At 67.2% G+C, this 55626-nt stretch carries 52 protein-coding genes and 1 tRNA gene (2 of these 53 only partly in view); 33 read left to right on the plus strand and 20 right to left on the minus strand.

Annotated elements, in window-relative coordinates; translation table 11 throughout:
• The 8 genes in view from ACFPU0_RS15590 to ACFPU0_RS15625 are tightly spaced (at most 7 nt apart) and all read left to right on the plus strand, a layout consistent with a single transcriptional unit that may run on beyond the window.
• On the plus strand, positions 1-361 hold the final stretch of the coding sequence (locus tag ACFPU0_RS15590; protein ID WP_377694022.1) for a type II and III secretion system protein family protein. It extends 863 nt beyond the left edge of the window; the window shows 361 of its 1224 coding nt (coding positions 864-1224); its start codon lies beyond the left edge, outside the window; it ends in the stop codon at positions 359-361.
• 7 nt (positions 362-368) lie between these two features.
• The gene (locus tag ACFPU0_RS15595; protein WP_377694024.1) at positions 369-1538 is read left to right on the plus strand and encodes a pilus assembly protein; all 1170 of its coding nucleotides are present in this window, start codon (positions 369-371) and stop codon (positions 1536-1538) included.
• Positions 1535-2806: a CpaF family protein gene (locus ACFPU0_RS15600; RefSeq protein ID WP_377694026.1), complete on the plus strand. Its 1272-nt coding sequence runs from the start codon at positions 1535-1537 to the stop codon at positions 2804-2806. The genes ACFPU0_RS15595 and ACFPU0_RS15600 overlap by 4 nt, the downstream gene beginning before the upstream one ends.
• Positions 2803-3687 carry a type II secretion system F family protein gene (locus ACFPU0_RS15605; protein ID WP_377694028.1) on the plus strand — a complete coding sequence of 295 codons (885 nt, stop codon included), beginning with the start codon at positions 2803-2805 and terminating at the stop codon, positions 3685-3687. Before ACFPU0_RS15600 ends, ACFPU0_RS15605 begins: the two co-directional genes overlap by 4 nt.
• Before the next feature lies 1 nt (position 3688).
• Entirely contained in the window at positions 3689-4591 is a 903-nt protein-coding gene (locus ACFPU0_RS15610; RefSeq protein ID WP_377694030.1) for a type II secretion system F family protein, read from the plus strand.
• Positions 4588-5337 carry a tetratricopeptide repeat protein gene (locus tag ACFPU0_RS15615; RefSeq protein WP_377694031.1) on the plus strand — a complete coding sequence of 250 codons (750 nt, stop codon included), beginning with the start codon at positions 4588-4590 and terminating at the stop codon, positions 5335-5337. The genes ACFPU0_RS15610 and ACFPU0_RS15615 overlap by 4 nt, the downstream gene beginning before the upstream one ends.
• Positions 5334-5612, plus strand: a complete 279-nt coding sequence (locus tag ACFPU0_RS15620) for a DUF3613 domain-containing protein (protein ID WP_377694033.1) — start codon at positions 5334-5336, stop codon at positions 5610-5612. Before ACFPU0_RS15615 ends, ACFPU0_RS15620 begins: the two co-directional genes overlap by 4 nt.
• Positions 5613-5618: 6 nt before the next feature.
• Entirely contained in the window at positions 5619-7319 is a 1701-nt protein-coding gene (locus ACFPU0_RS15625) for a TadG family pilus assembly protein (protein ID WP_377694034.1), read from the plus strand.
• A 48-nt stretch (positions 7320-7367) separates the two neighbouring features.
• On the opposite strand, the gene ACFPU0_RS15630 is transcribed toward ACFPU0_RS15625, so the two are convergent.
• Complete coding sequence (locus ACFPU0_RS15630; protein WP_377694036.1) at positions 7368-8132, minus strand: response regulator transcription factor; 765 nt, start codon at positions 8130-8132, stop codon at positions 7368-7370.
• A gap of 99 nt (positions 8133-8231) precedes the next feature.
• A complete protein-coding gene (locus tag ACFPU0_RS15635; RefSeq protein WP_377694037.1) occupies positions 8232-8717 on the minus strand; it encodes a prepilin peptidase in 486 nt (161 codons plus the stop codon).
• Positions 8718-8831: 114 nt separating this feature from the next.
• Between ACFPU0_RS15635 and ACFPU0_RS15640 the strand changes: the two genes are divergently transcribed.
• From ACFPU0_RS15640 to ACFPU0_RS15690, 11 genes are all read left to right on the plus strand, one after another.
• Positions 8832-9281, plus strand: coding sequence for a TadE/TadG family type IV pilus assembly protein (locus tag ACFPU0_RS15640; protein WP_377694039.1), 450 nt, complete (start codon positions 8832-8834; stop codon positions 9279-9281).
• 2 nt (positions 9282-9283) lie between these two features.
• A complete protein-coding gene (locus ACFPU0_RS15645; protein ID WP_377694040.1) occupies positions 9284-12085 on the plus strand; it encodes a PAS domain-containing sensor histidine kinase in 2802 nt (933 codons plus the stop codon).
• 352 nt (positions 12086-12437) lie between these two features.
• A complete protein-coding gene (fdnG, locus tag ACFPU0_RS15650) occupies positions 12438-15512 on the plus strand; it encodes a formate dehydrogenase-N subunit alpha (protein WP_377694042.1) in 3075 nt (1024 codons plus the stop codon).
• A gap of 11 nt (positions 15513-15523) precedes the next feature.
• The gene (gene fdxH, locus ACFPU0_RS15655; protein ID WP_377694044.1) at positions 15524-16429 is read left to right on the plus strand and encodes a formate dehydrogenase subunit beta; all 906 of its coding nucleotides are present in this window, start codon (positions 15524-15526) and stop codon (positions 16427-16429) included.
• Positions 16430-16507: 78 nt separating this feature from the next.
• Positions 16508-17137: a formate dehydrogenase subunit gamma gene (locus tag ACFPU0_RS15660; protein ID WP_377694045.1), complete on the plus strand. Its 630-nt coding sequence runs from the start codon at positions 16508-16510 to the stop codon at positions 17135-17137.
• A gap of 169 nt (positions 17138-17306) precedes the next feature.
• Positions 17307-18236: a formate dehydrogenase accessory protein FdhE gene (gene fdhE / locus ACFPU0_RS15665; protein ID WP_377694046.1), complete on the plus strand. Its 930-nt coding sequence runs from the start codon at positions 17307-17309 to the stop codon at positions 18234-18236.
• 49 nt (positions 18237-18285) lie between these two features.
• Complete coding sequence (gene selA / locus ACFPU0_RS15670) at positions 18286-19692, plus strand: L-seryl-tRNA(Sec) selenium transferase (protein ID WP_377694048.1); 1407 nt, start codon at positions 18286-18288, stop codon at positions 19690-19692.
• Positions 19689-21608: a selenocysteine-specific translation elongation factor gene (selB, locus tag ACFPU0_RS15675; RefSeq protein WP_377694050.1), complete on the plus strand. Its 1920-nt coding sequence runs from the start codon at positions 19689-19691 to the stop codon at positions 21606-21608. Before selA ends, selB begins: the two co-directional genes overlap by 4 nt.
• Positions 21609-21619: 11 nt before the next feature.
• Positions 21620-21715: transfer RNA gene (locus ACFPU0_RS15680), tRNA-Sec, on the plus strand.
• Positions 21716-21972: 257 nt separating this feature from the next.
• Positions 21973-22257 (plus strand): hypothetical protein, encoded by a 285-nt coding sequence (locus ACFPU0_RS15685; RefSeq protein ID WP_377694052.1) that lies wholly within the window; start codon positions 21973-21975, stop codon positions 22255-22257.
• 184 nt (positions 22258-22441) lie between these two features.
• Positions 22442-22894, plus strand: a complete 453-nt coding sequence (locus tag ACFPU0_RS15690) for a hypothetical protein (protein WP_377694054.1) — start codon at positions 22442-22444, stop codon at positions 22892-22894.
• Positions 22895-23145: 251 nt separating this feature from the next.
• On the opposite strand, the gene ACFPU0_RS15695 is transcribed toward ACFPU0_RS15690, so the two are convergent.
• From ACFPU0_RS15695 to ACFPU0_RS15725, 7 genes are all read right to left on the minus strand, one after another.
• Positions 23146-23613 carry an aminoacyl-tRNA deacylase gene (locus ACFPU0_RS15695; RefSeq protein ID WP_377694056.1) on the minus strand — a complete coding sequence of 156 codons (468 nt, stop codon included), beginning with the start codon at positions 23611-23613 and terminating at the stop codon, positions 23146-23148.
• A gap of 175 nt (positions 23614-23788) precedes the next feature.
• Complete coding sequence (locus ACFPU0_RS15700; protein WP_377694057.1) at positions 23789-24286, minus strand: GNAT family N-acetyltransferase; 498 nt, start codon at positions 24284-24286, stop codon at positions 23789-23791.
• Between the two features lie 8 nt (positions 24287-24294).
• Entirely contained in the window at positions 24295-24852 is a 558-nt protein-coding gene (locus ACFPU0_RS15705; protein WP_377694059.1) for a DUF4136 domain-containing protein, read from the minus strand.
• Between the two features lie 235 nt (positions 24853-25087).
• Positions 25088-25687, minus strand: a complete 600-nt coding sequence (locus ACFPU0_RS15710; protein WP_377694061.1) for a DUF4136 domain-containing protein — start codon at positions 25685-25687, stop codon at positions 25088-25090.
• A gap of 212 nt (positions 25688-25899) precedes the next feature.
• Complete coding sequence (locus ACFPU0_RS15715; RefSeq protein WP_377694062.1) at positions 25900-26649, minus strand: methyltransferase domain-containing protein; 750 nt, start codon at positions 26647-26649, stop codon at positions 25900-25902.
• Positions 26646-26948 carry a MazG-like family protein gene (locus tag ACFPU0_RS15720; protein WP_377694064.1) on the minus strand — a complete coding sequence of 101 codons (303 nt, stop codon included), beginning with the start codon at positions 26946-26948 and terminating at the stop codon, positions 26646-26648. The genes ACFPU0_RS15715 and ACFPU0_RS15720 overlap by 4 nt, the downstream gene beginning before the upstream one ends.
• Before the next feature lie 53 nt (positions 26949-27001).
• Positions 27002-27856: a MaoC family dehydratase gene (locus tag ACFPU0_RS15725; protein WP_377694065.1), complete on the minus strand. Its 855-nt coding sequence runs from the start codon at positions 27854-27856 to the stop codon at positions 27002-27004.
• A 172-nt stretch (positions 27857-28028) separates the two neighbouring features.
• On the opposite strand from ACFPU0_RS15725, the gene ACFPU0_RS15730 reads away from it, so the two are divergent.
• Positions 28029-29024, plus strand: coding sequence for an AraC family transcriptional regulator (locus ACFPU0_RS15730; RefSeq protein WP_377694320.1), 996 nt, complete (start codon positions 28029-28031; stop codon positions 29022-29024).
• A 147-nt stretch (positions 29025-29171) separates the two neighbouring features.
• Here ACFPU0_RS15730 and ACFPU0_RS15735 read toward each other — a convergent pair whose 3' ends face one another.
• Positions 29172-30527: a 3-oxoacyl-ACP reductase gene (locus ACFPU0_RS15735; RefSeq protein ID WP_377694067.1), complete on the minus strand. Its 1356-nt coding sequence runs from the start codon at positions 30525-30527 to the stop codon at positions 29172-29174.
• Between the two features lie 164 nt (positions 30528-30691).
• Between ACFPU0_RS15735 and ACFPU0_RS15740 the strand changes: the two genes are divergently transcribed.
• The gene (locus tag ACFPU0_RS15740) at positions 30692-31969 is read left to right on the plus strand and encodes an acetyl-CoA C-acetyltransferase (RefSeq protein WP_377694069.1); all 1278 of its coding nucleotides are present in this window, start codon (positions 30692-30694) and stop codon (positions 31967-31969) included.
• A 141-nt stretch (positions 31970-32110) separates the two neighbouring features.
• Here the strand turns inward: ACFPU0_RS15740 and ACFPU0_RS15745 are convergent, their stop codons facing one another.
• A complete protein-coding gene (locus ACFPU0_RS15745; RefSeq protein WP_377694071.1) occupies positions 32111-32449 on the minus strand; it encodes a hypothetical protein in 339 nt (112 codons plus the stop codon).
• Positions 32450-32886: 437 nt separating this feature from the next.
• On the opposite strand from ACFPU0_RS15745, the gene ACFPU0_RS15750 reads away from it, so the two are divergent.
• From ACFPU0_RS15750 to ACFPU0_RS15760, 3 genes are all read left to right on the plus strand, one after another.
• Entirely contained in the window at positions 32887-33780 is an 894-nt protein-coding gene (locus tag ACFPU0_RS15750) for a PA4780 family RIO1-like protein kinase (protein WP_377694073.1), read from the plus strand.
• A gap of 65 nt (positions 33781-33845) precedes the next feature.
• Complete coding sequence (gene bfr / locus ACFPU0_RS15755; RefSeq protein ID WP_377694075.1) at positions 33846-34310, plus strand: bacterioferritin; 465 nt, start codon at positions 33846-33848, stop codon at positions 34308-34310.
• A gap of 248 nt (positions 34311-34558) precedes the next feature.
• Entirely contained in the window at positions 34559-35461 is a 903-nt protein-coding gene (locus ACFPU0_RS15760) for an EamA family transporter (protein WP_377694077.1), read from the plus strand.
• Here the strand turns inward: ACFPU0_RS15760 and cueR are convergent.
• From cueR to ACFPU0_RS15775, 3 genes are all read right to left on the minus strand, one after another.
• Positions 35427-35828 carry a Cu(I)-responsive transcriptional regulator gene (gene cueR, locus ACFPU0_RS15765; RefSeq protein WP_377694078.1) on the minus strand — a complete coding sequence of 134 codons (402 nt, stop codon included), beginning with the start codon at positions 35826-35828 and terminating at the stop codon, positions 35427-35429. The genes ACFPU0_RS15760 and cueR overlap by 35 nt on opposite strands.
• A 76-nt stretch (positions 35829-35904) precedes the next feature.
• Positions 35905-38289, minus strand: coding sequence for a heavy metal translocating P-type ATPase (locus ACFPU0_RS15770; RefSeq protein ID WP_377694080.1), 2385 nt, complete (start codon positions 38287-38289; stop codon positions 35905-35907).
• Between the two features lie 63 nt (positions 38290-38352).
• Positions 38353-38721 (minus strand): hypothetical protein, encoded by a 369-nt coding sequence (locus ACFPU0_RS15775; RefSeq protein WP_377694082.1) that lies wholly within the window; start codon positions 38719-38721, stop codon positions 38353-38355.
• A 157-nt stretch (positions 38722-38878) separates the two neighbouring features.
• On the opposite strand from ACFPU0_RS15775, the gene ACFPU0_RS15780 reads away from it, so the two are divergent.
• Positions 38879-39076 carry a heavy-metal-associated domain-containing protein gene (locus tag ACFPU0_RS15780; protein WP_377694083.1) on the plus strand — a complete coding sequence of 66 codons (198 nt, stop codon included), beginning with the start codon at positions 38879-38881 and terminating at the stop codon, positions 39074-39076.
• A gap of 165 nt (positions 39077-39241) precedes the next feature.
• Here ACFPU0_RS15780 and ACFPU0_RS15785 read toward each other — a convergent pair whose 3' ends face one another.
• Positions 39242-39862 carry a TetR family transcriptional regulator gene (locus tag ACFPU0_RS15785; protein ID WP_377694085.1) on the minus strand — a complete coding sequence of 207 codons (621 nt, stop codon included), beginning with the start codon at positions 39860-39862 and terminating at the stop codon, positions 39242-39244.
• A 148-nt stretch (positions 39863-40010) separates the two neighbouring features.
• Between ACFPU0_RS15785 and ACFPU0_RS15790 the strand changes: the two genes are divergently transcribed.
• The 3 genes from ACFPU0_RS15790 (at position 40011) to ACFPU0_RS15800 (ending at position 45718) form a co-directional block, all read left to right on the plus strand.
• Positions 40011-41186: an efflux RND transporter periplasmic adaptor subunit gene (locus ACFPU0_RS15790; protein WP_377694086.1), complete on the plus strand. Its 1176-nt coding sequence runs from the start codon at positions 40011-40013 to the stop codon at positions 41184-41186.
• 13 nt (positions 41187-41199) lie between these two features.
• Positions 41200-44340: an efflux RND transporter permease subunit gene (locus ACFPU0_RS15795; RefSeq protein WP_377694088.1), complete on the plus strand. Its 3141-nt coding sequence runs from the start codon at positions 41200-41202 to the stop codon at positions 44338-44340.
• Between the two features lie 187 nt (positions 44341-44527).
• Positions 44528-45718 (plus strand): Bcr/CflA family multidrug efflux MFS transporter, encoded by a 1191-nt coding sequence (locus ACFPU0_RS15800; RefSeq protein WP_377694090.1) that lies wholly within the window; start codon positions 44528-44530, stop codon positions 45716-45718.
• On the opposite strand, the gene ACFPU0_RS15805 is transcribed toward ACFPU0_RS15800, so the two are convergent.
• Positions 45715-45894: a hypothetical protein gene (locus ACFPU0_RS15805; RefSeq protein ID WP_377694091.1), complete on the minus strand. Its 180-nt coding sequence runs from the start codon at positions 45892-45894 to the stop codon at positions 45715-45717. The genes ACFPU0_RS15800 and ACFPU0_RS15805 overlap by 4 nt on opposite strands.
• A gap of 248 nt (positions 45895-46142) precedes the next feature.
• On the minus strand, positions 46143-47159 hold the full coding sequence (locus tag ACFPU0_RS15810; protein ID WP_377694092.1) for a zinc-binding alcohol dehydrogenase family protein: 1017 nt from the start codon (positions 47157-47159) through the stop codon (positions 46143-46145).
• Positions 47160-47261: 102 nt separating this feature from the next.
• On the opposite strand from ACFPU0_RS15810, the gene ACFPU0_RS15815 reads away from it, so the two are divergent.
• The 5 genes from ACFPU0_RS15815 (at position 47262) to ACFPU0_RS15835 (ending at position 53505) form a co-directional block, all read left to right on the plus strand.
• Entirely contained in the window at positions 47262-48176 is a 915-nt protein-coding gene (locus tag ACFPU0_RS15815) for a LysR family transcriptional regulator (protein ID WP_377694094.1), read from the plus strand.
• A 171-nt stretch (positions 48177-48347) separates the two neighbouring features.
• Positions 48348-50891: a PAS domain S-box protein gene (locus ACFPU0_RS15820; protein WP_377694095.1), complete on the plus strand. Its 2544-nt coding sequence runs from the start codon at positions 48348-48350 to the stop codon at positions 50889-50891.
• 121 nt (positions 50892-51012) lie between these two features.
• A complete protein-coding gene (locus tag ACFPU0_RS15825; protein ID WP_377694097.1) occupies positions 51013-51279 on the plus strand; it encodes a PepSY domain-containing protein in 267 nt (88 codons plus the stop codon).
• A gap of 3 nt (positions 51280-51282) precedes the next feature.
• The gene (locus ACFPU0_RS15830) at positions 51283-51816 is read left to right on the plus strand and encodes a cytochrome b/b6 domain-containing protein (protein ID WP_377694098.1); all 534 of its coding nucleotides are present in this window, start codon (positions 51283-51285) and stop codon (positions 51814-51816) included.
• 282 nt (positions 51817-52098) lie between these two features.
• Entirely contained in the window at positions 52099-53505 is a 1407-nt protein-coding gene (locus ACFPU0_RS15835; RefSeq protein WP_377694099.1) for an MFS transporter, read from the plus strand.
• 168 nt (positions 53506-53673) lie between these two features.
• Here the strand turns inward: ACFPU0_RS15835 and ACFPU0_RS15840 are convergent, their stop codons facing one another.
• The 3 genes from ACFPU0_RS15840 to ACFPU0_RS15850 all read right to left on the minus strand — a co-directional run.
• Positions 53674-54624 (minus strand): adenosine deaminase, encoded by a 951-nt coding sequence (locus ACFPU0_RS15840; protein ID WP_377694101.1) that lies wholly within the window; start codon positions 54622-54624, stop codon positions 53674-53676.
• A gap of 409 nt (positions 54625-55033) precedes the next feature.
• Positions 55034-55618 carry an IMPACT family protein gene (locus ACFPU0_RS15845; protein ID WP_377694103.1) on the minus strand — a complete coding sequence of 195 codons (585 nt, stop codon included), beginning with the start codon at positions 55616-55618 and terminating at the stop codon, positions 55034-55036.
• Positions 55618-55626 carry the 3' portion of a TetR/AcrR family transcriptional regulator gene (locus ACFPU0_RS15850; RefSeq protein WP_377694105.1) on the minus strand. 660 nt of this gene lie beyond the right edge of the window, so the window shows 9 of its 669 coding nt (coding positions 661-669); its start codon lies beyond the right edge, outside the window — the gene reads right to left on this strand; the stop codon is at positions 55618-55620. Before ACFPU0_RS15850 ends, ACFPU0_RS15845 begins: the two co-directional genes overlap by 1 nt.

The raw sequence follows: 55626 nt of genomic DNA on the forward strand, positions 1-55626 counted from the left end.
CGCCGGTACCCGCGTGCCGGCGCTCAAGGTGCGGCGTACCGACACCAGTGTTTCCCTGGCCGATGGCGAGAGCTTTGTCATCAGCGGGCTGATCAGTACGCAGAACGTCGCCAATATCGACAAGTTCCCCGGCCTCGGTGACCTGCCCATCATCGGTGCGCTGTTCCGCTCCTCGCAGATCGACCGCGAGGACCGCGAGCTGCTGATGATCGTCACCCCGCACCTGGTCCAGCCCCTGGCCGTGGACGCCCGGCTACCCGACCTGCCCGGCGAGGCCCTGCGTCGCTACGACCCGGGCTTCTTCGACTTCTACCTGAACGAGCGCGGCGACTTCGACCGCCGCGCCGGCCTCTCCGAGTGAGGTTGCCATGAGCCAGACATTCCTCGCCTTCACCCGCAACAGCGCCGACCTGGAATGGCTGCAGGGCGCGCTGACACCTCTTGGCCAAGTGCTCAGCGCCGGACGCGGCGCCCTCGACGAGTTGCTCGGGCTGATCGAAGTGTCCGGTGCCAGCCTGCTGTTCGTCGGCCTGGACCGCGACAATCTGGTGGCGCAGACCTCACTCATCGAAGGTGCCCTGGCCGCGCGGCCGATGCTGGCGGTGGTGGCCATGGGCGATGGCCTGGACAACCAGTTGGTCCTCAATGCCATGCGCGCCGGCGCCCGCGACTTCATCGCCTACGGTGCGCGCACCAGCGAGGTGGCCGGTCTGGTACGTCGCCTGGTGCAACGCCTGCCGAGCGTGATGCCGAACCAGAACGCCGGGCGCCTCACCGCCCTGTTCAGCCGCCAGCAGGACGCCGACGCGGCGCTGCTGGCCGCCCACCTGGCGCTGGCCATCCAGCAGTGCGGCCAGCGCACCCTGCTGCTGGATCTCGGCCAGCCCCAGGGCGACAGCCTGGCGCTGCTCGGCCTGGAGGCTTCCTTCCACTTCGCCGACGCCCTGCGCAACCTGCGGCGGCTGGATGCCGCGCTGATCGACAGCGCCTTCGGCAGCCACCCCGACGGGCTACGCCTGCTGGTACAGGAGGCCGGCGGCGACACCCTGGACCGGGCCAACGCCGCCGAGCTCTACCTTCTGCTCGGCGCCTTGCGCCAGCACTTCCAGCATATAGTGGTGAACCTCGCTGGCCAGCCTGACAGCGAGGCCCTGCGCATCCTTGTCGGCAATGCCGACCAACTGCTCTGGTGCACCGACCAGAGCGTCCCGGATTGCCGCCGCAACCTCGAGCTGCTGGACCGCTGGCGCGAGGCCGGGCTCAAGCTGGAGCATGCCCGGCTGCTGGTGGACCGCCATTTGCGCGGCGTGGCGCCGGATGTCGAGGTGCTGGCCCGCTCCTTCAGCCTGCCGGTGGCGGAAACCCTGCCCCACAGCCCCGAGCTGCGGCTGAACTCCAAGAACCAGGGCCGCAGCCTCTTCGAGCTGGGCCCGCGTGAGCGCCTCTGCCAGCGCCTGCGCCGGCTCGGCGAGCAGTTGGCCGGCGTCGAGCAGTCCGGGATCCGGCCCTGGCAGCGCCTGTGGAGCGGCCGGCCATGAGCGCAGAGAGCCTGTTCGGTGGCGCCGCTCGCTACACCCAGTTGGGCCACAACGACCCCCAGGGCCTGAAACTGGTGCTGCACCGCTACATCATCGACGCCATAGAGGACGACGGCGTGAACATCCTCGAAGGGGTGCGCGGCGCGGTGTCCCAGTACGTCATCGACAAGGTGGTGGAGTTCGTCGGCCGCCATCACCTGGCGGTGTCGCGCTATGAAATGGAACGCCTGGCCGAGGAACTGGTGGACGAGCTCACCGGCTTCGGCCCCCTGGAGGTGCTGCTGCGCGACCCCGGCGTGACCGAGATCCTGGTCAACGGCCCCGGGAGAATCTTCATCGAGCGCGAGGGCGTGCTGCACCAGAGCGACCTGCGCTTCATCGACGACCACCACGTGCTGCGCGTGATCCAGCGCATCCTCGCGCCGCTGGGCCGGCGCCTGGACGAGTCCAGCCCCATGGTCGACGCGCGCATGCCGGACGGCAGCCGGGTCAACGCCATCATCCCGCCCATCGCCCTGGACGGCCCCTGCATCTCGGTGCGCAAGTTCCGCAAGGACCTGCTGCAGAGTTCCGACCTGCTGGCCTACCAGTCCCTGGACGAAGCCATGCTGCAGTTCATCCGCCGCGCGGTGGGGGAGCGTTGCAATATCCTGGTCAGCGGCGGCACCGGCACCGGCAAGACCACCATGCTCAATGTCATGAGCCTTCTGATAGACAGCCACGAGCGCCTGGTCACCATCGAAGACACCGCCGAACTGCAGCTCAATCACCCGCACGTGGTACGCCTGGAAACCCGCCCGCCGAATGCCGAGGGGCGTGGCGAGGTGGCTGCCAGCGACCTGATCCGCAACGCCCTGCGCATGCGCCCGGACCGCATCATCCTCGGCGAGATCCGCGGCGTCGAGGTGCTCGACGTGCTGCAGGCGATGAACACCGGCCACGACGGCTCCATGAGCACGGTGCACGCCAACTCCGCACAGGATTCCCTGCTGCGCCTGGAAACCCTGGTGGGCCTGACCGGCCGCCAGGTGGCCGAGCGCACCCTGCGGCAGATGATCTGCGCCGCCCTCGACCTGGTGATCCAGCTCACCCGCCTGCCCAATGGCCGACGCTGCGTGAGCGAGGTGGTGGAAGTGGTCGGGGTGCGCGATGACGTCTACGTCACCAACTGCCTGTTCCGCCTGGACCGCGCCAGCGGACGCTTCATCGGCGAGGCGGTCAACCCGGCCGGGGAGAAGCTGCGCCAGCTCGCGGGAGCGACGCGATGAAGGCGGCGTTGCTGCTCGGCCTGCTCTGCAGCCTTTTGCTGGGCCTGGGACTGGTGCTGCTGTTGAAGGGTTGGCGCCAGTCGGGCGAGGAACGTGTGCTCAAGCGCCTGGGCCAGGATCTCGCGGCGCCAGCGCCGGCCGCCGGCCCTGCCAGCCGGCTGGAGCGCGCGTTCCTGCGCGCCGGCCTGGACCTGCCCCGAGAACGGTTCGGGCTGCTCATTTCCGGCTGGCTGGCGGCCCCGCTGCTGGGGGCCCTGGCCGGTGGCTGGAAGCTTGCCCTGGCGATGGCCCTGCTGCCGCCACTGGGGCTGCGTGCCTGGCTGCTCTGGCGCTATCGGCGCCGGGTGCGGCGCCTGGTGGAACAACTGCCGCAGTTGCTCGACCAGGTGGTGCGCAGCCTGCATGCCGGGCGCACCCTGGGCGATGCGGTGGTACGCGCCATCGAGGCTTCCCCCGACCCCTTGCGTACTGCGTTGTCGCGGGTGACGCGCAACGTGCAGCTAGGGGTTGGCCTGCCCGATGCGCTGCAGGACGTGGCCGACCTCTTCGAGCAGGAGGAACTGCGCATCCTGGCCCTCGGCGTGCGGGTCAACCACCGCTTTGGCGGCAGCGCCACCGAGCTGCTGGGCAGCCTGATCAAGGTCATCCACGAGCGCGAGCAGATCGCCCGGCAGCTGCGTGCGATGACCGGCGAGACGCGCTTCACCGCCCTGGTGCTGGCGCTGCTGCCGGTATCGGTGGCGGGCTACATCCTGTCGGTCAATCCGGACTATCTGATGAGCCTGTGGGTGGACCCCAGTGGCCAGCGCATGTTGCTGGCGGCCTTCGCCATGCAGATCCTGGGCTGCTTCATTCTCTGGCGCATGCTGAGGAGCGTGTGAGATGGCGCTGATCCTGTTCGCTGTCCTGCTCGGCCTGGCCGCCCTGTTGCTGGTGGCCAGGCTGCTGGGCGAGCGCAAGCGCCGGCTGCGGGTCAACCAGCGGCTGCTGGGCCAGGACCCCGCCGGGCAGATGGCCGATGAGCGCTGGCTGGGGCTGGCGAGGATTCTCGGCAGCAGCCGCCTGGCGCGCCGCTACCTGGACCTGGATGGTGAGACCCAAGTGCTGCTCAACCGCATCGGCTGGCGCCGTGCCAGCCGTCGCACCCTGTTCCTCGCCTGCCAGTTGGGCGCGCCCATCCTGCTGCTGGGCCTGGTCCTGCTCGGCGAGTCACTGCTGGCCAAGCCGCCGGCGCATCCCTGGCTGGCGCCCTTCTTCGCCATCTGTGGCGGCCTGCTGCTGCCCAAGCGGGTGCTGGCCATGGTCGCCCTGCGCCGCCAGCACGCCCTGCAGCAGGAACTCTCGGTGTTCATTCCCATGGTGCGCATCCTGTTCGAAGCCGGCCTCACCGTGGAGCAGGCCCTGCGGGTGCTCAGCCAGGATGGCCGCAACCTGATGCCGGTACTCACCGCCGAGTTGCGCGTGCTGTTGCAACGGGTGGATTCGGGGCTGGAGCTCGGTGGGGAACTGGGCAAGCTGGCGCGTCTGCTTGCGGTGGACGAACTGACTGACAGCTTCACCATCCTGGAGCAGCTGCTGCGCCAGGGTGGCGGGGCCATGGCGTCGCTGCTGGCGCTCAAGCGGCTGCTGGACGACCGCCGCCTGACGCGGATGCAGGAGTACATCTCCAAGCTCTCCGCGAAGATGGCGGTGGTGATGATGACGCTGCTGTTCCCCGCCCTGCTGCTGGTGCTGGGCGGGCCGGGAATGATGGCGATCAGCCGGGCGATGGGGGGAATGGAATGAAAAGGTTGCTGATGCTCTTCGCGTTGGGACTGCTGGGGGGCTGTGCCAGCGCCCCGGTCCAGGTGGGTTGGCTGGTGCAGGGGGGCTGCGGCCAGCCGAGCCAGGACCAGGAGCTGGCGCTGAACCTGGCCAACGACATGGTCGCCGAGGGGCGTTTGCATGCCGCGCTGGCGCACCTCCAGGCGTTGCCGGCGAACCTGCCGGAGGTACGCCTGCGCCAGGCGCGCATCTACCGCAGCCTGGATCGCACCGAGGCCGGGCCGCTTTATCGCAGCCTGCTGGGCACCTGTCTGACCGCCGAGGGCCACCACGGACTGGGCCAGCTGGCCGCGGCCCGGGGCGACCAGCCCGAAGCCCTGGCGCAGCTGCGCGAAGCCCTGCGCCTGGCCCCCACCGATGCCAAGGTGCGCAACGACCTCGGCCTGGTGTTCCTGCGCGAAGGCCGCACCGAGGATGCACGCTTCGAATTCCTCACCGCCCTGGAACTGGGACAGGGCGATGCCCTGCCCGCGCTCAACCTGTTATCGCTGCTCTTCTATGAGGAGCGCTACCAGCAAGCCGCCGACCTGGTTTCGCGGTTGCGCTTGCCGGCCGATGCGGTGCGCCAGGCCGAGGGCCGCGCACGGGAGATGAAGCGCCAGGGGCCGGGGGCGCCGCTGGCGACGCGCCAGCCCGAGGTCGACGGCCCGTTGCTGGCGGGCGTGCGCAAGGCCGGGCCCGGGACGGGCGAGGAGGTGGGGCAATGAAAACCTGGATCGCCATCCTGATGCTGGGGTGCTGCTGCAGCCTGCCGGCGGCGGAAGACGCCCGCCATGCCCGCCACGAACGCCAGCGGCTCAGCGAACAGTGGCTGGCCACCCAGCGCGAGGGCGGCCAGGCCTCGCGCCAGGTGCAGACGGCCACTCCGCTCGAACGCGAACTGGCCGGCCAGCGTTGGCTGGACAGCTTCAAGTACCGCATTCCCGAGCGCTATTACGGCAATGCCATGATCCCCGAAAGCGGTGATTCCGCCAGCGAGTGACGCCCCATGCGCGACCTTCGCCGCCAACGTGGCGCCATAGGCCTGATGGCCACCCTGGTGCTGCTGTTCTCCCTGATGATGCTGGCGCTGACGGTGGATGCCGGGCGCCTCTACTTCGAGAAGCGCAAGCTGCAGCGGGTCGCCGACATGGCGGCCATGGAGAGCGCCGCCAGTTCCGGCCTGTGCGGGACCCAGGTGCCGGCCGAGGTCCGTGCCCTGGCCCAGGCGAGCGCCGTTCGACACGGCTATGGTGGCGACTTGGGCGCCGCCGGTAACAGCGTCGATCTGGGTTATGTGGAACTGGACGGGGCAGGGGAGCGCCGGCTGTTCCAGGCCTCCGCCAGCCGCCCCGAGGCGGTGCGGGTGCAGGCCACCCGGCAGGTGCCCGCCAGCCTGGTGCTGGGCGGGCTCTGGGGGCAGCGCCTGACCCTCCAGGCAGTGGCCGTGGCCCAGCGTCCTGCCCTGGCCGGTTTTTCCCTGGGCAGCGGCCTGGCCTCCATCGACACCCAGCAATCGGCGGTACTCAACGCCGTGCTCGGCGGCCTGCTGGGCACCAGCCTCGACCTGGATGCCGCCTCCTACCAGGGGTTGGCCAATGCCCGGCTCAATCTGCTGCAACTCAACCAGAACCTGCCGCCCGCCGCACAGCTGGACCTGTCCGCCGGCAATGTGCAGGCATTGCTGGATGCCCGGCTGACGGTCGACCAGCTGCTGGACGCCACGGCCGGCGCCGCCAATGCCCGCGAGACCCTGGCGGTGGGGGTGCGCAACGGCCTCGACAGCCTGGCCGATGTCGCGGTCGGCGCGACCCAGGTCGAACTGGCCGACATCCTCCAGGTGGAGACACCCGCCGGCGGCGGCCAGCAGGCCCTGAGCACCGACCTCAGCGCCCTCGACCTGGTGACCGCGCTGGCCTTTCTCGCCAACAAGTCCCATGCGGTGGATGTGGATCTGGGGCTGAGCCTGGGCGGCCTCAGCGACCTCGGCCTCAAGCTCCATGTGATCGAGCCGCCGCAGATCGCCATCGGCCTCCCGGGCCGCGACGCCAACGGCGACTGGCGGACCCAGGTGAGCACCGCACAGGTGCGGCTGGAGGTCGGGGGCAAGGTCACTGTCTTGCTGGCTGAGGTGGACCTCGCCCTGCATCTGGAAGTGGCGCAAGGCTGGGCAGCGCTGCAAGGCATCGACTGTGGCAGCATCCTGCCCGGCGATCGCCAGGTGTCCATTCTCGCCCAACCGGGAATCGCCAGCCTGGGGCTTGGGCGGTACGACGATATCGAGGCCGCGAGTCCGACCCCGCAGCCCATCGGAGTCAAGATCCTGCCTCCGATTTCATCCAGCAACCTGGTCTCCATCTCGGGGGCCGCAAGCATCGCGCCCGGCCAGCAGACCGCAGTGGATTTTTCCGTGACGCCAGGTCAGCCGCTCCCCCAGCAACGACGGGTCTCCTCACCGTCGGCGGGGTCGCTTGACCAGGGGCTGTCAACGCTGGGCAACAGCTTGAACGTCAGCCTGTTGAACAACTGCGCCTTGTGTTCGCTTCTCGGCCCCACGCTGGGCGCCCTGAAGCCGGCCCTGATTCCGTTGATCTCCCTGCTGGGGCAGGAGGTGCTGGAGCCGGTCCTCAAATTGCTCGGCATCGATCTGGGCTATGCCGATGTACGCCTGATGGACCTGGATGCATCGTCGCCCAGGCTGATGCTCTGAGCGGCGAGTCCCGCAGGGACGGGCCACAGGGCTGGCCTGCCACGATGCTCAGTGCGCCACCTCATGGGATAGCCGGCTGGGCGGGGCCATGGCCAGGGCCAGCTGGGTGCGGTTGTGCATGTGGGTCAGGCGCAGGATCTGCGACACGTAGAGCTTCACGGTGTTTTCGGTCAGGCCCAGTTCGCAGGCGGTCTGGTAGTTGGTCATGCCCTTGCCCACCAGCCGGGCGACATCCAGCTGCCGCGGCGAGAGCCGGTCGAAGGGCGGTTGCACGGCAATCTCCGAACTGGCCGCCACGGCCGGGGAGTGGTCGAGGGGAATGCGGCGGCGCTTGTTGATGTCCTTGTAGAGCTCGTCGATGGATTCGGCCAGGGTACGCAGCTTGCTATTGAGCTGGGCCAGTTCCAGGTTGTCCTGGCGGCGCTGGTACAGGCGCTCTTCCAGGCGCCGGACCGCACGCAGCACCTGCTCCGGGTCGATGGGCTTCTGGTAGTAGTCGGCGACCCCGACGCGCATGGCCTCGATCACGTCCTGCGGTTCGGCCTGGCCGGTGAAGATGATGGCCTCGAAGGCACGGGTGAAGGCGCTCAGCTGTTCCAGTCGCTGGACCAGGGAGATGCCGTCCAGTTCCGGCATGTGCAGGTCGCAGAGCACGACGCCGATGCCGGCGTCCTCCTGGAAACGCCGGATGGCCTCCAGGCCGGAGGTACAGCCGACGCAGTGGTAGCCGCAACTTTCCAGGAATTCCTGGAGTTCGACGACAATGGCTTCGTCGTCGTCGACGATAAGCAGGGTGCAAGCTTGTGAGTCCATATCCGGCCTTCCAATACGTTTGATTCCAGGCGGTCGGTGCCCGCCCCGGCATCACGGAATTGGTACAGGCGTGCACTGCTAACGAAAGATATAGCACTTTCATATCACTGCCAGTCGGTTAGTCAAAAAAAGTGCCGCCAAGGAACCGACGAAGAGGAAGGGAGCGAAGGGATAGCGGCGTACCCGCTCGGGCGCCAGCTGGTGCAGGGCAGCCTTGAGGCGTGCGGGGAGGACCGGCCAGAGCGGTCGCGCCAGGATGGCCCAGGCCAGGTAGGCAAGGCCGGCGCCGGCCAGGCAATGGAGCACGAAGGGCGGGTGACTGCCGAGGGCGATGCCCAGTAGCAGCTTCACGTCGCCGGCGCCCAGCTTGCCCAGCCAGTAGCCGGGCAGGGTCAGCAGCAGGGCCAGGCCGGCAGCGCCCAGGCCAGCGGCCGTGGAGGCGCCGAGCAGGGTTTCGCCGCGCAGCACCAGGTAGAGCAGGGCGGCCGCGGCGCCCCCCAGGCTGAGCCAGTTGGCAATGCGCCGCTGCTGCAGGTCCTGCAGGGCGCAGAGGGCGGTCCAGGCGAGCAGGGGCAAGGCTGACATGAAATATCCGGTGCCTCCGAAAAGTGCCTTCTATGCTGCTATCTGTGTAGCCGAGTATTCAGAAAGCAACTGAGCATTTCTGCCGCAGTGCGGCCACCAGTCAGGAAGGTTTCCATGGGAAAAGGGGCTTCGCCGCGTTTTGCCAGGCAGCAGAAAGGTGCCGCTGCCATCGAGTTCTCCCTGGTCTTCATGCTTTTCTTCGCCATCTTCTACGGCGGGGTCAGTTACTGCCTGCCGTTGCTGATGCTGCAGTCCTTCAACGAGGCCTCGGCCGAGGCGGTGCGTCGCGCCGTGGCGGTCAACCCGGAGGCGCCGAACTTCCTGGCGCTGGCCACCATCGAGGCAGATGCCGCCATCGACCAGAAGCTCGCCTGGTTGCCGGCAGGTGTGCGCGCCAACCTGCCGGCACCCGCCGTCACCCTGGCCGGTGGCGTGCTCACCGTGCGCATCGCCTACCCGTACAAGACCAAGCCGGTGGTGCCCTTCCTGACGCTGCCCGGCATCGGCCGGGTGCCGCAATTGCCCGACGAGCTGGCGGCCCAGTCCAGCCTCCAGGTCCAGTGACCGTGAGGCTGGGCATTGGCAGCGTCGCCGAAACGCCGGGGCCGTCGAGCCAGGCCTTGCTCCAGGCCGCCCGCAATACTCCGTCCAGCCTGTTGCTGGCCCTGGACCCGCAGGGCCGGGTGCTGGGGGTGGCCGGTGCCCTCGGCATGCGCCTGGGGCGTTCGGCCAATGGCCAGGCGCAGCCCCTTTCCGGTTTCCTCAGTGCCAACTGCGCGGCCCTGTTGCAGGGGCCGCCGGGACAGTGGCCCGGGGACTGCCTGGACCTGGATTTCATCGGCAAGGACGGCCACCTGCTGCACACCCGCGGCTGGCTGTCCGCCACCGATGATGGCTGGTTGCTGCAGGCGCTGGATATCGGCGACCTGGTCCGCCGGGAGGAGCTTGCCGATCAGCGCCGACAGGCCCTGCTGAACGCCGGGCAGATGGCCGAACGGCTGCGCTTCGCCAGCCCGGCCATGCTGCCCCAGGTGGTCCGGGAGCAGTTGGAGGGGCTGGCCCTGCACTGGCGGGTACCCTGCATGGCCCTGGCGCTGTGCATGCCCGGCGGGCAGGGTTGGCAGGTGTATGCCCATCGCCGTGACCAGGGGGGCCCCGGTCTCTGGCAGGAGGGCCAGCGCCTCGGCCAGGAACTGGCGGCGCTGCAAGGACGAGTACCGCAGCGCTGGAGCTGGTCGCAACTGTCGCAGCACCCGCGGCTGTTCGCCCTGCTGGGTGACGGCCCGGCCTTCCTGGTGCCTTACCTGGAGGCCGGCGGCGTGGCCGCCTGGCTGTGCTGCGCGCCTTACGAGCCTGACCACCGTGCCGGCCCGGGCGATGCGGAGTGGCTGCAGATCTGTGCCCAGCTCGCCGGTGCCCTGCTGGCTCGCCTGCGGGAGCAGAGCCAGCGTCACGAGGGCGGCCGCCTGGACGCCTTGCAGGGGCTGTTGGGCGCGGGCTGGTGGGAATACCTGCCGGTATCGCGGGAGGTCCTGCTGGCCCCCGGGCTGGCGCAGGCCTGGCGGGTCGGCGAGCAGGGCCGGCTGCCGCTGGAGGACTGGCTGGCGGCAGTGCACCCGGCCGATCGCGATGAGTTCCGCGCGCGCCTGCGCGCCGCCGAGCTGAACGGCCAGGGCTTCACCCAGTGCCTGCGCCTGTGCATTCCCGGCACGCTCGGGGAATCGCCCTGGTATCGCGTGCAGACCCAGGTGCAGGGCACTGCGGCGCAGCCCCGGGTGCTCGGCTTCCTGCTCGACATCAGCGACATCAAGGCGCAGGAGGCCAGCGCGGCGGCGGCCCACGCCCGCCTGCGCAACCTCATCGCCAGTGCCCCGGCGGTGATCTACGTGCTGCGCTACGAGGATGGCGCCCTGTTGCCGGAATTCTGCAGCGAGAGCCTGGGGCCGATGCTCGGCTGGTCTCTGGCGGAGTTGCAGCAGGGTGGCCTGGCCGAACGGGTCCATCCCGAGGATCACGACCTGTTCTTCGGCCGCACCCGCACGCTGCTGCGCGAGGGCCAGGCCAGCTGTCGCTACCGCCTGCGCGACAGTGGGGGGCAATACCACTGGCTGCTGGATGAGGTGCGCCTGCTGCGCAATGAACTGGGCCAGCCCCAGGAGGCGGTGGGGCTCTGGCTGGACGTCAGCGAAGCCACCCGCGCCGCCGAACGGGTACGCGAAAGCGAAGAGCGCTACCGCATCCTGGTGGAAGATTCGCCGGCGATGATCTGCCGCTACACCCCGGACCTGGTGCTGCGCTTCGCCAACCGGCCGTTGGCGGATTACCTGGAATGCCCGCCCCAGGCGCTGGAAGGTGCCAACCTCGGCGCCTGGCTTTCCGACGAGCAGCGTCAGGCCTTCCATGAGCGTTTGATCGGCCTGACTCCGGAGCAGCCGGTGAGCACCGCGGAAATCTGCCTGCAGTTACCGGGCCGTGAGCACGCCTGGTGGATCTGGGCTGACCGTGGCGTGTTCGACGAGCACGGTCGGCTGCTGGAAGTGCAGGCGGTGGGGCGCGACAACACCGAGGTGCGCAAGGCCCAGCAGCAGCTGTACCAGGGCGCCAAGATGGCCACCCTGGGCGAGATGGCCACAGGCCTGGCCCATGAAATGAACCAGCCACTGAACGTGATGCGCATGGCCGTGGCCAACGTACTCAAACGCCTGGCCGGCGACGAGGTGCAGGTGGACTATCTGCGCGACAAGCTGCTGCGCATCGAGGCGCAGGTGCAGCGGGCCGCTCGCATCGTCGACCACATGCGCGTGTTCGGCCGGCGTTCGGAGGTGGAGCAGCAGGTGTTCGATCCACGCCAGGCGGTGGAGGGCGCGCTCTCGCTGCTGGCCGACGGCCTGCGTGGCAAGGGCATCGACGTGCGCCTGGCCCTGGGAGGGCAGGCCTTCGCCGTGCGCGGTTTCGCCGACCAGCTGGAGCAGGTCCTGATCAACCTGATGGTAAATGCCCGTGACGCCCTGCTGGGCAAGAAGGAAGCCGAGCCGGACTTCATGCCGATTATCAACCTCTGTCTCGAAACCGGCGGAGCAGGGGTGGAATTACGGGTAGAGGACAACGGCGGCGGCATAGATCCGCGCCTTCTGGAGAAGATCTTCGAGCCCTTCTTCACCACCAAGCCGGTAGGCAAGGGCACGGGGCTGGGGCTGTCGGTCAGCTATGCCATCGTGCAGCAGATGGGGGGGCGCCTCGCCGCCGAAAATGGCGCGCAAGGCGCTTGCTTCCGCATTGCCCTGCCGCTGCTGAGTCCAGCGGAGCAGGGCACCCTCCCAGCGATCGGGGCGGCTGCCGCGCCAACGCTGGTTGAGCAGAGCCACTAGCCGATGCTGTTGCGGACGTCCTTCGCCATGGGCAGATCCTGCTTCAGAGCGCGACGACATTGTCGTTGCCGCTGGATCACCTGACGAAGCGTCCTCGAGGATTGGGGGAATTTCGTTGTGTGATATGGCTCAGACACCTGTAGCCCAATTCATTCGACGCGGGCTGAACGGTTGCCCGCCTGCAGGCCGGCGGGCAAACCTGCAGTTGAAGTCGCCCCAGCAGGAAAAATCCCACAGGGAACTGCCTTTGCCGGCCCCTTCTGGCATTACCCCCGAAGCTGGCTAACCTTTTAAGGGATATGTGCCCGGCAATGTACCGGGTCGGGTCTGCCTGATGAGGTGGGAAAGCACGATGGACATGAACCGTCGACAATTCTTCAAGGTCTGTGCCGTGGGCCTTGGAGGGTCAAGCCTGGCGGCTCTGGGGGTGGCACCCCCGGAAGCCTTCGCCGACCAGGTCCGGCACTTCAAGCTGGCGCGCACCAACGAGACGCGCAATACCTGTCCCTACTGCTCGGTCGGCTGCGGCCTGATCATGTACAGCCAGGGCGATGCGGCGAAGAACGTCGCGCAGAACATCATTCACATCGAGGGCGACGCCGACCACCCGGTCAACCGCGGGACCCTCTGCCCGAAAGGCGCGGGCCTGCTGGACTTCGTCCATAGCCCCAACCGCCTCAAGTACCCCGAGGTGCGCGAGCCCGGTTCCAACGAGTGGAAACGCATCGAGTGGGATGACGCCCTCGACCGCATCGCCAAGCTGATGAAGGCCGACCGCGATGCCAACTTCATCGCGAAGAACGCCCAGGGCCAGACGGTCAACCGCTGGCTCAGCACCGGCTTCCTCGCGGCGTCGGCATCGTCCAACGAGGCCGGCTACATCACCCACAAGGTGGTGCGCTCCCTTGGCATGCTGGGGTTCGATAACCAGGCACGTGTCTGACATGGCCCGACGGTGGCAGGTCTTGCCCCGACGTTTGGCCGTGGCGCCATGACCAACCACTGGGTCGACATCAAGAATGCCGACCTGGTGCTGATCATGGGCGGCAACGCTGCCGAAGCGCACCCCTGCGGCTTCAAGTGGGTCACCGAAGCCAAGGCCCACAACAAGGCCCGGCTGATCGTGGTCGATCCGCGCTTCACCCGTTCGGCCGCAGTGGCGGACTACTACGCGCCGATCCGTACCGGCACCGACATCGCCTTCCTCGGCGGGCTGATCAACTACCTGATCAGCCACGACAAGATCCAGCATGAGTACGTGCGCAACTACACCGACGCGCCCTTCATCGTGAATGAAGGCTACAGCTTCAAGGACGGCCTGTTCAGCGGCTACGACGAAGCCAAGCGCGCCTACCCCGACAAGTCCACCTGGAGCTATGCCAAGGGCGAGGACGGCTACGTGCTGTCCGACCCGACCATGCAGGACCCGCGCTGCGTGTTCCAGCTGATGAAGCAGCACTACAGCCGCTACACGACGGATCTGGTCAGCAGCATCTGCGGCACGCCCAAGGAACTGCTCGAGCAGGTCTGGAGCCTGGCCGCCGGGACCTCCGCTCCCGACAAGGTCATGACCATCATGTATGCCCTGGGCTGGACCCAGCACTCGGTGGGCTCGCAGATGATCCGCACCGGCGCGATGGTGCAACTGCTGCTGGGCAACATCGGCATGCCCGGTGGTGGTATGAACGCCCTGCGTGGCCACTCCAACATCCAGGGCCTGACCGACCTGGGGCTGCTCTCCAACCTGCTGCCGGGCTACCTGACCCTGCCGGCGGACGCCGAGCAGGATTACGCCGCCTACATCGACAAGCGGGCGAGCAAACCGGTGCGGCCGGGGCAGATGTCCTACTGGCAGAACTACGGCAAGTTCCACGTCAGCCTGATGAAGTCCTGGTTCGGCAAGTCCGCCACCGCGGAGAACAACTGGTGCTACGACTGGCTGCCGAAGCTGGATAACTCCGGCTATGACGTGCTCAAGGTCTTCGACATGATGTACGAGGGCAAGGTCAACGGTTACTTCTGCCAGGGCTTCAACCCCATCGGCTCCTTCCCCAACAAGGCCAAGGTCAGCGCAAGCCTGGCCAAGCTGAAGTTCCTGGTGATCATGGACCCGCTGGCCACCGACACCTCGGAGTTCTGGCGCAACGCCGGCGAGTACAACGACGTCGATACCGCCAGCATCCAGACCACGGTGTTCCGCCTGCCCACCACCTGCTTCGCCGAGGAGGACGGCTCCCTGGTCAACAGCGGGCGGGTGCTGCAGTGGCACTGGAAGGGCGCCGAACCGCCAGGCCAGGCGCGTACCGACATCGCCATCATGGGTGGCCTGTTCCATCGCCTGCGCAATCTCTACGCGAAGGAGGGCGGTGCCTTCCCGGACCCGATCCTGGGCCTGGACTGGAGCTACCTGCGTCCCCATGAACCTGGCCCCGACGAGCTGGCCCGCGAGTTCAACGGCAAGGCCCTGGCGGACCTCACCGACCCGGCCACCGGTGCGGTACTGGTCAAGGCCGGCGAGCAGATTCCCGGCTTCGGCGTGCTGCGTGACGACGGCAGTACCGCCAGCGGCTGCTGGATCTTCGCCGGCTCCTGGACCGCCGCCGGCAACCAGATGGCCCGTCGCGACAACTCCGATCCCTATGGCATGGGCCAGACCCTTGGCTGGGCATGGGCCTGGCCGGCGAACCGGCGCATCCTCTACAACCGCGCCTCGGCCGACCCCTCGGGCAAGCCCTGGGACCCGGAGAAGAAACGCCTGCTGTGGTGGAATGGAAAGGCCTGGGCCGGCACCGACGTGCCCGACTACAAGGTCGACTCGGCACCCGAAGCGGGCCTCAGCCCCTTCATCATGAACCCCGAGGGCGTGGCGCGTTTCTTCGCCCTCGACAAGATGGCCGAAGGCCCCTTCCCCGAGCACTACGAGCCCTTCGAGACCCCCATCGGGCGCAACCCGCTGCATCCGGAGAGCCCGAAGGTCACCAGCAACCCTGCGGCACGGGTGTTCAAGGGCGACCTGGAAGCGTTCGGCAAGGCGGAGGACTTCCCCATCGCGGCCACCACCTACCGGTTGACCGAGCACTTCCACTTCTGGACCAAGCACTGCCGGCTGGCGGCGATCACCCAGCCCGAGCAGTTCGTCGAGATCAGCGAGGTCCTGGCCAAGGAACTGGGCATCGCTGCCGGCGAACGGGTCAAGGTCACCTCCAACCGCGGCTTCATCAAGGCCGTGGCGCTGGTGACCAAGCGCCTGCGACCGCTGACCGTGGACGGCAAGACCGTGCACCAGATCGGCATCCCGCTGCACTGGGGCTTCTCCGGCGTGGCCCGCAACGGCTACCTGACCAACACGCTTACCCCCTTCGTCGGCGATGGCAACACGCAGACACCGGAGTTCAAGTCGTTCCTGGTCAAGGTGGAAAAGGCATGAGGAGCTGAGCCATGGCATCACAAGACATCATCGCCCGCTCGGCCACGACGACACCCTTCCCCTCGGTGCGCGAGATGGATGAGGTGGCGAAGCTCATCGACGTGTCCAAGTGCATCGGCTGCAAGGCCTGCCAGGTGGCCTGCTCGGAGTGGAACGACCTGCGTGACGAGGTCGGCCAGAACCGCGGCACCTACGACAACCCGGCGGACCTCACGGCCGACTCCTGGACCCTCATGCGCTTCACCGAGTACGAACCGGAGCCGGGCAAGCTGGAATGGCTGATCCGCAAGGACGGCTGCATGCACTGCGACGATCCGGGCTGCCTGGCGGCCTGCCCGAGCCCCGGCGCCATCGTGAAATATGCCAACGGCATCGTCGACTTCAACCAGGACAAGTGCATCGGCTGCGGCTACTGCATCACCGGTTGCCCCTTCAATATCCCGCGCATCTCGCAGAAGGACCACAAGGCCTACAAGTGCACCCTCTGCTCGGACCGGGTTTCGGTGGGACTCGAGCCGGCCTGCGTGAAGACCTGCCCCACCGGCGCCATTGTCTTCGGCACCAAGGAAGACATGAAGGAGCACGCCGCCGAGCGGATCGTCGACCTCAAGTCCCGTGGTTTCGAGCATGCCGGTCTCTACGACCCACCGGGCGTTGGCGGGACCCACGTCATGTACGTGCTGCACCACGCCGACAAGCCCTCGCTCTACGCCGGCCTGCCGGACGATCCGGCCATCAGCCCCATGGTCAGCCTGTGGAAGGGCGTGACCAAGCCGCTGGGCCTTCTGGCCATGGGCGTGGTGGCGCTGTTCGGCTTCTTCCACTACGTGCGGGTCGGCCCGAACAAGGTGGAAGAGGATGAACCGCCCAAGGGCGATTCGAAGGTGCCGAAATTCGACCCGAAGTCGCCGAGCTGATTGCGGTACAAGACCACCCCCTCTCCCTTGAGGGAGAGGGCCGGGGAGAGGGAACCTCGCCCCGACCAGGAGCTGGACATGAACAAAGACATCGAACGCTACACCCCTTCCGAGCGCAGCAACCACTGGGCGGTGGCCATCCTCTTCATCCTGGCGGGGCTTTCCGGCCTGGCGCTGTTCCACCCGGCCCTGTTCTGGCTGAGCAGCTTCTTCGGCGGCGGCCCCTGGACGCGCATCCTGCATCCCTTCCTCGGCGTCGCCATGTTCCTCTTCTTCATCTGGCTGGCCATGCGCTTCGCCCAGCACAACCGCTGGGAGAAGACCGACAGCCAATGGCTGAAGCAGTGGAAGGACGTGGTGAACAACCGCGAGGACAAGCTGCCGGAAGTGGGCCGCTACAACGCCGGGCAAAAGCTGCTGTTCTGGGTCCTGCTGCTGTGCATGCTGGTGCTGCTGGCCACCGGCGTGGTGATCTGGCGGCAGTACTTCAGCCACCTGTTCGGCATCGAACTCATCCGCCTCGCCTCCCTGCTGCACGCCTTCGCCGCCTGGGTGCTGATTCTCAGCATCATCGTCCACATCTACGCCGGCATCTGGGTCAGGGGCTCCGGCAGCGCCATGCTTCACGGCTGGGTCAGCAAGGCCTGGGCGCGCAAGCACCATGGCGCCTGGTACAAGGAAGTGAGCAAAGGGGAGGGCAAGCGCTAAGCCCAATGACCCACTGGAAGAAAGGGGCGGACCTTTACCTGTAGGGGCGAATTCATTCGCCAAGCAGTCCGTAGGACTGCCTGACCCCATCGGGGGCAGCTACGCTCCCCTTGGCGAATGAATTCGCCCCTACACCCGTTAACACATCCTTCAACGCAAGGAGCCCTGCGTGCCAGGCCGCATACTCGAACCCGGCGAGATCGAAGCCGCCGCCAACATCCCGCCCTTCCTCAACCTGCCTGGTCGCGACCTTTTCACGGTGCGTGCCTTGCGCCTGCGCCGGCTTGCCGAAGGCCATCCGCTGGCTGGCTACCTGCAGCTGGTCGCCGACCTCTGTGACGCTCAGCAACAGGTGCTCGACAACCCTCCGCAACTGCCCGGCCCGGCCGCCGAAGCCCTGGCCCGCAGCCGCGAGCACGGCATGCCGCCGATCGCCTTCGAAGCCCTGGTGCGCGCCGATGGTTGGCTCGCCGCCCTCGATGCGCTGCTCGCGCATTTCGACACGTCTGCCAATCCTGCCGTCGCTGCAGCCGTGCAGGCGCTGAAAGCCGCCGACACCGGCCAGCGCAAGACCTGGGGTGTGGCCCTGCTCAGTGGACAGTTCGACCTGCTGCCCCCGGCCCTGGTGCCTTTCATCGGCGCCGGGCTGCAAGTCGCCTTCAGCCACTGGCTGCTGGCGCTTCCGGACGGTGCAGTGGCGGAGAACGATGCCAAGGTGCTCTGCCCGGCCTGCGGTTCGCCGCCGGTGGCCGGCATGGTCCGCCATCGCGGCAAGCACAATGGCCTGCGCTATCTCGCCTGCTCCCTGTGCTCCTGCGAATGGCACTACGTGCGCCTGAAGTGCAGCCACTGCCAGGAGAGCAAGCACCTGGCCTACCTGTCCCTGGATCGGCAGGGGATGAAGAGCGAGCAGGCTCCGATCCGCGCCGAGACCTGTCCCAACTGCCAGGGCTACCTCAAGCAGTGCTACCTGGAGTTCGACGCCGAGGCCGAAGCCCAGGCCGATGACCTCGCCAGCCTCGAACTGGACCTGCGTCTCAGTGAAGAGGGTTACCTGCGTCGCGCGCCCAACCTGCTGCTGGCTCCTGGCGGGGAATAAGCACCTAGACTTAACCAAGGACTCGAACGCTCTGCGCTAAGGAATGCCCATGTCGGCCGCTCGTTTACCCTCAGTCGACCGCTTGCTGCGCAGCCCGGCCTGCGCCCCCCTGCAACAGCGCTTCGGTCGCGAGGCCCTGCTCAAGACCCTGCGCGACCTACTCGATGAATTGCGCGAACCCGCGCGCCAGGGCCAGCTGGCGGCCGCCGAACTGACCGAGGCCGTACTCGCCGGCCGTGCTGGCGAACGCCTCGCCGCCGCCCACTCCAGCCGTGTGCGCCGCGTGTTCAACCTCACCGGCACCGTGCTGCATACCAACCTCGGCCGAGCCTTGCTGCCGATCGAGGCCATCGACGCCATCACCCTCGCCGCGCGCTACCCGCTCAACCTGGAATTCGACCTTGCCAGCGGCAAGCGCGGCGACCGCGACGACCTCATCACCGGGTTGGTCCGCGAGCTCACCGGCGCCGAAGCGGTCACCGTGGTCAACAACAACGCCGCCGCCGTGCTGCTGGCGCTGAACAGCCTGGGCGCGCGCAAGGAAGGGGTCATCTCCCGGGGCGAGCTGATCGAGATCGGCGGCGCCTTCCGCATCCCGGACATCATGGCCCGCGCCGGCGTGAAGCTGGTGGAAGTGGGTACCACCAACCGCACCCACGCGAGGGATTACCAAGCCGCCATCGGTCCGCGCACGGGACTGCTGATGCGCGTGCACACCAGCAACTACAGCGTGCAGGGCTTCACCGCCAGCGTGCCCACGGCGGAGCTGGCGGCCATCGCCCATGCCCGGGGCTTGCCGCTGCTGGAAGACCTCGGCAGCGGCACCCTGGTGGACCTCACCCGCTGGGGCCTGCCCAGGGAACCCACCGTGCAGGAGGCCCTGCGTGACGGCGCCGATATCGTCACCTTCAGCGGCGACAAACTGCTGGGCGGCCCCCAGGCCGGGCTGATCGTCGGCAGCAGGGAGCTGGTCGGGCGGATCAAGAAGAACCCCCTCAAGCGCGCCCTGCGCGTGGACAAGCTGACCCTCGCCGCCCTCGAAGCCGTGCTCGGCCTCTACCGCGACCCCGAGCGCCTCGCCGAGCGCCTCACCACCCTGCGCCTGCTCAGTCGTGCCCAGTCCGACATCCGCGCCCAGGCCGAGCGTCTGGCCCCGCTGCTGGCCGCGCAATTGGGCCCGCTCTGGCAGGTGAGCACGGTGCCGGCCCTGGGCATGATCGGCAGCGGCGCCCAGCCCGTGGCGCGCCTGCCCAGCGCTGCGCTGTGCCTGCGCCCGCAACAGCCCAAGCGCCTGCGAGGTCGCACCCTGCGCCAACTGGAAGAAAACCTGCGCACCCTGCCCATCCCGGTGATCGGCCGCCTCGACGACGACGCCCTCTGGCTCGACCTGCGCCAGCTCGACGACGAGCCGGCCTTCCTCGCCCAGCTGCCGCAGCTCTCGGGAGAGATCGAGTGATAGTCGGTACCGCAGGCCATATCGACCATGGCAAGACCGCCCTCCTGAAGGCCCTCACCGGCCTGGAGGGCGACCGCCGTCCGGCCGAGCGCGAACGGGGCATCACCATCGACCTCGGCTACCTGCATGCCGACCTGGGCAATGGCCGGCCCATCGCTTTCATCGATGTGCCCGGCCATGAACGCTTCGTCCACAACATGCTGGCCGGCGCCTGCGGGATCGACCTGCTGTTGCTGGTGGTGGCCGCCGACGACGGCGTGATGCCGCAGACCCGCGAACACCTTGCCATCGCCGAACTGCTGGGCATTCGCCGCGCCCTGGTGGCCCTGAGCAAACTCGACCGGGTGGACGCGAAACGCCTCCAACAGGCCCGCGCCGAAGTCAGCGCATTGCTGGCGTCCGGTCCATTGGCCGGCGCCGAACTCTTTCCCGTGGATAGCTTGAGCGGCAAGGGCATCGATGCCTTGCGCCAGGCCCTGCTGGCGGAGTCTGTCCAGGTGGATCGACGCAACATCGAGGGGCACTTCCGCCTGCCCATCGACCGGGCCTTCAGCGTGTCCGGCGCGGGCGTGGTGGTCACCGGCACCACGTTCGCCGGGCGGGTGAAGGTCGGCGACGAACTGGTCCTCAGCCCCTCGGGCCGCCGGGTGCGCGTGCGTGGCCTGCATGCCGGCAATCAGCAGGCCGACGAGGCGCAGGCGGGGCAACGGGTGGCCCTGAACATCAGTGGCGAGCGCTTGGCCCTGGAGCACCTGCACCGGGGCGACTGGCTGCTGGCCCCGGCCCTGCTGGCGCCCACCATGCGCCTGGATATCGACCTGCGCCTGCTGCCCGGCGAGGCCCACGACCTTGCCCACTGGACCCCGGTGCACGTTCACCTCGGCGCCCAGGATGTCACCGGCCGCGTGGCCCTGCTGCAAGGCAACAGCCTGGCCCCCGGCAAGCGCGGATTCGCCCAGCTGCTGCTGAATGCCCCCGCCCACGCGGTGCACGGCGACCGCCTGGTCCTGCGCGACCAGTCCGCCCAGCGCACCCTTGGTGGAGGCAGAGTGCTCGACCCCTTCGCCCCCGCGCGCAACCGCCGCACGCCGGAGCGTCTGAACCAGCTCGAAGCCCTGCGTGGCAATGGCCTCGAAGCCGCCCTGCCAGGCCTGCTCGGTTCCGCCGACAATGGCCTTGACCCGAAACTGCTGGAGCGCCAGTTCAACCATCCGCGCGCGGGCTGGACATTGCCCGCCGGGGTCGTGGACATCGCCACCCGAATCGGCCCGCGCCTGTTCGCCCGGGAGTGCTGGCAGGCCATGGAACAGCAGCTGCTGGACGGCCTCGCTCGCTTCCACGCCGAACTTCCCGACGAACTCGGCCCCGACCGCGACCGTCTGCGCCGCTACGCCCTGCCGGAGCTGGAAAGGCCGGTGTTCATCGCCCTGCTGGAACAGACCCTGGCCAGCGCGACCATCCAGTCCAGCGGCCCCTGGCTGCACCTGCCCGATCATCGTGTGCAACTGAGCGAAACCGACGAAGCCCTGCGCGAACGCCTCTGGCCGCTCCTGGAAACCGGTCACTTCGACCCGCCCTGGGTACGCGAACTGGCCGGCGAACTGATGGTGGACGAGGGCGCCATGCGCCTGCTGGAAAGAAAACTTGCCCGCCTCGGCCTGCTGCACCAGGTGGTGAAAGACCTCTTCTACCCGGATGCGACCATCCGCCAACTGGCTGCCCTGGCCCGGCAACTGCAAGATGAGCACGGCACCATCAGGGCCGCCGCCTGGCGTGACCGCACCGGTATCGGCCGTAAACGCAGCATCCAGCTGCTGGAATACTTCGACCGCATCGGCTTCACCCGCCGCATCGGTGACCAACACAAAATCAGGGAAGACTCCGCGCTGGCCCAGGCGCGCGAATCCCTATCCTGATCACGAGTCATGGAAGGCAAGCACGCCCGGTGGCGTGGCCGGGCTTCAAACCCGGTGGGGGACGGCAGCCGTTCCTGGGTGGGTTCGACTCCCACTGCCTTCCGCCATCAATCTCCCTGCCTCCTGCAGGAGGCCCGGGCAGGCGCCTCGGGTTTGCGGCCATTCCCAGCGCCCGCTGAGCCCCGGCTGCTTTCAGCCATGGGTTTCGACAGACGGTCGGCGCAAATGAACCCAGGGCCCTTGCGGCTCGCATGGGCGCTCAGCACTATGCGCAGCAGTTCTTTCGGCAGCTGTTTGAACGCCGCATCAGAAAAAGCGCCTCCGAGAAGGTGCAATTACGCGCAAGCGACCATTTGGAGCTGATATGACCATCCGATTCGCACTGGGGAGCGCGCTGGTACTCATGGCAAGCGTGACCTTCGCCGCCACGCCGGCCAAGTCCAAGCAGGACAGTGACAACTACTACCTGAACTGGCAGGAGCGTAACGGCGCAATCGCCCTGGACACCGTGTGCAGCAAGAACGAGAAAGGCTCTTCGCAGTTCCGCAATTGCCAGAAGCACGCCCAGGTCATCTTCCGTAACTCCTGCACCCAGTCGAAAGATCCGGCCAGCAAGTGGTGCGTGGCGCAGAACCACTACAAGCCCTGAGCCGGTATCGGCGGCGGAGGAAGGCTCGAACTTCCTCCCGCCAGCGCCGACTCCGGATGCCCCGGATCACGGGGCTTTCGTACCGCCTTGACCGCTGGTAGAGAGACGACTGCCATCGCTGATCTCGCGCTTATAGTGGGGAAGTGGCCATTGCAACGGCGCTTCTCGACGCGGGAGGCCAGTGATGAACGCAGCAAGATGCCTGGCATTGATCATGGCCGCTGTCGGCCTTTGTGCCTGTGCGAGCCCGGCGGGTGACTCCACGAAAGAGAGCGTCGAGGTCAGGTTGAAGGCCACGCCGAAGAATGCCGGACGAATCGCTCAGGCAACCCTGGTGCCGCGAGGCGATGAGACGAGCATTTCGCTGGTCATCGGCGGGGTACCTTCCTACACGACCAGGCCCGTCCGTCTATACACCTTCATCTACCCGGGAACCTGCGCGAATCGGGGCGACTCGCCCGCCTATTCGCTGAACCGGACGGTGATCACCGAGCGCCACTTCCGGGGCGATGTCTGGCGGATGTCGAAGTCCGCGCCGGTTTCTCTCTCGACCCTGCGCTCGGGCGACTATTGCCTCGTGCTACGAACGACTCCCCCGGACGGCAACTACGATATTTTCTGTGGCGACATCCGCTAGGTGGATGGCCGAAAGGGGCCTTCTCACTGTGCAGCCCTGCGCGCTGCACAGTGATTGAAATGAGTCGGGAATTCCCCGTGCCACGAGTGGGGGATTCCATGTCAATCGGCCGTAGGGTGGAAATCCCTTTGGGGATTTCCACCATCGGTATGTTGCACTGCCTCGCCGGTGGATAGAAAAGCGCTCTCCACCCTACCCGGCTTGCCCCTGTACGAATGATTTCGCTCCCGCAAGTGGGGAGTACAGGGACGCTATTCGCAGAACTTTCCGCTTTTCGCTTCGGGCATCAGTGCCATGTATTGCTTGCCGCTCATATGCACCAGCTCGTCGTGGCGGCCGGATTCGAAGTAGATGTCGGACTGTTCGCTGAGGGACTGGTCGATCAGCGTGTCGAGGCCGAAGAGGTTGCCCACGGCGGGGATGGCGCCGATGTCGCAGTCGGCGAAGCGTTTGCCGAAGTCCTGTTCGCGTACCAGGCGCCAGTGGCGGTGGGTGAGTTTGTGGACCTTTTCCAGGTCGACGTGGCGCGAGGCGGGGACGACGGCCATCAGCCAGTGGCCCTGGAAGTCGTCGAGGATCACCGGCTTGGCCATCTGTTGCGGCGGTACGCCGGCGCGGCGGGCGGCTTCGCGGGTGGTCATGGCTGCGGTGTGGTTGAGCACGTCGAAGCGGGTCTTGTGCTGCGCGAGGCAGCTTTGCAGTTGGGTGATCATGGTCATGGGACACCTCCTGCCAGGCGCCGGCTTGTCGCTCCCGGTAAGCCGGCGGTGCCGGCACACAAGGAGGAGCATCCCGCTCCCCACCCGGCACCGAGACGTGTCGGTGCCTTGTGCATAAGTTTAGTGAGAGAGCGAGGGGCCGGGCCGGAAGGCGCCGACCGGTTCAGGGTGCGCTTCAATCCGTGAGGGGCTTGTCCAGCTGCACCAGGGCGACGCGGCGACCGTCCTGGGCCTGGCGTTCGACCACGGCGCGGGGCTGGTAGCCGAGGCGGGCGTAGAGCAGCAGGCCGCCGGCGTTGGCGTTGAAGCAGGAAACCTTCATCACCTTGGCCTTGTACTGCTCGCGGGCCTGGCGCTCCATCGCCTCGATCAGGTAGCGGGCCACGCCCTGGCCGCGTGCCCAGGGCGCCACCATCATGTTGCCGAGGGCGCAGAACTCGCCGTGCTGCCACTGGTAGAAGTTGGCGAAGCCGGCGACCTTGCCATCCAGCAGGGCGATGGTGCTGCCCCGGCGTTCGGCCATGGCCGCGGCGAGTTGGCCGACGGTGAGCGGCCAACTGGCCTTGGGGTAGGCGAAGAAGAGTTCGTCCGCATCCTGGGGGAAGCGGACGATGTCGTGGAGGTCTTCGGCGCTGGCGGGGCGGTGTTGCAGCTGGGCATGGGCAGCGGGCATTGGGGGTCTCAGCGTGGCGGGTATTGGGCGATCACCTTGGCGACCGTATCGCGGATGGCGGCTTCTCGCTCGGCGGGGCTCGGTGGCGCGCTCTGCATGATCTGCTCGGCACTGCCGCGCCAGACCAGTTTGCCATCCTTGCCGTCGTACATGTCCACCTGGATGGTGGCCACCTTGTAGTTGTAGGTGCGGGTTTCGGTGTAGGCCGGGCCACCCCAGTAACCGCCCCAATAGCCACCCCAGTAGCCGCCGTAGTTGTAGCTGGTCTGCTGCTGGCGTTCGTCGACTATCAGCCAGGACTGGACGTTGAGGTCGGCCTTGCCGCTGGCGGCCGGGCGCAGGCCGCGCTGGTCGAGCTGCTGGCCGACGGCGTCGCGGATGCGTTGTTCGGTGAGATCGCTCTTGATGCGCGGATCGTCGGGGCTGTACTGCAGGGCGGGTTCCTTCCAGCTCCAGCTGCGGTAGGCGGCGAAGTCGCGGGTGCGATCGTAATCGCGGTTGACGTTGTAGTTCTGGCAGGCGGCCAGGAGCAGGGCAGTGGTCAGGAGTAGCGTACGGCGGATCATGATCGGATCTCCTCTGCCGGAATCATTATCGAAACGCAAGGCAGGGCGGTGGGCAAGGGGAATTTGGGGCCTGTGCGGGAGGTTCCACCCTCTCCCCCAGCCCCTCTCCCTGAAGGGAGAGGGGAGCAGGGCCGTGCCGCGGGGAAGTCGACGCTTAGTATCATTCAGGAGGCCGCGGACTTACTCCGTTGATGCCGGTGCGAATCCTCCCTCGGCTGGTCGGGACGATGGCGCTTCAATACGGCGGATAGCCGTCCAGCGCTTCCTTCACCGCGCGCCGCAGCGCGGCGACGCCATCGGAGCGGTTGCCGTCGGCGTAGGCCTCGCCGCTGCCGCTCCACACCGGCTGGTTGTCCCGGGCATCGAAGAATTCCACGTAGACCACCGCCACCTGTTCCTCGTAGGTGCGCACGATGGGCACGCTGGCCCAGGCGCCGTACTGGTCGTGCCAGGGGCCACTGCCGTAGTAGGCGCCGCCGTAGTCGTCGTACTGCCGCAGGCGCCTTTCGTAGCGCAGGCTGGCGCTGACCTTGAGGTCCGCCTGGGCGGGATTGCGGGCCGGGCGCAGGCCGTGCTGGTCGAGGCCGGCGTTGAGCATGTCGGCCATCTGCTCGGGGGTGGCCCAGTTGTTGCCGGCAGGGAGCTGGCCGTCGAGCCAGGTCCAGCTGCGGTAGCGGCCGAAGTCGCGCGGCGGTGCCGGATAGGCGCTGGCGTCGAAGGTGCTGGCCGCCCCCGGCGGGGCGGGCGGCACCGGGCGGGATTGATACAGGTAGGGATTGGGGCTCTGGCAGGCGCCAAGCAGCAGCGCGAGGGCGAGCAGGGCGGGCAGTTTCATGGGGCCTCCGTTCAAAACCTGTTCACGATCTCGCGAGCTAGAGAAGAACAAGGCGCAACGACCAACGGGAGTAACAGCCGAAGGCTGGCCCGAAGGGGGAGCGCCAGCGAATCAAATGGCTGAGGAAGCGGAGTTTACGAGTTGTAAATGAGCATTCAGAAGCCATTTTCAACGCAGTTATTCCGACGCGCAGCTGATCGTGAACAGGTTTTTCAGAGCGGCCGGCAGATCCAGTGAAGATAGCGACCAAGCCCCTGGTAGCTGGGGTGGCGGCGGTAGGCCAGTTCCATTTCCAGCAGATCCATCAGCTCGGCCTTGGCCTGGAACTCCTGGGGCATGTAGTCGTGGAATACCCGTACGCCGCTCTGCTTTTCGACCCGCCAGTGAGCTGCGAGTTGCTCCGCCAGGTCGCGCGGGTCCAGCGGCTGCTGCGGGGTCAGGCTCTGCCCGACGCCGGCGAACTTGTGCTTGCGCAGCTTGCGGAAGTGGCCCTTGAGCAGGTTGCGGTAGATCAGCGCGTCCTTGTTGTAGAAGGCCAGGGACAGCAGGCCGTCCTTGGCGGTGAGCTGGTGCAGCACGGGCAGGATGGCGTGCGGGTCGGCCAGCCATTCCAGCACGGCGTGGCAGAGCACCAGGTCGTAGGGTTCGGTGAGCTGGCCGAGCAACTCCTGCCAGGGCGCCTGGATGAAGCTGGCGGCCTGGCCGGCTTCGGCGAAACGCTGGCGGGCGCCCTCGAGCATGGGCTCGGCCGGTTCGGCGAGGGTTACCTGATGGCCGCGCTGGGCCAGCCAGAGGGCCATGTGGCCAAGGCCGGCGCCGACGTCCAGTACCCGCAGCGGGCGCTCGGGCAGGATTTCGGCCAGGTCGGCCTGGAGCACGGCGAGGCGGATGGCGCCCTTGGCGCCGCCATAGATCTTCTCGGCGAAGCGGGTCGCCAGTTCATCGAAATGACGGTCGCTCATGTGAAGCGCCTTTCGCTGTCGGCCAGCTTGGCGCGGACCACCTGGTCCATGTCCAGGCCCAGTTCGGCACAGAGCAGCAGGAGGTAGAGGACGATGTCGCCCACTTCCTGGCCGGCGTGGGCGAGCTGCTCGGGCGGCAGCTGGCGCGACTGGTCTTCGCTCAGCCACTGGAAGATTTCCACCAGCTCGGCCATTTCCACGCTGGCGGCCATGGCCAGGTTCTTCGGGCTGTGGAATTGCCGCCAGTCGTTGTGGTCGCGAATGGCATGCAGGCGGGCGGTGAGTTCGTCGAGGTTCATGGGGCTCTCCTTGAGCCGCCTATGGTCCCGCCGGCCGCCTGTTGGCGCAAGGGTCAGGCGAGGGGGCGCCAGCTGCCGGCCATGTGCGGGGTGTCGTCCTTGCCGCGCAGGGCGAGTTGGCCCGAGGCGGCCGGCGTGCTGGCCAGCAGGGTGAGTTCGGCGGGCAGCAGCACGGGTTTGCGGAAGCGCACCTCCAGCTCGTAGCCGGCGGCGGGAAGATGGATTTCCAGCGCCGCCAGGCTGCGTGCCTTGTTCCACAGACCGTGGGCGATGGCGCGGGGGAAGCCGAACAGCCTGGCACTGAGCGCCGAGAGGTGGATGGGGTTGTAGTCACCGGCTACGCGGGCGTAGCGCCTGCCGATGTCGGTGGAGGCATACCACTGGTCCAGGTGCTCCAGGGGCAGGCTCTCGACCATGGCCCGTGGTTCAGGCCGGCCGGGCAGGCGCAGGCCGCGGAACAGGATGCGGCTGTCGCCTTCCCAGACCAGGCCGAGCTGGTCTTCCAGGCGGGTGATCAGGCTGAAGGTGGCGCCTTTCTCGTGAGGCTGCAGGCCATCCACCTGTACGCTGGCGATGAACGGGCCGAGGCCGCCGAGGGGGCGCAGCACGCGGATGCGGTTTTCCAGGTGCACCAGGCCCAGCAGCGGGAAGGGAAAGCGTGGGTCGGTGAGCAGGCGCATCTGCAGCGGGAAAGCGAGCAGGTGCGGATAGGTCGCCGGCAGCAGGCCCTTGTCGCTGAAGCCGCAGACGGCGCGGTAGCGCGCCAGGTGGCCGGGGTCGACGCTCACCGGGCAGCGCACGGCCAGATCGGGCAGAACCTTGCCGTGCGTGCCACGGCGCACGGCGGCCCGAGCGAACAGGCCGGGAAGGGCGGGGGGCGCGGGCAGGTCGAGCCAGTCGGTGGCCATGCTTGATCTCCAGGGAGGTGAATGGCGCTCAGCATAGCCATTCGTGCCGGGGGCACATTGGCCGACCGTGCCAGGCCGGTGGCAAGGTGGTCAATGGCCTGGCCTTGAGTGCCGGCGGCAAAGCTGCATAAGATGGCCGCGCCTCGCAGACAATAAGAAATTTCCTCAAATGATGCGTGATCTGACCGACGATGTGGCGCTGATGCGCCCGGTGATCGACGCCCTGCGTGCCAGCGGCACCGATCCGGACAGGGTGCTGGTGCGCGTGGGCCTTCCGCCAGGCGGGCTGCCCGCAGGTCGTTTTCCCCATGCTGCACAAAACCAGTTCTGGAAAGCCGCTGCGGACGAATGCGGCGAGGAACATGTCGGCCTCTATCTGGCCAGCCACCTGCCGGCCTTCCATGGGCTGTTGCTCGAGTACCTGTTCCTCTCCAGCGGCACCTTCGGCGAGGGGTTGCGCCATGCCCTGCGCTACGTGCGCCTGCTCTCCGATACCCTCAGCGCCAGGCTGGACGTGGAAGGCGAGCGCGCCGTGCTTTCCCTCGGCCAGCATTCCGGCAGCAACCGGCACTTCCCGGAGATGCTCGCCGGCGCGGTGATCCGCCTGTTCCATGCCTTGACCGAGGGCCAGTTCAAACCCCACGAAGTGCAGCTCATGCATGCCGAGGGCGCTCCCGCCGAGCGCTACCAGGCGGTCTACGGTTGCCCGGCGACGCTCGGCGCCTCGCGTTATGCACTGATCTTCGACGCCACTGTACTGGACAAACCCTCGCGCCACGCCGCGCCAGAGCTGCTGCGCATGCACGAATCCCTGGCCCGCCGCCAGCTGGCGGAGGTGGAGCGCCTGGACCTGGTGCGCCAGGTGCGCGAGCTGATCGGCGAGCTGCTGGTGGACGGCGGCGCCACCCTGGAGCAGGTGGCTTCCCGTCTGAACATGCCGGCCCGCCGCCTGCGCGAACGCTTGGCCACGGCCGGGGTGCGCTTCAACGACCTGGTCACCGACTACCGCTGCCGACTGGCCAAGGAACTGCTGCTGAAGACCGACGAGCGCATCGAGGTGATAGTCGAACGCACTGGTTTCTCCGAGCCCAGCACCTTCTACCGGGCGTTCAAGCGCTGGGTGGGGGAGACGCCGGTGGAGTTCCGGCGAAAAGCGAAGAGAGGATAGAAGCGAAGAGACGATAAAAGCGCTGGAGGCTGAAGGCTGAACGAAAAGGCTTGGTCCGAACGAATGCTTTCCAGCTTCCAGCTTCCAGCTTCCAGCTTCCAGCTTCCAGCTTCCAGCTTCCAGCTTCCAGCTTCCAGCTTCCAGCCTTCAAGCCCCTATCAGACTTTGCCCACACGCCCGCATCACCTGTCCGGTGATGGCACCGGAGCCGGGTTGGGCGAACCAGGCCACGGCTTCGGCCACGTCCTGGGGCAGGCCGCCCTGGTTCATGGAGTTCATGCGCCGGCCGGCTTCGCGGAGGGTGAGGGGGATGGCGGCGGTCATCTGGGTCTCGATGAAGCCCGGCGCCACGGCGTTGATGCTGATGCCGCGCTTGGCCAGGGTCGGCGCCCAGTTCTGCGCCAGGCCGATCACCCCGGCCTTGCTCACTGCGTAGTTGGTCTGGCCGCGGTTGCCGGCGATGCCGCTGATGGAGGCGATCAGTACCACGCGGCCGTTGTCGTGCAGCTTGCCGGCGTCCAGCAGGGCCTGGGTGAGCACCTGCGGGGCTCGCAGGTTGACGTTGATCACCGAGTTCCAGAAGTCGTCGCTCATCCTGGCCAGGGTCTTGTCGCGGGTGATACCGGCGTTGTGCACCAGGATGTCCAGGCCTTCCGGCAGGGCTTCCAGCAGTTGGCTGGCGGCGTCTTCGGCGGTGATGTCCAGGGTCACGCCACGGCCGCCCAGCCGCGCGGCCAGGCCGTCGAGGGCATCCTTGGCCTGGGGCACGTCCAGCAGGATCACCTCGGCGCCGTCACGGGCCAGGGTCTCGGCGATGGCGGCACCGATGCCGCGGGAAGCGCCGGTGACCAGGGCGCGCTTGCCGGCCAGCGGACGGGTCCAGTCCTGCACTTTCTCGGCGCAGGCCGCCAGGCGCAGCACCTGGGCCGACACGTAGGCGCTCTTGGGCGAGAGGAAGAAGCGCAGGGCGCCTTCCAGCTGGCTCTCGGCGCCTTGGTCGACGTAGACCAGCTGCACATTGCCGCCCCGGCGGATTTCCTTGCCCAGGGAGCGGGTGAAACCTTCCAGGGAACGCTGCACGCTGGCGGCCACCAGGTCCTCCTGGGACTCAGGGGTGCGGGCCAGCACCACCACCTTCGGGCATTTGTCCAGGCCCCTCATGGCCGGCTGGAAGAAGTCGCGCAGGTCGATCAGTTGCTCGAAGCGGGTGATGTGACTGGCGTCGAAAATCAGTGCCTTGAGCTTCGGGCCGTGCTCGAGGGTCCAGCGCGGCAGGCCAAAGCGGCCTTCATCGGCGGCGAAGTTCTGGTCGGTGAGTCTGTTCAGTACCGCACTGGCGGCCTCGGCCAGCGGGCCATGGCCGCCAATCAGCAGGGCGCCGTCCACCGGCCGCGCGCGGCCCGCCATCCAGCGCTCCAGGCGTACCGGTGCCGGCAGGCCGAGGGCAGCCACCAGGCGCCGGCCGGTGTTGGAGTTGGCGAAGGTGAGATAACGGTCGTTCATGGCGTAGTGCTCCTGCTGGTCGAAAGAACCCGGGCCCACTCTACGCAGACCGGCGTTGCGCGCAATTGACCGCGCTGCCCTGCCGGCCGTCGAGGCGGCCAATCCAGGCGTCTAGTCTTGTATCCGACACTGCATCCCGCAAACCCTGATCGAAAGGAGTCACCATGGCCCAGCTGCGCCGGGTCGCCATAGTCGGCGGCAACCGCATCCCCTTCGCCCGTTCCAACACCGTCTACGCCACGGCGAGCAACCAGGACATGCTGACCAGCGCCCTGGAGGGCCTGGTGGAGCGCTTCAACCTCCATGGCGTGCGGGTCGGGGAGTTCGCCGCCGGCGCGGTGCTGAAGCATTCCCGCGACTTCAACCTGGCCCGCGAATGCGTGCTGGGCTCGCGCCTGGCGCCGGAAACCCCGGCCTACGATATCCAGCAGGCCTGCGGCACCGGCCTGGAAGCGGCGATCCTGGTGGCCAACAAGATCGCCCTGGGGCAGATCGACAGTGGCATCGCCGGCGGCGTGGACACCACTTCCGACGCCCCCATCGGGGTGAACGAGGGGCTGCGCAAGATCCTCCTCGAAGCCAACCGCGCCAAGTCCTCCGGCGACAAGATCAAGGCCCTGCTGCAGGTGCGTCCGCGCCACCTGGCGCCGCACATTCCGCGCAATGGCGAGCCGCGCACCGGGCTGTCCATGGGCGAACACTGCGAGCTGATGGCGCAGACCTGGGCGATCCCGCGCGATGAGCAGGACCAGTTGGCCATCGCCAGCCACCAGAAGCTGGCGGCAGCCTACGCCGAGGGCTGGCACAACGACCTGATGACCCCCTTCCGCGGCCTGACCCGCGACCAGAACCTGCGCCCGGACATCGACGCCGAGAAGCTGGCGGGCCTGAAGCCGGTGTTCGAGCGCGGCCCGCGCGGCACCCTGACGGCGGCCAACTCCACGCCGCTCACCGACGGCGCCTCGGTGGTGCTGCTGGCCAGCGAGGAATGGGCCAGGGCGCGCGACCTGCCGATCCTCGCCTGGTTCAGGGATGGCGAGGCGGCGGCGGTGGATTTCGTCAGCGGCGAGGAGGGCCTGCTGATGGCGCCGGTCTACGCGGTACCGCGCCTCCTGGCGCGCAACAACCTGTGCCTGCAGGACTTCGACTACTACGAGATCCACGAGGCCTTCGCCGCCCAGGTGCTCTGCACCCTCAAGGCCTGGGAAGACGACGACTACTGTAAGACCCGCCTCGGCCTGGACAAGCCCCTGGGTGCCATCGACCGCAGCAGGATGAACGTCAAGGGCAGTTCCCTGGCCGCCGGCCACCCTTTCGCCGCCACCGGCGGGCGCATCGTCGCCAACCTGGCCAAGCTGCTCTCGGTGGCCGGGGAGGGGCGCGGGCTCATCTCGATTTGCGCCGCCGGTGGCCAGGGTGTGACCGCGATCCTGGAAAAGTAATCCAATACCCGTGGCGACAAGTCATCGCCGCCACGCGATGTAAGCAACTCCGTGATTTAGGGCGGCCCGCAATGTCGGGGCCGCCCTTTTTTTCACCTTCGGCATCGATGCGAAGGGCGTCGGGGCCGGGCTTCAGCTGTCTCAGCCATCGATCAGCTGGCCGCCCTTGACGATCTTCACCCGATGCTGGAATTCCAGCCGCACCGGGTCGCGACCGGTGATGCTCCAGCCCAGGTCCAGCAACTTGTCGATGTGCTTGCGCATGGCGTGGAAGCTACGCCTTTCCGGCGGTACATCCCGGCGGCGCTTGACCACCACCCACTGGCCCGCGACGTATTCGATCCAGGGCGCCTCGGCCGGGGTGTTCCGATTGGCCCTGGGGGGCACCTGGGGCTTGAAGATGGCTTTCAGGCCGCCCTGGGGAAACGGCAATTCGCTAACGCTGAGCTCGGGTTCGCATTGCAGGCTGGAGTCGATCATTCGAAGAAACCTCCCTATCGCACGATTGCCTTCGGACGCATGCAGCCATCCCGGCCTGCACCTGGGTGTTTCACAGTTGCAACAGGTCTTCAGCAACGCTTGTGCCATCCCCAGGAAACCGTCTGGGCCGCGGTTGGCGGGGCTGCGGGCGATTTCCTGGCGCCAGCGGGTGGGGAACCGGGGCGCAGGAGTGGGGCCTCCCTTGCCCCGGAGTCGGGGGATTGGCTCAGGCCGCCTGTTGGCGCTGATGCCGGAATGGCAGCCGCCGCCGGTGGGGCTCTACATGGTCACCCCGCGCCGCCCTGCCGGCCAAGGTGCGCTTTGCCATCGATGCCTTGCACCACGGTCTGTCGCCTCGTGGATAGCGGTGAACGAAAGCATGCCGTATAACGTCGGCCCATTGTTCGCATTCTCACAGGGCTGGCCGCTACACCCGCATGAAAACCCCGAAACGCCTGGAGCCACTGCTGGAAGATGGCCTGATCGATGAAGTCCTGCGCCCGCTGATGAGCGGCAAGGAAGCCTCCGTCTACGTCGTGCGCTGCGGCGGCGAGCTGCGCTGCGCCAAGGTCTACAAGGAGGCCAACAAGCGTGGCTTCCGCCAGGCCGCCGAGTACCAGGAGGGTCGCAAGGTTCGCAACAGCCGTGATGCCCGCGCCATGTCCAAGGGCTCGAAATACGGCCGCCGCGAGCGCGAGGACGCCTGGCAGAACGCCGAGGTGGCCGCGCTGTTCCGCCTGGCCAATGCCGGGGTGAGGGTGCCCAAGCCCTACGACTTCCTCGACGGCGTGCTGCTGATGGAGCTGGTCAGCGACGGTGAAGGCGATGCCGCGCCGCGCCTGAACGATGTCGACCTGACACCTGAAGACGCCCGCGAATTCCACGCCTTCATGATCGGCGAGATCGTCAAGATGCTCTGCGCCGGCCTGGTCCATGGCGACCTTTCCGAATTCAACGTACTCCTGGACCCTTGCGGCCCGGTGATCATCGACCTGCCCCAGGCGGTGGACGCCGCCGGCAACAACCACGCGTTTCGCATGCTCGAGCGTGATGTCGGCAACATGGCCGCCTATTTCGGGCAGTTCGCCCCTGAGTTGAAGTACACCCGCTACGCCAAGGAAATGTGGGCGCTGTATGAAGAGGGCAAGCTGACGCCGCAGACCCCGCTCACCGGCCAGTTCGCCGAGCCCGAGGATGCCGCCGACCTGGACGCGGTGATGCGCGAGATCAAGGCTGCCCTGGCCGACGAGGCCCGCCGCCAGGCAGCCAGGGCCGAACTGGATGCGCCCGTGGGGCAGGCAGAGCCGACTCCGCCCTGGATGCGCGGCTGAGGCTGACTTGACCGGGCCGGATCGGAGCACGATCCTTGGCCTTCGGATTTACAGGAGATGTAGAGATGCAAGGCCAAGCCGAAGTGGTGGAATACCTCAAGGACCTGTTGCGCGGCGAACTGGCCGCTCGTGACCAGTATTTCCTGCATTCGCGGATGTACCAGGACTGGGGCTTCGACAAACTGTTCGAGCGCATCAACCACGAGATGGAAGAAGAGACCCAGCACGCCGACGCCCTGCTGCAGCGCATCCTCTTCCTCGAAGCCACGCCGGACATGCGACCGAAGGCCATCCACCCCGGCCACACCGTGCCGGACATGCTGCGCGCCGACCTCAAGCTGGAGTACGAAGTGCGCGCCGCGCTCAGCAAGGGCATCACCCTGTGCGAGAAGCACAAGGACTACGTGAGCCGTGACATCCTCACCGCCCAGCTCAAGGACACCGAGGAAGACCATGCCTACTGGCTGGAACAGCAACTCGGCCTGATCGACCGCGTCGGCCTGCAGAACTACCTGCAGTCGCAGGCCTGATGGTTTCACATTGAAGGAAAGGGCGCGCATCCGTAGGGTGGATCACGCTTCATCGATCCACCATCGGAGTCGGACCCGGCCTCGCGGGTGGATGTGAAAAGCGACATCCCCCTACGCATTGCAGCCTACGATTTGCGTGAATTCCGCCTGGCCGACCGTACACCTTGCCGCCGTTTTCCCTCCCATCTGTATCCATACATCTCCACATCGGGCTGCTAGCGTGTGCGTGATACTCCGGAGCCCACGCCATGCCTCTCCCGCACATCCTCCTGGCCCTGCTGGTCACCCTGATCTGGGGCGTCAATTTCGTGGTGATCAAGGTCGGTCTGGAGGATTTTCCGCCGCTGCTGTTCTGCGCCTTGCGCTTCGCCCTGGCGGCGCTGCCGCTGTTGTTCCTGCGTGGGCCCATGCCGGCGCCCTTCTGGCGCATCGTGCAGATCGGCCTGCTGCTGGGGGTGATCAAGTTCGGCCTGCTCTTCGTCGGCATGCATCTGGGGATGCCGGCAGGCCTGTCTTCCCTGGTGCTGCAGAGCCAGGTGTTCTTCACCATCCTGATCGCCGCGCTGTTCCTCGGTGAACGACCCGGCCGCCGGAGCCTGCTGGGGCTGCTGCTGGCGGCCTCCGGACTGGTGCTGATCGGCCTGGGGCGGCCGCTGGGGGACAGCCTGCTGGCGTTCATGCTGGTGATAGCCGCGGCACTGGCCTGGGCCTTCGCCAATATCGCCACCAAGCGCAGTGGCGCCAAGGACATGCTGCGGCTGATCTGCTGGGTCAGTCTGATTCCGCCGCTGCCCCTGCTGGCGCTGTCATACATCTTCGAGGGCGCCGAAGCCATCGCGGCGGCCCTCAGCCATCCGAGCTGGGGCGGCATCGGCGCCCAGGTGTATATCGCCTTTCTCGCCACCACGGTGGGTTTCGGTTTGTGGAGCTTCCTGCTGCAACGCTACCCCGCCAGCCTGGTGACGCCCTTCGCCCTGGCGGTGCCGGTTTCGGGGCTGCTGTCCGGCTGGCTGCTGCTGGGCGAGCGGCTCAGTGCCGCCGGCTGGCTGGCCTGCGTGCTGGTGTTCGTCGGCCTGGCGATCACCGTGCTGCCCAAGGGCGCGCTGGGCCGCGTGCTCAGCGGCAGCAGCCGCCTGACTCCAGATCCTTGAGGATCGGGCAGTCGGGGCGGTGGTCGCCCTGGCAGTGGTCCACCAGCTCCTGCAGGGTATCGCGCAGGCCCGCCAGTTCGGCGATCTTGCGATTCAGATCGTCGATATGGTTGCGGGCCAGGGCCTTCACGTCGGCGCTGGCCCGCCCACGGTCCTGCCAGAGGGCCAGCAGCCGGCCGACTTCTTCGAGCGAGAAACCCAGGTCCCGCGAGCGCCTGATGAAGGCCAGGGTATGCAGGTCCTGGGCGCTGTACTGGCGGTAGCCGCTGTCAGTGCGTACGGCTTCCGGCAGCAGGCCGATGCCCTCGTAGTAACGGATCATCTTGGTGGTCAGCCCGCTCTTTTTTGCGGCTTGGCCGATGTTCATGGCGTTTCCTCGAGTCGTTGGGCGCCCCTTCGGCGCGCTTGGCGAATGAATTCGCCCCTACAGGTTCCGGTGCAGGTCATTCTTCCGGCTTCCAGGTTTTCAGCAACAGGGCGTTGCTCACCACGCTGACGCTGGACAGGGCCATGGCCGCGCCCGCCACCACGGGGCTGAGCAGGCCGGCGGCGGCCAGGGGAATGCCGATGAGGTTGTAGATGAAGGCCCAGAACAGGTTCTGGCGGATCTTCGCATAGGTGCGCCGGGAGATATCCAGGGCCGCCGGCACCAGACGCGGGTCGCCGCGCATCAGGGTGATGCCGGCTGCGTGCATGGCCACGTCCGTGCCGCCCCCCATGGCGATGCCGACGTCGGCGGCGGCCAGGGCCGGGGCATCGTTGATGCCGTCGCCGACCATGGCGACCACGGCGCCGCCCGCCTTGAGCGCAGCCACGGTGGCAGCCTTGTCCGCCGGCAGTACTTCCGCATGCACCGATTCGATGCCCAGGGCCTCGGCCACCACCTTCGCGCTGCCGCGGTTGTCGCCGGTGATCAGATGGCTGTGGATGGCCCGATCACGCAGGGCCGCCACGGCGTCCGCCGCGCCCGGTTTCAGGGTGTCGCCGAAGGCGAACAGACCGCGCACGCGCCGCTGCGGCTCCAGTTCCAGCAGCCACGACAGGGTGCGGCCTTCCGCCTCCCAGGCCTTGGCGCGCTCAGCCAGTTCGCCGGCCGGCAATCCTTGTTCGTCCAGCAGACGACGGTTGCCCAGGGCCAGCAGGCGGCCATCCACCCGGCCCTGGATGCCGCGGCCGGCCAGGGCCTGGCTGGCGTCGACGGCGGGGGCCTCGAGGTTGCGTTCGGAGCAGGCGTCCAGTACCGCCTTGGCCAGGGGGTGCTCGCTGCCGCGCTGCAGGGCGCCGGCCAGTTGCAGCAGTTCGTCTTCGTCGCCATTGCGGGCCGCCAGGTGGGCGATGCGCGGGCTGCCGGAAGTGAGGGTGCCGGTCTTGTCGAAGGCCACTGTCTGTACGGCGTGGGCCACTTCCAGGGCTTCGGCGTCCTTGATCAGGATGCCGTGGCCCGCGGCGACACCGGTGCCGGCCATGATGGCGGTGGGGGTGGCCAGGCCCAGGGCGCAGGGGCAGGCGATCACCAGCACGGCCACGGCGTTGATCAGCGCCGTTTCGATGCCGGCGCCAGCCAACAGCCAGCCGGCCAGCGTAGCGAAGGCGATCAGCAGCACCGCCGGGACGAACACCTGGCTGACCCGGTCCACCAGTTTCTGGATCGGCGCCTTGGCCGCCTGGGCGTCTTCCACCAGGCGGATGATCCGTGCCAGCACGGTTTCGCCGCCGAGGGCCGTGGTGCGCACCAGCAGCCGACCCTCGCCGTTGATGGCGCCGGCGGTGACGCGGTCGCCGGGCTGTTTCGGCACCGGCAGGCTCTCGCCGCTGATCAGGGCTTCGTCGGCGTGGCTCTGGCCTTCGTCGACTTCGCCGTCGGCGGGGAAGCGCTCGCCGGGTCTCACCACCAGCAGGTCACCCAGTTGCAGGGCGGCGATGGCCACCTCTTCCTCGCGGCCATCCCGCAGGCGGGTGGCGCGTTCCGGGCGCAGGGCCTCGAGGGCGCGGATGGCGGCGCTGGTCTGGCGTTTGGCGCGGCTTTCCAGGTACTTGCCCAGCAGGACCAGGGCGATCACCACGGCGGAGGCCTCGAAGTACAGGTGCGGCATCTGCCCGGGCTGCGCGGCCCACCACTGGTAGAGACTGAGTCCGTAGCCGGCGCTGGTGCCGATGGCCACCAGCAGGTCCATGTTGCCGGCGCCGGCCTTCACGGCCTTCCAGGCGGCGCGGTAGAAGCGCGCACCGAGGACGAACTGCACGGGCGTGGCGAGAACGAACTGCACCCAGGCCGGCAGCATCCAGTGCAGGCCGAACCATTCCACCACCATGGGCACCACCAGCGGCAGCGCCAGGACGAGGGCCAGCAGCACCGCCCAGCGCTCGCGGCCCAGGCGGGCTGCGGCATCGTCCACCGGCGGCCGGGCTTCATCCACCAGGCTGGCGGAGTAGCCGGCGGCTTCCACGGCCCGGATCAGGCGGGCGCTGTCGGGCGGACCGAAGAACTGCAGGTGGGCGCGCTCGCTGGCCAGGTTCACCGCCACCTCGGCCACCCCCGGCACCTTGCCCAGGGCACGCTCCACACGGCCGGCGCAGCTGGCGCAGGTCATGCCGCCGATGGCCAGCTCCAGGCGCTGGGCCGGCACCTGGTAGCCGGCGGCTTCCACGGCCGCCAGCAGGGCTGGCAGGCTGTCGCCGGAGGCCTGGACGCGGGCCTGTTCGGTGGCCAGGTTGACGCTGGCCTGCTGCACGCCCGGCACCTTGGCCAGGGCGCGTTCCACGCGGCCGGCGCAGCTGGCGCAGGTCATCCCTGATATGGGCAGGTCGAACGCGGTTGCATTGGTCATGGTTGATCCTCCTTAACAACTGCGGCTAAGGATCAACCTTGACACGAGGGAAAGGTCAAGGGGTCACTGCATGGCGGTGGTCGGCACCAGGTAGAGACCTTCAGTGCTCTGGGCCAGACGATACTTGCGCACTTCTCCCGCCATCAGGGTGATGGACTGCTGGCGCAATTGTTCGACACCCGGTTTGCAGGGGCCGGGGCCGAGCAGGCCGAGGCGGATCGACAGGGGCCCCGGAGGCAGGTTGAAGGACACCACCTGGCCCTGCACCAGGCGCGCTGCCAACTGGTCTTCCAGATACAGGCCGACGTCGCAGGCGGTGGTGAGTTCGACGCGCTCGCGGGAGATGATCAGCACGCCGTAGTCGACGGGTGAATGGCCCTGGGCCAGCAGCGGCACAGCGAGCAGGGCGAGGAGGGCAGGGCAGCGGTTCATGGCGAGTCCTCTGCGGGTAACAGCTGCAGTGTAGGACGCCCCTTGACCTTGCCACCATGGCAAGCCTGAGACTGCTTCCAGCTTCCAGCTTCCAGCTTCCAGCTTCCAGCTTCCAGCTTCCAGCTTCCAGCTTCCAGCTTCCAACAGGAGATCCACCATGCAGATATTCAAGGTTCAAGGCATGTCCTGCGGGCATTGCGTCCGCGCCATTACCCAGGCCGTGCAGGCCCGTGACCAGGCCGCCGAGGTGCAGGTGGACCTGGGGGCCGGTGAGGTGCGGGTAGCCAGCCGGCTGGCGCAGGAGCAAGTGCTGGAGGCGATTCGCGAAGAGGGTTATCAGGCCGAGGTGGCCTGAGGCTGGCACCCGCCAGCCGTGTATGGATAGCGCTTTTCTATCCACCAGCGAAGCCGTGCAAGGCACCGATGGTGGAAATCCCCACAGGGATTTCCACCCTACGCGGCTATCCACCAGCGAGACCATGCGAGACACCGAGGGTGTCGCCCGATCATGGGAGCGCAGTCAGTCCCAATCCTTCACCAACCCCTGGAACAGCGCATCCACCATGGGTTCGGCATCCTGCTGCGGGTCGAATAGTTTCGCATCGCGGGTCCAGTCGCTGAACAGGCCTATCACCAGTCCGTGCACCGCCCGGGACGCCCGCAGCGGCGTGATGCCCGGGCGCAGCCGTGAACGGCAGGCGGGGCGGTCGAAGAGCCCTTCGCAGAGCTGGATGAACTGGTCGACGAAGGCATAGTGGCGCTCTTCCGCCTCGCGCAGCTCCTCGGTGAATTCGCAGCGGTGCAGCAGGATAGTGAAGATGCGCTGTCGCTGTTCGTCCCGTGCCAGGTTGACGATGGCCTCCAGGCAGAGGTCGCGCAGGGACATCATCGGGTCCTGGCCATTGCAGCCGCACAGGCGTTCGATCATCTGTTCCTGGGGGAGACGTACCTGGGAGAGCATTTCATTGAACAGGTGGGCCTTGTTCTGGAAATGCCAGTAGACCGCGCCCCGGGTCACCCCGGCGGCTCGGGCGATCTGTTCGAGCGAGGTATGGGCCACGCCTTTCTCGAGGAACAGGTGTTCGGCTGCGACGAGAATCGCACCCCGGGTTTTCTCAGCTTCTTCTTTCGTTCTGCGCATAGCAGTTGGGCCAATACTGTCTAGGCTTCTTGTTTGGGGAACGGAGTTTACCGATTTTATTCGGTGTACGACCGTTTACAGACACAAATGAATGTATCGATCAGCGCCCGCTGATCGCTTGCCGTTTCGGCACCGTATGGAGACACCTATGCCGTTTGCTCGCAGCCTTCCATTGAGCCTTGCACTTTTCGTGGCGAGCGCCAGTTTCGCTGGCCTTGTCGGTGCCGCCGATGCGCCCTCCGGAGCGATGCCGGCTCCTGAGGTCGTGGTGGAAACCGCCACGACCGCACCGCTGCCGCTGGTCCTGGAGTACGCCGGGCGCACGGCGGGCTTTCGCGAGGTGGAAGTGCGGGCCCAGGTGAGTGGCATCCTGCAGCAGCGCACCTACACCGAAGGCAGTCGGGTGAAGCAGGGCCAGGTGCTGTTCCGCATCGACCCGCGCACCTATGAAGCGGCTCTGGCACGGGCCAAGGGGGCCCTGGCCCAGGAGCAGGCGCGTTACCGCCAGACCGAGCGGGACCTGAAGCGTACCCGCGAATTGCAGAAGAAGGGCTTTGCCAGCGAAAGCGAGCTGGATAACGCGATCTCCAATTTCGAGCAGAGCAAGGCCAACGTCGAGGCTGCCCAGGCGGAGGTGAAGGCCCGGCAGATCGATCTCGACTACACCACCGTGGAAGCGCCCATCTCAGGCATGACCAGCAAGGAAACCCGCTCCGAGGGCAGCCTGGTGGTGGCCGGGGACCCCAATGGCAGCCTGCTCACCCAACTGACCCAGCTCGACCCCATCTACGTCAACTTCGCCTATCCGGACACCGAGGCCGAGCGCCTGCGCGACGGCGTGAAGAACGGCAAGATCGAACTGCCGCCCGACGGCCTGCTCAGCGCCGACCTGAAGTTCGGCGATGGCTCCACCTACCCGCTCTCGGGCCGCGTGGACTTCACCGACAGCTTCGTCAATACCGGCACCGGTACCGTCAGCGCGCGGGCCGTGGTGCCCAACCCGGAGCAGAAACTGCTCCCCGGCATGTTCGTGCGGGTGCTGGTGAAGGGTTTCACCCGGCCCCAGGCCATCACCCTGCCGGAGCGCGCCCTGGCCCAGGGGCCGCGCGGCACCTTCGTCTACGTGGTGGACAAGGACGGCATGGCGCGGGTCCGCCAGGTCAAGACCGGCGATACCCGTGATGGCCGCTGGGTGATCGAATCCGGCGTCAGCGCCGGCGACCGGGTGATAGTCGAAGGCCTGCCCAAGGTGCGTCCCGACTCGCCGGTGAAAGCGGTGGAGGCCAGCAAGGCTCCCGCCGATCAAGCTGCCAAACAATCCTGAAGGAGCGCTCGCCGTGATCTCGCGCTTCTTTATCGACAGACCCGTCTTCGCTGCGGTGATCTCCATCGTCATCGTGCTCGCCGGCCTCGCCGCCATGCGCGCCCTGCCGATCGCCCAGTATCCGGAAATCCTCCCGCCCCAGGTATCGGTGACCGCCGTCTACCCGGGCGCCAGTTCCCAGGTGATCGCCGAGACCGTGGCTGCGCCCCTGGAGCAGGAAATCAACGGCGTGGAGGGCATGATCTACCAGCTGTCCAACTCCGACAGCAGCGGTGCCATGAGCCTGACCGTGTACTTCCAGGTGGGCCGTGATCCGGACCAGGCCACCATCGACGTCAACAACAAGGTGCAGGCCGCCCTGGCCAAGCTGCCGGAAGAGGTGCGCCGGCAAGGGGTGAAGGTGGAGAAGAAATCCTCCGACATCCTCCAGGTGGTCACCCTCTATTCCCCGGACAATTCCCGCGACCCGATCTACATCAGCAACTACGCGCTGATCAACGTGATCGACGAGCTGAAGCGGATTCCCGGCGTGGGTGAAGCCAGCCAGTTCGGTTCCAAGGACTACTCCATGCGCATCTGGCTGCGCCCGGACAAGCTGGCGCAGTACGACCTCACGCCGACCGACGTGGTCAACGCCATCCGCGAGCAGAACTCCCAGTTCGCCGCCGGCAGCTTCGGCCAGCAACCGCTGAACCAGCCCCAGGACTTCACCTACACGGTGACCACCCAGGGCCGCTTCACCGATCCCAAGGAGTTCGAGGGCGTCATCCTGCGGTCCGACCCCACGGGCGCCAGCCTGCTGCTCAAAGACGTGGCACGGGTGGAACTGGGGGCCCAGGACTACTCCCTGATGACCGCTCTCAACGGCCAGCAGAACGCCGCCTTCGGTATCTACCTGCAGCCGGGGGCCAACGCCCTGGATACCGCCGAAGCGGTGAAGTCGACCATGGAGCGGCTGGCCAAGCGCTTCCCCGAGGGCATCGCCTACAAGATCCCCTACGACACCACCAAGTTCGTGGAAGTCTCCATCGAAGAGGTGATCCATACCTTCTTCGAGGCCCTGGTGCTGGTGGTGCTGGTGGTCTTCATTTTCTTGCAGAACTGGCGTGCCACCCTGATCCCGGTACTGGCGATCCCGGTGTCCCTGGTCGGCACCTTCGCCGGCATGTACCTGCTCGGCTTTTCCATCAACCTGCTGACCCTGTTCGGCATGGTGCTGGCGATCGGTATCGTGGTCGACGACGCCATCGTGGTGATCGAGAACGTCGAGCGGGTGATGGCGACCAAGAAGATCGGCCCGCGGGAAGCGGCCATCGAGGCCATGGAGGAGGTGACGGGCCCCATCATCGCCATCGTGCTGGTGCTCTGCGCGGTGTTCATCCCGGTAGGCTTCCTCGGCGGCCTGGCGGGGCAGATGTACCAGCAATTCGCGATCACCATCGCGGTGTCGGTGGTGATCTCCGGCATAGTCGCCCTGACCCTGTCGCCGGCGCTCTGCGCACTGATGCTCAAGCCCACCCATGGCGAGCCGGCAGCGCCCTTCCGCTGGTTCAACACCTTCTTCGAACGCATGACCGATGGCTACGGCGCCGGGGTGCAGTTCTTCCTCAAGCGCGCGCTGATCGGCCTTGTGCTGTTCGGCGGGATGATCGCCCTGATGGTGGTGCTGTTCGGCCGCGTACCTGGCGCCCTGGTGCCGGACGAGGACCAGGGTTATGTGATCAACGCCTATTTCCTGCCGCCTGCGGCCTCGCTGACCCGCACCGAGGAACTCACCAGCGCCGTCGACCAACAACTGATGAAGCACCCGGCGGTGCAGGACGTGGTCACCTTCGCCGGCTTCGACATCCTCACCTTCGGCACCCGCAGCAACGCCGGGGTGTCCTTCGTACCGCTGAAGGACTGGAGCGAGCGCACCACCCCCGAGCTGGATGCGCGCAACCTGACCCACAGCTTCATGGGCATGGGGGCCGGCCAGAGAGATGGCATAGTGCTGTCCTTCAACCCGCCGCCCATCACCGGCATGAGTACCACAGGCGGCTTCGAGGCCTATATCCAGGACCGCAGCGGCGGCACCGTGCAGCAACTGGAAGAGGTGGTGCAGAAGTTCGTCGCCGCGGCGGCCAAGCGGCCGGAACTGGCCGGGGTGAACACCACCTTCAACGCCAACGTGCCGCAGTACTACATCGACCTCGACCGCATCAAGGCCCGCGCCCTGGGCGTGGCGATCAACGATGTGTTCACCGCCATGCAGGCCACCTTCGGCAGCTACTACGTCAACGACTTCACCCTCTATGGGCGCACCTGGCAGGTGAGCCTGCAGTCGGAGCCGGAGTTCCGTCGCAAGCCGGATGACCTCAGCCAGGTCTATGTGCGCTCGACCTCCGACGACCTGGTGCCGCTGTCCTCGCTGGTGCGGGTGGAGCGCATCCTCGGACCGGACTCCTACGCCCGCTTCAACGTCTACCCGGCGGCCAAGGTGCTCGGCGGGCCGGCGCCGGGCTACAGCTCGGGCCAGGCGCTGGAAGCCATGCAGGAAGTGGCCGATGAAATGCTGGGCGAGGACTACAGCCTCGGCTGGATCGGCTCGGCCTACCAGGAACTGGCCACCCACGGTTCCGGCAGCACCGCGTTCATCTTCGGCCTGATCATGGTGTTCCTCATCCTCGCCGCCCAGTACGAGCGCTGGACCCTGCCGCTGGCGGTGGTCACCGCGGTGCCCTTCGCGGTGTTCGGCGCCATCCTCGCGGTGTGGCTGCGGGGTATCCAGAACGACGTGTACTTCCAGGTCGGCCTGGTGACCCTGATCGGCCTGGGGGCGAAGAACGCCATCCTCATCGTCGAGTTCGCCGTGCTCTGCCGCGAACAGGGCATGCCGCCGATGCAGGCGGCGCTGGAGGCGGCCAAGCTGCGCTTCCGCCCGATCGTGATGACGTCCCTGGCCTTCATCCTCGGTTGCGTGCCCCTGGCCATCAGCTCCGGCGCAGGTTCGGCGAGCCGCCACTCCATCGGCACCGGGGTGATCGGCGGCATGCTGGCGGCGACCCTGCTGGCGACCTTCCTCATCCCCATGTTCTTCATGCTGGTGGAGAAGGCCTCGGAATGGCTGGACCGCAAGAAGGCACCCAAGGCCGAGCAGGCGCACGAGGGGTAGGTCGCGAGCGATCGATCGATCGTATTGTAGGGGCGAATTCATTCGCCAAGGTGCGCAGCGCCCTTGCGGAGTTCGCGGTCGGACCTGGCGGCCCGATTGGCGAATGAATTCGCCCCTACAGAAAACTGTGCCCCAACCCCTGCTAGTATCTGGCGCTTGTCCGCAATGGATGGCGCCAGCCCCGACCATGACTTTCCGCATCCTCCTGCTTCTCGGCGCCCTCAGCGCCTTCGGCCCCATGGCCATCGACTTCTACCTGCCCAGCTTCCCGGCGATCGCCCAGTCCTTCGCCACGGATGTGGAACATGTGCAGCTGACCCTGGCCTCCTACTTCGTCGGCCTGGCCTTCGGTCAACTGGTCTATGGCCCGCTGGCGGACCGCTACGGCCGGCGGCCGCCGCTGCTGCTGGGGGTCAGCATCTTCACCCTGGCCTCGGTGGCCTGCACCCTCGCGCCCAGCCTCGAATGGCTGATCGCCGCGCGCTTCGTCCAGGCCCTGGGCGGCTGTGCCGGCATGGTGGTGTCGCGGGCGGTGGTGCGTGACCTCTGCGACCCCATCGCCTCGGCCAAGGCCTTCTCGCAATTGATGCTGGTGATGGGGCTGGCGCCGATCCTGGCGCCTCTTGGTGGCGGCCTGTTGCTGGAGCTGTTCGGTTGGCAATCGATCTTCTGGGGCCTGACGCTGTTCAGCGCCCTGGTGCTGCTCGGCGTCGCCGCCTGGCTGCCGGAAACCCTCTCCGACGTGACACCCCGCGCGCCCCTGCGTGGCGCCCTGGGGCAGTACCGGCGGCTGTTCGGCGACCTGTCTTTCCTCGCCTACGGCATGACCGGCGGCCTGGCCATCGCCGGGATGTTCGCCTACATCGCCGGCTCGCCATTCGTCTTCATCCAGCTCTATGGCGTGCCGCCCGAACATTACGGCTGGCTGTTCGGCACCAATGCCGCAGGCTTCATCCTCGTCGCCCAGGTCAACGCCGTCCTGCTGCGCCATCGGGGCCCGGCATTCTGGATGCGGCGGGTGGTCTGGTTCTACCTGGTGTGCGCGCTGGTCCTGCTGCTGGTGTCCAGCCTGCGCACCGACGCGCTCTGGCCGCTGCTGCTGCCGCTGTTCGGCTGCATCGCCAGCCTGGGCTGCATCCTGCCCAACGCCTCGGCATGCGCGATGGCCGGCCAAGGCCGGAACGCGGGGAGTGCTTCGGCGTTGATGGGCAGTCTGCAGTTCGGTGTGGCGGCTGGAGCCGCCGCCCTGGTGGGGTGGCTGCACGACGGCAGCGCCATGCCCCTGGCCCTGGTCATCAGCCTCTGCGGCTGCGCGGCAGTCGCCTGTGCGCTGTTGACCTGGCGCCTCGACCGCAACGGCCGGGCGCCCCTGGGCTAACCGGCGATCCGTCGCGACCAGTCCGGCAATATGTGGGGCGCCTTCAGGCGCTCCTCGAGGACGCTGACGAAGCGGCGCGCTTCGGCTTCGCTGCGGAAACTCACCGCGTGCTGGTCCAGGCAGACCTGCCAGCTTGCACCCTGTTGGGTGGTGGTCGGACGAACGAGAATTTTCACCTCAGTCATCTCCCAAAATTTATGGCGGGAGCTTGAGTGTAGACCCGCCCGGATGACAGAAAATGACCTGCATCAAGCAGCCGACTGATGGTTTGCTCCGTTCGTCTCAGCTCGGTTCGCCCTTGCTGGAACGATGTTCGGCGGCGCTTCGGCCGAGGCTTTCGAGCAATGCCTGGTAACGACTCTCGCTCTGGCGCGAGGCTGGGTTGATAGAGGAGCGCTATCCACCCACAAGGGGCTTTCGGGGCTCAGGCGAAGCCTTCCAGCACGATCTTCCCCTTGGCCTTGCCGCTTTCCAGCAAGCCGTGGGCGCGACGCAGGTTGGCGGCGTTGATGCTGCCGTAATGCTCGCCCAGGGTGGTCTTCAGCACGCCGGCGTCGATCAGCTGGCTGACCCGTTCCAACAGGCGGTGCTGCTCGAGCATGTCCGGCGTCTGGAACATCGACCGGGTGTACATGAACTCCCAGTGCAGCGACAGGCTCTTGCGCTTGAGCTTGGCCACGTCCAGCCGGGCCGGGTCGTCTATCAGGCCGAGGCGGCCCTGGGGCGCCAGGGCTTCCACCAACTGGTCCAGATGCTGGTCGGTCTGGGTCAGGCTGGCCACGTGGGTCACCTGTTGCAGGCCGGCGCGGCGCAGTTCCTCGGCCAGCGGCTTGCTGTGGTCCAGCACATGATGCGCGCCCAGTTCGCGGACCCAGGCCTGGGTTTCCGGGCGGGAGGCGGTGCCGATCACGGTCAGGCCGGTGAGCTGGCGGGCCAATTGCACCAGGATCGATCCCACGCCGCCGGCGGCGCCCACCACCAGCAGGCTCTGGCCCTGGTCGGCCCGGCTTTCGGCGATCTGCAGGCGGTCGAAGAGCAGTTCCCAGGCGGTGATCGAGGTCAGCGGCAGGGCGGCGGCCTGGGTGAAATCCAGGCTCTTGGGCATATGCCCGACGATCCGCTCGTCCACCCGGTGGAATTCGGCGTTGCCGCCCTGGCGGGTCAGGTCGCCGGCATAGAACACCCGGTCGCCCGGCTGGAACAGGCTCACCTCGCTGCCCACCGCCTTGACCACGCCGGCCACGTCCCAGCCCAGTACCTTGGGCTGGCCGGCTTCCGGCGCGGCGTTGCGGCGGACCTTGGTGTCCACCGGGTTCACCGAAATGGCGCGGACTTCCACCAGCAGGTCGCGGGGGGCCGGCTGGGGCTCCGGCAGCACGATGTCCTGCAGGGCCTTGGGGTCGTCGATGGGCAGGTTCTGGAAGTAGGCGACGGCTTTCATCGGAATTCTCCGCTTGCGGGGCTGAATGGGTCGCATGGTCGGTTATTTCGTAGGCGAGAAAAATCGGCTAGAAAGCGACAGTCTTTCAAAGGAATATTGAAAATGCTGCGCCTCGACGACCTCGCCCTGTTCGTCAACACCGCCGACCACGGTAGCCTCTCGGCGGCCGCCCGCAAGCTGGACGTCTCGCCCGCCGTGGCCAGCGCCGCGCTCAAGCGCCTGGAGCAGCAACTGGAGGCACGGCTCCTGGTGCGCTCCACCCGCAGCCTGCGCCTCACCCCCGAGGGCGAGCAGTTCCTCGCCCATGCGCGCAATGCCCTGGAGAGCCTGGCGGAGGGCCAGCGCCTGCTGGCCGGTGGCCGCGAGGACATCGCCGGGGTGCTGCAGTTGTCGGTGCCCTCGGACTTCGGCCGCAACGTGCTGCTGCCCTGGCTCGACGAGTTCCAGCGCGAGCACCCGCGGCTCAACCTGCGCCTGCACCTGAGCGACCGCGTCGCCGACCTGTTCCGCCAGGCGGTGGACATCGCCCTGCGTTATGGCGAACCGGAGGACTCCAGCCTGGTGGCCCTGCCGCTCGCCGCCGGCAACCGCCGCGTACTCTGCGCCTCGCCCGGCTACTTCGCCCGCCATGGCCGACCGCAACGGCCCGATGACCTGACCCGGCACAATTGCCTGCTCTACCAGTTGGGCGGACGCGTCCACGACCGCTGGAGCTTCAGCGAAGGGCGTCGTGAGCAGGTGGTGACGGTGGCGGGAAATCGCGTCTGCGACGATGCCGACGTGGTGCGGCGCTGGGCCCTGGCCGGGCAAGGGCTGACCTACAAATCCTGGCTGGACGTGGCCGGCGACGTCCGTGCCGGGCGCCTGGAGCTGGCCCTGCCACGGTACCGCGGAGAGGCCACGCCGCTGAATCTGATCTGCGCCCATCGCGCCCAGCTGAGCAAGCCGGTGCACCTGCTCCGCGACTTCGTCCAGGCGCGCTGCGCCGCGCTGCTCGTCGGCGCGCCCTGGGCCTGAGTGTCGGTCGCGGCCAAGCCGGCGTCTGATCACCGAATTGCTTGGGCCCGAGGTTCCGCTATTGTCTGGATAAGCCGTGGCCTGCGTGGAGAACCTCGTGGCTGACTTGCGTCCGACCTGCCTGAATCCTGCCGGCCACGTGCCCGCCGCCTGCCGTGGGAGGGCCGCCTGATGCGCTGCACCCGTGAGCCGGGCGACTTTCCGGCGACCCTGTTGCGGGTCTTCTGCGGCTATCTGCTGCTGGCCCTCGGGGCGGTCTGGCTATCACGCCAGCCCGGCAGCATCGCCACCCTCTGGTACGCCAATGCTTTCGTCGTGGCCTTGCTCTGGGACCAGCCCCTGCGCCGCTGGGCCCCCCTGCTGGGGGCGGCGATGCTGGCCAACCTGCTGGCCAACCTGGCCTTCGGTGATGCCTTGCCCCTGGCTGCCAGCTTCATCCCCCCCAACCTGCTGGAGATCGTCCTGGCCTGTGCCCTGTTGCGGGTCAGCGGCGCCGCCTGGCGAATGAACGAAAGCCCTGGCGCCTTCCTGCAGTTCATCTGTTTCGGCGCCCTGCTGCCGCCGCTGGTGGGCGCCAGCCTGGGGGCGAGCATCCTGGCCTGGCAGGGACTGGATTCCTTCGAGCGTGGCTGGATGTACTGGGTCGAGGGGGCCATGCTCGGCGCCGTTTCGGTGCTACCCCTGGCCGTCTGGCTGCGCCAGCGCAGTTGGTGGGAGCTGCTCGGTGAGCGTCGTCGTCCCGAATTGCTCCTCTATGGGGCCATGGTCCTGCTGGGCGTGCCCTTCGCGTTGCTGCTGTTGCCTTTCCCCTTCGTTTACCTGTCCCTGCCACTGATGATTGCCGCGGTGCGCCTGAATTTCGCCAGCACCGCGCTGCTGGTGGCGCTCGCGTCGGTGAGTGGTGGCCTGATCATCGCCCTGGGGCTGCTCGACGCCTCGCTCCTGGACCAGGGCTGGCGCAACCTGCTGATCTATCTGCCGCTGTTGCTGGCGCTGCTGCCGGCACTCCTTCTGGCTTCGGCCGTGGAGCAACTGCGCAAGCGCCGCCGCGAGCTGACCGCCAGCGAAACACGCTTTCGCGATGCCATGGACCATTCCGCCATCGGCATGGCCCTGGTTGGCCTCGACGGCCGCTGGCAGCGGGTCAACCGGGCCCTTTGCGAGATGCTCGGCTATCGCGAGGAAGAGCTCTCGGTGATTGGCTTCCAGGACGTCACCCACCCGGACGATCTGGCCGGTGATCTGGAACTGGTGCGGGAAATCCTCGCTGGGCGTCGTCACAGCTACCGCCTGGAGAAGCGCTACCTGCACAAGAGCGGTCGGGAAATCTGGGGGCTGCTGGCGGTTTCGCTGGTGCGTGACCATGAAGGCGAGCCGCTCTACTTCATTTCCCAGATCGAGGACATCGACCGCCGCAAGCGGGCCGAGGCGCGTGAGGCGGAACTGGCACGACGCTACTCGGTGGCCACCGAGGCCAGCGGAGTCGGCGTCTGGGAGTGGGACCTGGCCAACGACCGCCTGCTCTGGGACGACGGCATGTACCGCCTCTACGGCCTTCCTGCAGGCGATGGCGCGCTGTCCTATGCGGACTGGCTGGCCCACCTGCACCCGGATGACGCGGCCCGGGTCCAACGCGAAGTCCTGGCCGCGCGGGAAGGCCGCGGACGCCTGGACATCGAGTTCCGAATCCGTCGCGCCGACGGCGAGGTGCGGGCGATCAAGGGCCACGCGCGCCTGCTCCGCGATACCGCTGGCAAACCCTTGCGTCTGATCGGCACCAACTGGGATGTCAGCGAACTGCGGCAGCTGGCCGAGCGTCTGCGGGACGAACGCGAGCGACTGCAGGTAACCCTCGACGCCATCGGCGACGGCGTCATCACCACCGACCTCGACGGCCGGGTCAGCTTCCTCAATCCGGTGGCCGAGCGCCTCAGCGGCTGGCGCAGCGACGAGGCACGGGGTCTGCCCATCGAACAGGTGCTGCTGCTGGAAGGGGAAGACGGTCGCCTGGTTGCCAACCCGGTGCGCGACTGCCTGGAGCAGGGCAGCGCCGCCAGCCTCCAGGGCCTGGCCTCGTTGCGTCATCCGGCGGGTGGCAGCATCGCCCTGCGTGGCCAGGCGGCGCCCATGCGAAGTTCCGACGGCGCACTGCTCGGCAGCGTGCTGGTGCTGACCGACGTCAGCGAGGCGCGGGCCATGCAGAAGCACCTGCGCTATGCGGCCACCCACGATGCCCTCACCGGCCTGCTCAATCGGCCGGCCTTCGAGGACGCTCTCGCCGACAGCTGTCGCGATGTGCTGCAGAACGACGGTCACAGCGTGCTCTGCTTCATCGACCTGGACCGCTTCAAGCAGGTCAACGACAGTGCCGGCCACGCCGCCGGCGACGAACTGCTGCGCCAGCTTTCCAGGTTGATGCACGCCCAGGTCCGTGCGGGCGACCAGTTGGCGCGCCTGGGTGGAGACGAATTCGCGCTGATCCTGCGCAGTTGCCCATTGCCCCAGGCGGAGTTGCTGGCGACGCGGTTGATCGCCCAGATCCAGGGCCATGTACTGGCCTGGGACGGGCGGGAGTTCCGCGTCGGCGCCAGTGTCGGCATGGCCTGCATCCACAGCGCCAACGCCCATCCCACCGAGCTGCTGAAACAAGCTGATACAGCTTGCTATCGCGCCAAGCACGCAGGAAGAGGGCAGTTCGCGGTCGAACATCGCTGAGGCGTGGCGGGCCGGGAAATGACAGCCGTGGGCGCCTGGCCTAATCTCCACCCTCATGGCAGTGAATGAGAAGCCCTTGCATTGCCTTTAGCCATACAACGCACAATCAGAGGTCAACACCATGCGTAAGCTCCTCCTGCTTTCTTTGGCCCTCGTCAGCCCGCTGACCTTCGCCAAGACCGAATGCACCACTGCCGACAAGGCCCAGTGGCAAGACCAGACCAAGTTCCAGGACGACCTCAAGGCCCAGGGCTATGACATCAAGGTCTTCAAGGTCACCGCCGGCAATTGCTACGAGATCTACGGCTGGGACAAGGACAAGCGCAAGGTCGAGATCTACTTCAACCCGGTTGACGGCAAGGTGGTCAAGCAGGAGATCGAGGAATAAGTGGTGAGCGCCGAGACCGTTCGCCTATGGGACCCCGTGGTGCGGATCGGCCACTGGTCCCTGGTGGCCGCCTTCATCGGCGACTACTTCCTCAACGAGGCAGGTGACGGCTGGCACCGCTGGCTCGGCTACTACGCCGTGGCGGTAGTGCTGGTGCGCGTGGCCTGGGGCTTCGTGGGCCCCAGGCCGGCACGCTGGGCGGACTTCTGGCCCCGCCCGGCGCGCCTGGTCGCCCACGCCCGGGCACTGCTCAGTGGCGGGCACATGCATCGCCTCGGCCACTCGCCCCTGGGCGGCCTGGTGATGATCCTGATGCTCTTGCTGATGCTGGGCCTGGGCGTCACCGGCTTCCTGATGGAAGAAGTCGACTACTTCTGGGGCGAGGACCTGCCCCGGGACATCCATGTGTACATGGCCGACGGCCTGTTCGGGCTGGCCTGCATACATGTGCTGGCCGCGCTGGTGGAAAGCGTGCGCACGCGCGAGAACCTGCCCTGGTCCATGGTGACCGGCCGGCGCCGGGCGCCGAGCGAATGACGAGAGGGCCGCGCTGCGGCCCTTTTCGCGATTGAGATCGCTCACGGGAGGTAGGGGCCGTTGTAGGGGCGAATTCATTCGCCAAGGGCGGCGAAGCTGCCCCTGCAACCTCCGAATGGCAGCCCTGCGGCCTGCTTGGCGAATGAATTCGCTCCCACAGGTAATGCCTGCAGCCCGTTCTGGTCGGCCAGAGCTGCCCCCAGGTCGCATCCAGCGAACTACCCCTGCCTGTCCCCCGCCCATACTCGGGAGCACACCCCGTAGTGAAGGAAGGGACTCCCCATGCACGCACCTGGCTACAGTGCCGCCGAACGCCTCGAACGCCTGCCCGTCAGCGGTTACCACCGGCTGATCTTCATCATCATCGCCCTGGCCTTCTTCTTCGACTCCATGGACCTGGCGATGATGACCTTCCTGCTTGGCTCGATTAAGGCCGAGTTCGGCCTGAGCAGCGCCCAGGCGGGCCTGCTGGCCAGCTCCAGCTTCTTCGGCATGGTGCTCGGTGCTTCGCTGTCCGGGCTTCTGGCCGACCGTTTCGGGCGCAAGCCGGTATTCCAGGGCAGCATCATCCTCTGGGGCCTGGCCAGCTACCTCTGCTCCACCGCCCAGGACGTGGAAACCCTGACCCTCTTCCGCATCCTGCTGGGAATCGGCATGGGCATGGAATTCCCCATCGCCCAGTCGCTGCTGTCCGAGATGATCCCGGCCAGCCGCCGCGGCCGTTACATCGCCCTGATGGATGGCTTCTGGCCGCTGGGCTTCGTCGCTGCCGGGACGCTCTCCTACTTCCTGCTGGAGCGCATTGGCTGGCGCGACATCTTCCTGGTCCTGGCCTTCCCGGCGATCTTCGTCCTCGCCATCCGTTTCCTCATTCCGGAGTCCCCGCGCTGGCTGGAACAGGTGGGCCGGCTCAAGGACGCGGACAAGGTGCTGCGCGGCATCGAGCGGCGGGTCATGGCGTCCCTCGGCGCCAGCAGCCTGCCCGAGCCCCAGCGCATGCCGCGCCAGGCGACTCGCGCACCGGGCTTCTTCAGCGCCTTCGGTGAGCTCTGGTCGGCGCGCTATCGGCGCCGCACGCTGATGCTCTGGAGCCTCTGGTTCTTCGCCCTGCTGGGTTTCTACGGCCTCACCTCCTGGCTCAGCGCCCTGTTGCAGCAGTCCGGTTTCGCCGTTACCCAATCGGTCTACTACACAGTGCTGATCTCTCTCGGCGGCATTCCCGGTTTTCTTGCCGCCGCCTGGCTGGTGGAACGCTGGGGGCGCAAACCTACCTGTGTGCTGACCCTCCTGGGGGGCGGCGTCATGGCCTTCTTCTACGGGCAAAGCGCGGTGTTCGGCGGCAACCAGACGCTGCTGATCGGCACCGGCCTGGCCATGCAGTTCTTCCTGTTCGGCATGTGGGCGGTGCTTTACACCTACACGCCGGAGCTCTATCCCACCTCGGCCCGCGCCACCGGTTCCGGCTTCGCCTCGGCGGTGGGGCGCATCGGCTCGCTGCTGGGACCGGCCGTCACCGGCCTGCTATTCCCCCTCACCGGCCAGGGCGGTGTCTTCGCCCTGGGGGCGGCCTGTTTCGGCGTGGCGGCGCTGGTGGTCTGGGTGTTCGGCATGGAGACGCGTGGCCTGACCCTGGAAGAACTGGCGGGCGAGGAGGGTGGCAAGCCGGAATTGCGAGTGGTGGTGGATTAGCGCGAACTCTGCCGATTCGGGTGGATCACGCTCTACCGGTCCACCATCGGCGGCAGATGAGGGCGCTGATGGTGGACATGAAAAGCGCTATCCGCCCTACAGGGCCGCTTCGCGACCCTTTCGCGAATGAATTCGCTCCTACGGATTCAGCCCGCAGCGGGTGCTGCCTTATTTAATCAGGCGCGCATCCAGGCTGTTCTGCGCCAAGCGCCTGGCCTGGTCCTCGGTCATCCCCAGGTGCTCGTGCAGGGCGGCGAAGTTCTCCGTGACATAACCGCCGAAATAGGCCGGGTCATCGGAGTTCACCGTCACCTTCACACCGCGCTCCAGCATCTCGAGGATGTTGTGCTGGCGCATGTGCTCGAACACGCAGAGCTTGATGTTGGACAGCGGGCAGACGGTCAGCGGGATCTGCTCGTCGATGATGCGCTGCATCAGGCGCTCGTCCTCGATGGCGCGTACGCCGTGGTCGATACGTTCGATCTTGAGCAGATCCAGCGCTTCCCAGATGTACTCCGGCGGGCCTTCCTCGCCCGCGTGGGCGACGGTGAGGAAGCCTTCGGCACGGGCGCGGTCGAACACCCGCTGGAACTTGCTCGGCGGGTGGCCCTTTTCCGAGCTGTCCAGGCCGACGGCGATGAAGGCGTCGCGGAAGGGCAGGGCCTGGTCGAGGGTCTTCTGCGCTTCTTCCTCGGAGAGGTGGCGCAGGAAGCTGAGGATCAGCCCGGAGCTGATGCCCAGTTGCTCGCGACCATCTTCCAGGGCCTGGCGGATGCCGGACAGCACCACTTCGAAGGGAATGCCTCGATCGGTGTGGGTCTGCGGGTCGAAGAACGGCTCGGTGTGGATCACGTTCTGCGCCTTGCAGCGTTGCAGGTAGGCCCAGGTCAGGTCGTAGAAGTCCTGCTCGGTGCGCAGCACGTCGGCGCCCTGGTAGTAGAGGTCGAGGAACTCCTGCAGGTTGTTGAAGGCGTACGCCTTGCGCAGGGTTTCGACATCGGCCCAGGGCAGCACCACCTTGTTGCGTTCGGCCAGGGCGAACAGCAGTTCGGGTTCCAGCGAACCTTCCAGATGCAGGTGCAGCTCGGCCTTGGGCAGGGCATTCAGCCATTCGTACATGGTGGGTTCTCTTCATCAGGCGGGATGGCGGAAAGTTTACCTGTTGTTTGGGCGGATTCATGCGCCAGGTACGGAAGCACTCCGTCGGGCTGGTTCTGTTCGTTTTTTGATCAGTCTTTCGCAAGGCTCGCCAGCCTTGGGCTGCGGCGGATACTCCCAAGCTTATCCACAGTCTTTTCCCCGCTGGACGTGGACAAGCGCGGACCTGCCGAGCGCTTGCTGCGCCGCATTGGTGCGCGGAGGAATGCACCGTAAATCAGGTGCTTATGTTTGGGGCAGGGGATAAGCCGGGTACTGGGCAAAAAGCGAACAGTTCTTGCTAAGCCGCGCCGCTGCTGCCTTACAGACAAAAGCCCACGAGTTATCCACAGCGGGCTCCACAGAAAATGTGGGTGGTATTCGATGGGGGTCAGAGCCGCTTTATTTCCAGCCGGCCCCGGCTGATGTCCCGCAGGAGCTGCTCCAGCCCGGCGATCCGGCCTTCGGGGAGCGCCAGCACCAGTTCCGCGCCTTCGGCATCGAAGGCTTCGCTTTCCACCAGGGCCTCGAACTCGCCCAAGCGCGCCTTGAGCAGTGGCAATTCGGCGAACCCGGGATGGCAGCTGATGCGGCTGCGGGCCACCAGTTCCACGCGTTCGCCGCCCTGCAGGCACTTGGCGGCGCTGCCGCCGTAGGCGCGGGCCAGGCCGCCGGTGCCGAGCTGGATGCCGCCGTAATAGCGGATCACCAGCACCGCCACCTGGTCGCAATCCTGGCCCTCGATGGCGGCTAGGATGGGGCGGCCGGCGGTGCCGCCGGGTTCGCCGTCGTCGCTGAAGCGATACTGGTTGCCCAGCTTCCAGGCCCAGCAGTTGTGGGAGGCGCCGGGTTCGGACAGGCGGGCGATGAAGGCCTGCGCTTGCTCGACGCTGGCCACTTGTGCCGCGTGGGCGATGAAGCGGCTTTTCTTGATCTCCTCGCGGTATTCGGCGGGAGCGGACAGCGTGTAGGGCATCAGGCAGT

The organism is Pseudomonas sp. GCM10022186, assembly GCF_042656385.1.
Lineage (GTDB): Bacteria > Pseudomonadota > Gammaproteobacteria > Pseudomonadales > Pseudomonadaceae > Metapseudomonas.

Bases quoted from the DNA above. Each gene is read 5' to 3' on its own strand.
- ACFPU0_RS15595 (WP_377694024.1), top strand. From the start codon at position 369: ATGAGCCAGACATTCCTCGCCTTCACCCGCAACAGCGCCGACCTGGAA.
- ACFPU0_RS15600 (WP_377694026.1), top strand. From the start codon at position 1,535: ATGAGCGCAGAGAGCCTGTTCGGTGGCGCCGCTCGCTACACCCAGTTG.
- ACFPU0_RS15605 (WP_377694028.1), top strand. From the start codon at position 2,803: ATGAAGGCGGCGTTGCTGCTCGGCCTGCTCTGCAGCCTTTTGCTGGGC.
- ACFPU0_RS15610 (WP_377694030.1), top strand. From the start codon at position 3,689: ATGGCGCTGATCCTGTTCGCTGTCCTGCTCGGCCTGGCCGCCCTGTTG.
- ACFPU0_RS15615 (WP_377694031.1), top strand. From the start codon at position 4,588: ATGAAAAGGTTGCTGATGCTCTTCGCGTTGGGACTGCTGGGGGGCTGT.
- ACFPU0_RS15620 (WP_377694033.1), top strand. From the start codon at position 5,334: ATGAAAACCTGGATCGCCATCCTGATGCTGGGGTGCTGCTGCAGCCTG.
- ACFPU0_RS15625 (WP_377694034.1), top strand. From the start codon at position 5,619: ATGCGCGACCTTCGCCGCCAACGTGGCGCCATAGGCCTGATGGCCACC.
- ACFPU0_RS15630 (WP_377694036.1), bottom strand. From the start codon at position 8,132: ATGGACTCACAAGCTTGCACCCTGCTTATCGTCGACGACGACGAAGCC.
- ACFPU0_RS15635 (WP_377694037.1), bottom strand. From the start codon at position 8,717: ATGTCAGCCTTGCCCCTGCTCGCCTGGACCGCCCTCTGCGCCCTGCAG.
- ACFPU0_RS15640 (WP_377694039.1), top strand. From the start codon at position 8,832: ATGGGAAAAGGGGCTTCGCCGCGTTTTGCCAGGCAGCAGAAAGGTGCC.
- fdxH (WP_377694044.1), top strand. From the start codon at position 15,524: ATGGCATCACAAGACATCATCGCCCGCTCGGCCACGACGACACCCTTC.
- ACFPU0_RS15660 (WP_377694045.1), top strand. From the start codon at position 16,508: ATGAACAAAGACATCGAACGCTACACCCCTTCCGAGCGCAGCAACCAC.
- selA (WP_377694048.1), top strand. From the start codon at position 18,286: ATGTCGGCCGCTCGTTTACCCTCAGTCGACCGCTTGCTGCGCAGCCCG.
- ACFPU0_RS15685 (WP_377694052.1), top strand. From the start codon at position 21,973: ATGACCATCCGATTCGCACTGGGGAGCGCGCTGGTACTCATGGCAAGC.
- ACFPU0_RS15690 (WP_377694054.1), top strand. From the start codon at position 22,442: ATGAACGCAGCAAGATGCCTGGCATTGATCATGGCCGCTGTCGGCCTT.
- ACFPU0_RS15695 (WP_377694056.1), bottom strand. From the start codon at position 23,613: ATGACCATGATCACCCAACTGCAAAGCTGCCTCGCGCAGCACAAGACC.
- ACFPU0_RS15700 (WP_377694057.1), bottom strand. From the start codon at position 24,286: ATGCCCGCTGCCCATGCCCAGCTGCAACACCGCCCCGCCAGCGCCGAA.
- ACFPU0_RS15705 (WP_377694059.1), bottom strand. From the start codon at position 24,852: ATGATCCGCCGTACGCTACTCCTGACCACTGCCCTGCTCCTGGCCGCC.
- ACFPU0_RS15710 (WP_377694061.1), bottom strand. From the start codon at position 25,687: ATGAAACTGCCCGCCCTGCTCGCCCTCGCGCTGCTGCTTGGCGCCTGC.
- ACFPU0_RS15715 (WP_377694062.1), bottom strand. From the start codon at position 26,649: ATGAGCGACCGTCATTTCGATGAACTGGCGACCCGCTTCGCCGAGAAG.
- ACFPU0_RS15720 (WP_377694064.1), bottom strand. From the start codon at position 26,948: ATGAACCTCGACGAACTCACCGCCCGCCTGCATGCCATTCGCGACCAC.
- ACFPU0_RS15725 (WP_377694065.1), bottom strand. From the start codon at position 27,856: ATGGCCACCGACTGGCTCGACCTGCCCGCGCCCCCCGCCCTTCCCGGC.
- ACFPU0_RS15730 (WP_377694320.1), top strand. From the start codon at position 28,029: ATGCGTGATCTGACCGACGATGTGGCGCTGATGCGCCCGGTGATCGAC.
- ACFPU0_RS15735 (WP_377694067.1), bottom strand. From the start codon at position 30,527: ATGAACGACCGTTATCTCACCTTCGCCAACTCCAACACCGGCCGGCGC.
- ACFPU0_RS15740 (WP_377694069.1), top strand. From the start codon at position 30,692: ATGGCCCAGCTGCGCCGGGTCGCCATAGTCGGCGGCAACCGCATCCCC.
- ACFPU0_RS15745 (WP_377694071.1), bottom strand. From the start codon at position 32,449: ATGATCGACTCCAGCCTGCAATGCGAACCCGAGCTCAGCGTTAGCGAA.
- ACFPU0_RS15750 (WP_377694073.1), top strand. From the start codon at position 32,887: ATGAAAACCCCGAAACGCCTGGAGCCACTGCTGGAAGATGGCCTGATC.
- bfr (WP_377694075.1), top strand. From the start codon at position 33,846: ATGCAAGGCCAAGCCGAAGTGGTGGAATACCTCAAGGACCTGTTGCGC.
- ACFPU0_RS15760 (WP_377694077.1), top strand. From the start codon at position 34,559: ATGCCTCTCCCGCACATCCTCCTGGCCCTGCTGGTCACCCTGATCTGG.
- cueR (WP_377694078.1), bottom strand. From the start codon at position 35,828: ATGAACATCGGCCAAGCCGCAAAAAAGAGCGGGCTGACCACCAAGATG.
- ACFPU0_RS15770 (WP_377694080.1), bottom strand. From the start codon at position 38,289: ATGACCAATGCAACCGCGTTCGACCTGCCCATATCAGGGATGACCTGC.
- ACFPU0_RS15775 (WP_377694082.1), bottom strand. From the start codon at position 38,721: ATGAACCGCTGCCCTGCCCTCCTCGCCCTGCTCGCTGTGCCGCTGCTG.
- ACFPU0_RS15780 (WP_377694083.1), top strand. From the start codon at position 38,879: ATGCAGATATTCAAGGTTCAAGGCATGTCCTGCGGGCATTGCGTCCGC.
- ACFPU0_RS15785 (WP_377694085.1), bottom strand. From the start codon at position 39,862: ATGCGCAGAACGAAAGAAGAAGCTGAGAAAACCCGGGGTGCGATTCTC.
- ACFPU0_RS15790 (WP_377694086.1), top strand. From the start codon at position 40,011: ATGCCGTTTGCTCGCAGCCTTCCATTGAGCCTTGCACTTTTCGTGGCG.
- ACFPU0_RS15800 (WP_377694090.1), top strand. From the start codon at position 44,528: ATGACTTTCCGCATCCTCCTGCTTCTCGGCGCCCTCAGCGCCTTCGGC.
- ACFPU0_RS15810 (WP_377694092.1), bottom strand. From the start codon at position 47,159: ATGAAAGCCGTCGCCTACTTCCAGAACCTGCCCATCGACGACCCCAAG.
- ACFPU0_RS15815 (WP_377694094.1), top strand. From the start codon at position 47,262: ATGCTGCGCCTCGACGACCTCGCCCTGTTCGTCAACACCGCCGACCAC.
- ACFPU0_RS15820 (WP_377694095.1), top strand. From the start codon at position 48,348: ATGCGCTGCACCCGTGAGCCGGGCGACTTTCCGGCGACCCTGTTGCGG.
- ACFPU0_RS15825 (WP_377694097.1), top strand. From the start codon at position 51,013: ATGCGTAAGCTCCTCCTGCTTTCTTTGGCCCTCGTCAGCCCGCTGACC.
- ACFPU0_RS15835 (WP_377694099.1), top strand. From the start codon at position 52,099: ATGCACGCACCTGGCTACAGTGCCGCCGAACGCCTCGAACGCCTGCCC.
- ACFPU0_RS15840 (WP_377694101.1), bottom strand. From the start codon at position 54,624: ATGTACGAATGGCTGAATGCCCTGCCCAAGGCCGAGCTGCACCTGCAT.
- ACFPU0_RS15845 (WP_377694103.1), bottom strand. From the start codon at position 55,618: ATGCCCTACACGCTGTCCGCTCCCGCCGAATACCGCGAGGAGATCAAG.